A 56693-nucleotide genomic window follows, 5' to 3' on the forward strand; every position below is an offset into this window, starting at 1 on the left:
CTCCCCGGCCGCGCCTCCTGAGAGCGCCGGGATCACCCCGGACCGCTCCCCGGCCGCGCCTCCTGAGAGCGCCGGGATCACCCCGGACCGCTCCCCGGCCGGCCCCCGTCTCGCGGGGCCCTGCCGGAAGGCCCGGCGCCCGTGCCCACCGGGACCCGCCGAAGGTTCGGAACCGGGCGGCGCGGGTCACGGCACTCCGGGCACCGCCCGCGACGGCGCCGTCCGGCGGCGGCGCCGCGCAGGAGGCGCCGTCACAAGGTACGCCGTCACGCGCGGGGACGGCGGGCTCAGATACGGCAGGCGAAGATCTCGGTCACCAGGATGGCCTTGGCACCGAGCTCCCAGAGCTGGTCCATGACCTGCTGGTGGCCCTTGCGCGGGACCATGGCCCGCACCGCGACCCAGCCCTCCCGGTGCAGCGGGGAGACCGTGGGGCCCTCCATGCCGGGGGTGAGGGCGATGGCCTCCTCGATCCGCTCGACGCGGATGTCGTAGTCCATCATCACGTAGTCGCGGGCCATCAGCACGCCCTGCAGGCGGCGGACGAGCTGACGCAGCCCCGCGGTCTCCACGGCGCCGATCCGCTTGATCAGCACGGCCTCGGAGTGGGTGATGGGCTCGCCGAAGACCTCCAGGCCGATGTTGCGCAGCGTGGTGCCGGTCTCCACGACATCCGCCACGGCGTCGGCCACACCCAGCCGGATGGCGGTCTCCACCGCGCCGTCCAGCTTGATCACCCGGGCGTCGACGCCCTGCTCGGCCAGGTAGGACTCCAGCAGGCCGGCGTAGGAGGTGGCGACTCGCCTGCCCTTGAGGTCGGAGACGGAGGCGAACTCGCCGGGGTTGGCCGCGAAGCGGAAGGTGGACTTGCCGAAGCCGAGCGGGATGATCTCCTCGACCTCCGCGCCGGAGTCGTGGAGCATGTCACGGCCGGTGATCCCGGCGTCCAGGGTGCCCTCGCCGACGTAGACGGCGATGTCCTTGGGACGCAGGAAGAACAGCTCGCAGGAGTTCTCCGGGTCGACGACCACGAGCTCCTTGCTGTCCTTGCGGGCGCGGTAACCGGCTTCTTTCAGGATGGTCTGGGCGGCCTCGGTGAGAGCGCCCTTGTTGGGTACGGCGAGACGCAGCATGACTGGGTTTCCTTACGTGGGGACGGGATCCGTGAGACCGATCGCCGGGCGCACCGGCTCACAGATGCTTGTAGACCTCGTCCAGCCCGATCCCCTTGGCGATCATGAGGACCTGCACGTGGTAGAGGAGCTGGGAGATCTCCTCGGCCGCCCGCTCGTTCGACTCGTGCTCGGCGGCCATCCAGCTCTCGGCGGCCTCTTCCACGACCTTCTTGCCGATGGCATGGACCCCGGCGTCCAGCGCGGCCACGGTGCCCGAACCCGCGGGCCGGGTGCGCGCCTTTTCGGACAGCTCGGCGTACAGCTCTTCGAAGGTCTTCATGATCTCTCTCGGCGTCGTGGGATGTGCCCGTCAAGCCTAACCGGCCATCCGGCCTGCCCGTGTGCGGCCCCGACGTCGGGGCACGAATTTGTCATTCGTTCACGCAGCGGAGCACCGGGCGGGTCGTCAGGGCGGCCGGGTCGAGTTCCCGTCCGGTGGTGACGTGGAAGGTGACGCTCTCGCCGGGCAGCAGGGTCACCAGCATGTCGTCGACCACGGCGTCGGGGTCCAGGCGGTCGGGGAACAGCGCCAGGTCGCGCACGAGGGTGCGGGCGGTGACGGTGACGTCCAGGCCGTCCCCGGACGGGGTCACCCGCGCGTCGTAGGCGGCGACGGGGAAGGCCACCTGCGGGTCCTCGGCGAAGAACCTCAGCACGCGGTGGCCGTCCAGCCGCGCGGCCAGCAGTTCGGCGGCCGGATCACCCGGCACCGCGACGACCTCGGGCAGCGGCACGGTCGCGACCGAACGCGGGGCCGCCTCGACCCGGACGGTGTGCGTGCCCAGCACCCGCCCGGCCAGGTCCAGGCGCGCCAGTTCCAGGTGCCCGGCCCAGGGTTCGGCGGTGTCGTTGACGACCGCGACGGCGCCGTCCCGCACGGTGAGCAGCCGGTCGGCGTAGGCGCGGCGCAGCGCGTACCACAGCGGTTTGCGCCGGCCGTCGCCGTCGACGGCGGCCCAGGAGATGACCGGCCAGCAGTCGTTGAGCTGCCAGACGATCGTGCCCATGCAGTGCGGGGCGAGCGCGCGGAAGCGCTCGACGCCGAAGGTGACCGCGCGGGCCTGGTTGAGCTGGGTCAGGTAGTGCCAGTCGTCGAAGTCGCGCGGGGGCGGCAGGTGCGCGCCCAGGCCGCGCAGCAGCTTGGCGTTGCCGTCGATCGCTTTCTGGTGGTGCAGCACGCCCGGGGCGTCGGCGGCCAGCGCGCCGGAGACCGCGCGGCGCAAGGTGGCGTACGCCGGTGGGCCCTGGAAGCCGAACTCGGCCACGAACCGGGGGGTGTAGGCGGCGTAGCGGGTGTAGTCCTCGCGGTTCCACACATCCCAGATGTGGATCGTGCCGCGGGCCGGGTCGTTGGGCGGCAGGTCCGGCGCCCCGGAGTACGGGCTGCCCGGCCAGTAGGGGCGGGTGGGATCCAGCTCGGCCACGAGGCGCGGCAGCAGGTCGTGGTAGAACCCGCCGCCCCAGGAGCGCCCGCCCAGCTGCTCCTGCCAGCCCCAGTCCGCATACCCCTCGAGGTTTTCGTTGTTGCCGCACCACAGCACCAGCGAGGGCCGCCACACCAGCCGGGCCACCTGCTCGCGGGCCTCGGCCGCCACCTCGGTGGCGAAGGGCTCCTCCTCCGGATAGGCCGCGCAGGCGAACGGGAAATCCTGCCAGATGAGCAGGCCCAGCTCATCGGCCAGGTCGTAGAAGTCCTCGCTTTCGTACAGGCCGCCGCCCCACACCCGCAGCAGGTTGACATTCGCCCCCAGCGCCTGGCCGAACCGCCCGGCCAGCCGCTCGCGGGTGACCCGGGCCGGGAAACAGTCGTCGGGGATCCAGTTGACACCGCGCACGAACACCGGCACCCCGTTGACCACGACCGTGAACCCGTCGCCGGTCCGGTCCAGCCGCACATCGCGAAACCCGATCCACCGCCGCCAGACCACCCCGGCCCCGTCGGCCGGCCCGCCCTGCCCGGCCCCCGCCGCCGCGTCATTCCGCCCGGCCGCCCCGCCCCGCCCCGCCCCCGCCGCCGCACCGGCCCGCCCGGTCCCGTCGTCCAGGCGCACGGTCAGCTCGTAGCGGTGCTGCTCGCCGTACCCGCACGGCCACCACAGCCGCGGCTGCGGCACCCGCAGCGCCGGCACCGCCTCGCACTCCCCCGGCGCCAGCCGCACCCGCACGGCGGTCCCGGCCACCTCGGCGCTCACCACGAGCGGCGCGTCCGGGCCGGACAGGGCGCGCTCCACGACCACGTGCGCCTCGACCCGCCCGTCCCCGTGCACCAGCGGCCGCACCGACGCCAGCCGGGCCCCGCTCCAGGACTCCAGCCCGATCGGCCGCCAGATGCCGGCGGTGACCAGCGTCGGCCCCCAGTCCCAGCCGAAGTTGCAGGCCATCTTCCGGATGAACGGGTACGGCTCGGCATAGGCCCCCGGCCGCGCGCCGAGCGCCGCCCGCTGCGCCTCGGCGTAGGCGTACGGGGCGGTGAACCGCACCCGCAGCGTGTTCTCCCCCTCGCGCAGCAGCTCCCGCACCGCGAACCGGTAGGAGCGGTGCTGGTTGGCCGTGCGCCCCACCTCCACCCCGTTGAGCACGACCGTGGCCACCGTGTCCAGCCCTTGGCAGACCAGGTCGGTGCGCTCGTGCCCGTCACCGGCCCAGGTGAAGGTGGTCTCGTAGTCCCAGCCGGTCCGGCCGATCCAGGCCAGCCGGTTCTCGTTGTCGTCCAGGTACGGGTCCTCGATCAGCCCGGCGGCCAGCAGATCGGTGTGCACACACCCGGGGACGGCGGCGGGGACGCCCGCGATCCGGACGCCCTCCGACACGGCCGTGAGGGTCCAGCCGTCGTGCAGCGGACGGTGGGTGCTCGATGGGGTCCTGGGCGGGGTGCTCAACGCGTGCTCCTCAGCGATGCGGTCTCGTCCCGGCGGACGAGGTGACCTGGTTCGGCCTCCACCAGGGTGGTGGGCCCCTGCGTCCCGTCGTCGCCGGAGGCGGCCGGGGCTCCGGGGTCGCCGGGATCTCCGGGGGCTGAAACGTCGAAGGCGCCGGGGTCGCCGTCCCACCGGGCGGTCAGCCGGGGCACCGCCGAGAGCAGCCTGATCGTGTACGGGTGCAGGGGGTTGCCGAACACCAGCTCGGTGGGGCCCGCCTCGACCACCCGTCCCCGGTGGAGCACCACGGCCCGCTCGCTGATGTAGTTGCCCAGGGACAGGTCGTGGGTGACGAACAGCACGCCCAGGCCGCGGACCTTGAGATCGGCGAGCAGGTTGAGCACGTCGATCCGGGTGGAGGCGTCCAGCATGCTGGTGATCTCGTCGGCGACGAGGTACCGGAGGTCGAGCAGGAGCGCCCTGGCGATCAGCAGGCGCTGCAGCTGGCCGCCGCTGAGCTGGTGGGGGTACCTCCCCAGAACCTGCCCCGGGTCGAGCCTGACCGCCTCGAGCGACTCCTCGATCCGGCCGTCCCACTCGTCGGCGGCGACCTCGGGGAAGTACTGCTCCTTGAGCATCCGCAGCACGCGGTCGGCCTTGAAGACCGGGTTGTAGCAGCTGAACGGGTCCTGGAAGACGCCCTGGACGTGCCGGTAGTATCCCTTGCCCGGCCGGGCGGGGACGCCGTCGAGGGTGATCGAGCCGGACGACGGGGCGAGCAGCCCCAGGACCATCTTGCCGAGAGTCGTCTTGCCGCTGCCGCTCTCGCCGATGAGGGAGACCACCTCCCCGGGCGCCAGGTCGAAGCTCACGTCGTCGACGGCGGTCAGGGTGCGCCCGCCGAAGGCACCCACCCGGTAGGTCTTGGTGACCCCTTCGAGTCTCAGCATCATGCTTCCTTCCAGCAGGCGACGTGGTGGCCGGGGGCGACCTCGACGGCCGGGGGCTCCTCGGCGCACCGGTCGAAGGCCAGGGGGCATCGGTCGCGGAAGCGGCAGCCGGCGGGCGGGTCCAGCAGCGAGGGCGGCCGGCCGGGGATGCCGGAGAGCCTGCGCTCGGCGTACCGGACGCCGACCTCGGGCAGCGAGGAGATCAGCAACCGGGTGTAGGGGTGGCGCGGCTCGCTGACGATCACGCTCGCCGGCGCCTTCTCGGCCAGTCTCCCGGCGTACATGATCATGATCGTGTCGGCGATCTGGTAGGTCAGCGAGATGTCGTGGGTGATGAAGATCATGCTGCGGACGAAGCCGCGGTCGCGGAACTCCGCGAGTGTCCTGGCCACGGCCTTCTGGGTCGACACGTCGAGCGCGGAGGTGATCTCGTCGGCGATCAGCAGGGACGGGTCGAGGAGGGTGGAGATGACCATCACCATCCGCTGCTTCATGCCGCCGGACAGTTCGATCGGGTAGCGGGTCAGGACGTCCCGGGGCAGCTCCACCAGGTCGAGGCGGCGGTGCAGCTCACCGGTGTCCAGGCGCTCGCCCCGGGAGGCGAGCAGTTCGGCGACCATCTTCCCGATCTTCCGGGTGGGGTTCATCGCGCTCATGGAGTACTGCGGGACGAGGGAGACCTCCTTGAAACGGAAGGCGTTCATCCGGCGGTCGTCGCCGAGGGGCAGCTCCCGGCCGTCGAGCTCGGCGCTCCCCCCGGCCAGCCGCATCCGGCCGTCCATCCTGATCAGGCTCTTGCCGAGGGTCGTCTTGCCGCAGCCCGACTCACCCGCCAGGCCGAGGATCTCACCGTCGCCGACGTCGAAGGTGACGCCGCCGAGCGCCTTCACCTCGCCGCGCAGGGTCCGGTAGTGGACCCGCAGGTCGTTCACGCGCAGGGTCATGGGGTCTCCTCCACTACAGCTCCCGCAGCTTGGGGTTGAATACCTCGTCCAGGCCGACGTTCATCACGTACAGGGCGCCGACGATGGCGGTGATCCCGGCGCCGGGCGGCACGAACCACCACCACAGGCCCAGGTGGAGCGCGTTCCAGCGGGCGGCGTTGTTGAGCATCAGGCCGAGTGAGACGCCCTGGCTGGGACCGAGCCCGATGAAGTCGAGCGAGGCCGCGATGAGGATCGACCCGCCGAACAGCAGGATGAACGTCATGAACAGGTACGAGCTCATGTTGGGCGCGATCTCCCTGGTGATGATCCGCCAGGTGCGCACGCCGCTGAGCCTGGCCAGGTCCACGAAGTCGCGTGAGCGCAGCGAGAACGTCTGGGCCCTGATCGCCCTGGCCGCCCACGGCCAGGAGGTGAGACCGATGAACAGCGCCTGCACGCCGACGCTGCGCACGCCCAGGTAGGCGTTGACGATCAGCAGCACGGCCAGCGCGGGCAGGACCAGGACGATGTTGGTGAGCATGTTCAGCACCTCGTCCACCAGGCCGCCCCGGTACCCGGCGACGAAGCCGATCACCATGCCGACGAGCCCGGCCAGCCCTCCGCCGAGCACCCCCACCAGGAAGGTGACCCGCAGACCGTGGGCGAACTGGGCGAAGACGTCCTGGCCGAACATGGTGGTGCCGAACCAGTTCCCGGCGGAGGGCGGCGAGGCCGGGGCGGCGACGTAGGCGTTCGGGTCGTCGCCGGCGATCAGGGGCGCGACCGCCGCCAGGACGAGCAGCGGGACGAGCACGGCGAGCCCGGCCAGGAGCTTGCCGTTGCGCAGCGCGAAGTACAGGACCTCGCGGCGTCCGGTGGGAACGGCCGTCATGCCGCCTCGCCTCCCATCCCGTTCCTGGTACGCGGATCGACCAGGACGTAGACGATGTCGATGATGAAGTTGGCGACCAGCACTCCCACGACGATGAACAGGAAGGTGCCCTGCAGCAGGAAGAAGTCCTGGTTCTGGATGGCCTGGAGGATCAGGTGGCCGAGGCCCGGATAGGAGAAGACGATCTCGGTGACCAGGGCGCCCGCCACGAGCACGCCCAGTTGCAGGGCCAGGCCGGTGATCTGCGGCAGGACCGCGTTCCTGAACGCGTAGCGCCGGATGAGCCTGCCCGGCGCCCCGAGCGAGGCCAGGTAGGTGGAGTAGTCGGCCTCCAGCTCATAAATGATCATGTTGCGCATGCCGATCGCCCACCCGCCGAAGCCGACGAGGAAGAGCGAGGCGAACGGCAGGAACCAGTGGAGCGCGAGGTCGCCGGCGAACTCCCAGGACCAGCTCGGCTGCATGGCGAAGCTGTAGCCGCCGGCGACGGGGAAGATCCCCGCCACGATGCCCAGGCCCCAGGCCAGCAGGATGGCCAGCCACATGTAGGGGGTGGCGGTCAGCACGTAGCCGACCGGCAGCACCGCGTTGTCCAGCCACCGGCGCCGGGCCGCGAAGGCGCCGAACCGGTTGCCCGCCCACCAGCTCAGCAGGATGGACGGGACGAGCAGCGCCAGCGTGTACGGCACCGCCCGGACGATGACGTCGGTCACCGGGGTGGGGAACAGCCAGATGCTGGTGCCCAGGTCGCCCCGGAGCAGCGCGGCCCAGAAGTTGCCGTACTGCTGCCAGAGGGGCAGGTCGAGCCCGAACAGGTTCGTGTAGTGCGCCCGCATCGCCTCCACGGCGGCCGGCTGGGAGACGTTGGCCCTGGCGAGCATGCTCTGCACCGGGTCGCCCGGCATGAAGCGCGGGATCATCCAGTTGATCGTGACGGCCACGAGGAAGGTCAGCCCGTACACGAGCAGCTTCCGGCCGAAGTAATGTCGCACGCGATCCTCCCGAATCGGCGAGATGGACCCCACCGCGCGGGTTCCGGACGGTTCCGGACCGTTCACACGACCCGGGCGGACCGCATGGGCCGGCGGACCGTACGGCCCGCCCGGGTCACACGGTCCCGGCGAGTCACGGCCCGGGCGGGACACACGGCCCGCACGGGATCCGGCGCGGTGAGGGAGGGGTGTGAGGATCGCGCCGCTCAGCCGCCGGCGGGCTTCAGCTCGGTCAGGGTCAGCACCCCGCCCAGCTCCAGCCAGTTGCGCCACATGGTCGGCGGGGTCTTGGGCGTGCCGGGCGCCGAGGAGGGCCAGTTCGTCCAGACCGCGCTGCTGGTCTGCGCCCACAGGCCGTTGTACCAGAGGGGGATCACCGGCATCTCGTCCAGCTGGATCTTCTGGATCTCCGAGGCGACCTGCTTCATGCCCTCGACGTCGTCGACCTTCTTGCCGTCGAGCTCCCGGACGAGCTCCCAGGCCTTCTTGTTCTCGTAACGGCCGAAGTTGACGGTGTTCTGCAGCTTGTTGATCGGCAGCTGGAAGATGTAGTCGTAGTACATCCACGGCGTGTTCGACAGCTGCCGCTCGTTGTTGATGAGCATGTCGAACTTCCCGGACCCGCGCTGGTCGACGAGCGCGTTGAAGTCGGGGAACTCGGCGGTCAGGTCGATCCCGGCGGCCTTGGCGCCCTCGGCGATGACCCGGCTCGCCTCCATCCAGTCGGTCCAGCCGGCCGGCACGATGATCTTCAGGGACGCCTTGGAGCCGTCCTTGTTCTCCACGAACCCGTCACCGTCGGTGTCCTTGTAGCCCGCGTCGGCCAGGAGCTTCTTCGCCGTGGCGGTGTCGAAGGAGAAGCCTTTCTCGCTCACCACCGCCTGGTCGACGTACTTGTCCCACTGCGGCAGCAGGCCCGTGGGACCGGCCGCCTTGACCAGGTTGCCGTAGACGCCCTCGACGATCTTCTTGGTGTCGATGGAGTGGGCGAGCGCCTTGCGGAAGGCGGCGTCGTCCATCGGCTTCTTCGTGGTGTTGGGCACCAGGAAGGCCGTGTTGGCCGAGAGCATGTACGGCGGCTCGGGATAGTAGGTCTGGATGCCGAAGTTGCCCTTGACCAGGTTGGCCACGCCGGGCAGGAAGTTGTTGCTGAGGTCGAGGCCCTTCTGCAGCAGCAGGCCCATCGCCACCTCGTTGCTGGAGTTGACGATGTCGACGATGTACTTGGGCTTGACGTCCTTGCCCAGCGCCGCCGTGGCCCACCAGCCGTCGCGCTTGACCCAGACCATGCGGTCCTGGTCGTGGCTGTGGTACGCGTACGGCCCGGTGCCGACCGGCTTGGCGTTGACGTCGTTCATCACCTCGTCCTCCGAGCGGCCCTGCCAGATGTGCTTGGGGACGATCGCGTTGTTGTAGACCCAGTTGGCCCACTGCTGGTGGTTGGCCGTGGAGAAGGTGAACCGCACCGTGCTCTGGTCGACCGCCTCGGCCTTCTCCAGCCACGTCCACAGGTTGGCGTAGGGGACGGTCTTCATCTTGCCGAGCTCGACGGTGAAGACCACGTCGTCGGCGGTGAAGGGCTTGCCGTCGGACCAGGTGACGCCCTTCCTGAGCTTGAGCTCGTAGGTCTTCTCGCCCGTCCAGGCGCCGCTCTCGGCGAGCCAGGGGGTGAACTTGTCCGTCTGGGGGTCGTACAGGAACAGCGTCTCGTAGGCGAGACCCTTGGTGCCGGTGGCCGAGTCCCAGGTGCGCAGCGGATTCCAGTTCGCCGGCGGCCCCCACTGGGTGCCGCTGGTGTAGAGGGTCTCGTTGCGGGGGAACGCGCCGGTTCCCCCGCTCGCCCCGGCGGCCGGAGCCGAGCCGCCCGAGGGCTGCGCCGCACCGCTCGGGGCGGACGGCGTGGTCGCCCCTCCCGTGCATCCGGCCGCGACCATGCAGGCCGCCGCACCGAGGATCGCGAACCTTCGTCGAACCAGCATCGACATTCTCCTCTCCAGCATGGGAGCGCTCCCACCCGACATCACGCGACCGCATGCGCTTGCTGAACCGGATAAGTATCGTGACCGTAAAGTCCATGTGTCGCCAGTGTCAATAGCCAACTAGACCGGTTCAGTTAGAATCGCGGCGATACGCGAGGGGGATCATTGAGAAGACCCACGATCTCGGACGTCGCACGGCAGGCCGGGGTCTCCAAAGGAGCGGTCTCGTACGCCCTCAACGGCCGGCCCGGCGTGTCGGAGAGCACCCGGGCCCGGATCCTGGCGATCGCCGAGGAGCTCGGCTGGCGCCCCAGCAGCGCCGCCCGGGCCCTGAACGGCGCGCGGGCCCACACGGTCGGCCTGGCCCTGTGCCGCCCCGCGCGGACCCTGGGCATGGAGCCGTTCTTCATGGAGCTCATCAGCGGCATCGAAGGCGAGCTGGCGGCGCGCTCCTACGCGCTGACGCTGCAGGTGGTCGCCGACCACGGGCAGGAGATCGCGGTCTACCGCCGCTGGTGGGGCGAGGGCCGGATCGACGGTGCCATCCTGATCGACCTGCACGTGGGCGACCCGCGCGTGCCGGAGTTAGAGTCGCTGGGCCTGCCGGCCGTGGTGATCGGCCACCCGTCGGAGTCGGGAACGCTGCTGCCGGTGTGGTCCGACGACGGCGGAGCCGTGCGCGAGACGGTGGAGTATCTGATCGCGCTCGGGCACCGCCGGATCGCCAGGGTCGCCGGGCTGCCCCGGCTGGTCCACACCGCCCTGCGCGACCGGGCCTTCGCCGAGGCGTGCGACGGCGCGGCCGAGCACGTGACCGTGCACACCGACTACACCGGAGAGGCGGGCGCCCGCGCCACCCGGCGCCTGCTCAGCTCCCCTGCCCGGCCCACCGCGATCGTCTACGACAACGACATCATGGCGGTGGCCGGCCTGTCGGCCGCCCAGGACCTGCGACTGGACGTCCCCCGCGACCTGTCGATCGTCGCCTGGGACGACTCACCGCTCTCCCGGGTGGTCCGCCCGCCGCTCACCGCCCTGAGCCGTGACATCCCCGCCTACGGCGGCCACGCGGCCCGCCGCCTGCTCGCCCTGATCGCCGGCGACTCCCCCGGCCCCTTCGAGGACGAGGCCGCCCGCCTCACCCTGCGCGGCAGCACCGCGCCCCCGGCCCGGCGCGGGCCGGGGACACCCCGGCCCGCGGCCGCTACCGGAGGTCCGCGTCGCGGGCCAGGTAAGCCTCCCCCCGGGGGGACAGGCGGTAGCCGACGGTGAGGCTGTGGGTGAGCCCGAGTTCCTTGAGCTTGCGGACGTCGAGCTTGACGGCGGCGGTCTCCCGGCCGAGCACCGCGGCGAGGTCGGCCGCGCGTTCCCCGGGCCGGGCGGCGATGAGCCGCAGCATGCCGTGCGTCCAGGGCTCCGCCCGCCGCCGGTCCATCCTGGCGAGCCGCTCGCGGATCTCCGCGACCTGGGCGTCGTCGAGGTCCGCGTCCTCGCTCAAAGCGTCCCTCGGGTCGGGACCGGCCCACCGCACGCGGATCCTGAACAGGGTGTCGGCGGCGGTGCCGCCGAGCGAGGCGAACAGTTCGGCCGCCGAGGCGGCGCCCGCCGCGCGGGCGTCCTCGTCCGTCACGGACGCGGGCTCGACCGGCTCCACGGCGTCGATGGCCAGGACCCCCGCGCTGGTGCGCAGGGTGCCGCCCGCCCGGACGTTCGGCCTCGACCAGCGCCGGAACACGGTGGTGATCACCCCGTCCGCCACCCCGCGGGCAACGGCGTCGGTCAGCAGCATCGTTCGCCTCCTGTCGTGTCATCGGCCGGTGACGCCTCGAAGGTAACCGAGACCCGATACCGCCGGATCGAAAAGGCAACCGAGACCTGATACCGCCGGATCGAGGACGACACGACGGCCGCGTCGCCCGGATCACCGCGCCGCCCCCGGCCGCCCCCTCACACCCGCACCGCTCCCCGCCCGAAGCGGCCCCTTCCGGCGCCTTCCCGATCGCGGCTTTCTTCTTCCGGCGCCTTCCCGGGCCCACCCCCGCCATGGCCGGGCGGCCTGGCCGGGGAAGCGGTCCCATAACCGGGCGGGCGGCCGACCGGGCGGGGAGCCACGGCGGAAAATGTCGGCGGCCGTCTGCATACTGACCGGCATCGGCGTGTGACGCCACGCCACCGGCCCGGTGCCCGGCCGCGGCCCCGAGTGAGGCGTCCCGCGGTGGCGACTCCGGTCCAGACTTGAAATAGCGAACCCTGCTTGCTTATAGCAATTTTTCGATAACCTGTACGAGTAATGTGATGGGGGTCACAGATCATCCGGCGGCCGGGCCGCCGCGATCCACCGTCCCGGAGGGGCGTGCACTCCCACGGCGAATTCGGAAAGGAGATCGTCATGCGCGACGCACTGCTCGCGATCGGCACGCGTAAGGGCCTGTTCCTGGCCCGCTCCTCGGGGGGCGGCCCGTTCGAGGTGGAGCCGGTCCGCTTCTCCACCATCGGGGTGCACGCGGTCACGATCGACACCCGCGGCCCCGTGCCCCGCATCCTCGCCGGGATCGAGTACGGCCACTTCGGCCCGTCCGTGATGTGGTCCGACGACCTCGGCGAGACCTGGCAGGAGGCCCGCCAGGCGCCGATCGCCTTCCCCGAGGAGACCGGGGCGTCACTCACCCGGGTCTGGCAACTCCAGCCCTCCCCCACCGAGCCGGACGTGGTCTGGGCCGGGGTCGAGCCGGGCGCGTTGTTCCGCTCCGAAGACGGCGGCGTCACCTTCTCCCTGGTGGAGGGGTTGTGGAACCATCCGCACCGCTCCCAGTGGCAACCCGGGGGCGGCGGCCTGTGCCTGCACACCGTGCTGCCCCACCCGAACGACCCGAAGAGCATGGCGATCGCGGTCTCCACCGGCGGTTTCTACCGCAGCACCGACGGCGGCGTCTCCTGGGAGGCGGCCAACCGGGGAATTCGCGCCCCCTTCTTCCCCGAGGGGTCGCAGTACCCGGAGTTCGGGCAGTGCGTGCACAAGGTCGACAGGCATCCCTCCCGGCCCGAGCGGTTCTTCCTCCAGCACCACTTCGGTGTCTACCGCAGCGACGACGCCGGCGGCACCTGGACGTCCATCGGCGACGCCCTTCCCTCCGACTTCGGCTTCCCGCTGGCCGTGCACCCCGACCGCCCCGACACGCTGTACGTCTTCCCCCTCAGAGCCGACGAGGACCGCACGCCGGTCGACCACCGGAGCAGGGTCTACCGCAGCGACGACGCCGGCGGCACCTGGCAGGCCCTGACCGCGGGGCTGCCCGAGGAGCCGGTCCATGCCGCCGTGCTGCGCGACGCGATGCACGCCTCGGGAGCCGGGGTCTTCTTCGGCACCCGCGACGGCGAGGTGTACGGCTCCCGGAATGACGGCGACAGCTGGTTCCCCGTCGCCCGGCACCTGCCGGACGTGCTCGTAGTGCGCGGGGCGCTGCTCTGACCACCCGCGGCACCCCGTGCCGGGGCGCCCGGCACGTCCATGACGCGTGGTGTACACGGTTGTGCCCCCGGTGAGCCGACCGTCATCACGATGCGTGTCGCCGCCAGGGGTGAGAAGCACACCGGGGCGGTGGGCGGACGGAAAAGGGCCGGTACGGCGATGCCGTACCGGCCCCTTTCGAATGAGCCCCGGGTAAGCCCCGTCGGGCCGCGGGTGAGCGCTGCGCCGGTGGCGCCCCGCCTCCGCGAGGCACCACACACCAGACCACCGGAGCCCCGCCTCCGCGAGGCACCACACACCAGGTCCCGCGGCACCCCGCCCCGGCAAGACACCACACATCGGATCACCCGCCGGAGCCCCACCTCAGCGGAGCGGCGCACCGGACCACGAGCGACGCCGACGGTTTTGCCCCGGGCGGCGTACTTGACCTGTGGCCTCAGCAGAGCGTCGCACCGGACCGCGAGCGGCGCCCTGCCGCACCGGGCACACCGCGCCAGAGCGCGCGGCCCGGTGGAGACCCTCGCCTCGGCGGGGTCCCGCGTGGCGCTCAGCGGCCGTAGTGGTGACCGCCGGAGTGACCGCGGTGGCCGCCACGCTGGCCGCGGCCGTCGGGACGGCCCTCGGCGCGGAACTCACCGCCGCGGAAGCCGCCCTGGCGGTCTCCCCGGTAGCCGCCGGCCGGGCGGTCGGAGCGGTAGCCGCCCTCCCGCCGGTCGGAGCGGTAGCCGCCCTCCCGGCGGTCGAAGGGGAACGCGTCGCGGTCGCCGTCGCGCCGGTCGGCGCGGAAGGCGCCGTTGCCACGGTCACCGACGGGACGCTCGGCGCGGTGGCCGCCGGCGCGGTCGCCGCGGAACGGCTCGCGGCGCTCGCCGCGGTAGCCGCCGGCCGGGCGGTCGGAGCGGTAGCCGCCGTACGATTCGCCACGGGCGTCGTCGCCGAAGGCGCGGTCGCGGGGCTCGTGGTCCTCACCGTAGCCGGGGCGCTCACGGAACCGGCGCGGGCCGCGCCCGCCGCCGAAGCCCTCGCGGCCGTCACGGCGGCGGCGCTGCTTGGCCACGGGGGCGGCGGGCTCCCAGACCGGGATGGCCTCGCCGCTGGGCGTGCGGGCGCCGGCGGCCTCCTCCAGGCGCGGGTGACCCGGGGTGGCCTTCAGGCGGAAGGGCTTGATGCCCGCGCGGCGGGTCATCGCGTCGGTGGAGCGGCGCTCGTTGGGGAGCACCAGCGTCATGACGGTGCCCTTCTCCCCGGCGCGGGCGGTGCGGCCGCCGCGGTGCAGGTAGCTCTTGTGGTCCTGGGGCGGGTCGACGTGCAGCACGAGGCTGATGTTGTCGACGTGGATGCCGCGGGCCGCGACGTCCGTGCAGACCAGGACGTTGATCGTGCCTTCCTTGAACTCGGCCAGGATGCGGGTGCGCTGGTTCTGGCGCTTGCCGCCGTGCAGGCCGCCGGCGCGGACGCCGACCTGGGCAAGCTGCTTGCAGAGGCGGTCGACGCCGTGCTGGGTCCGCACGAAGAGGATGGTCCGGCCCTCGCGGTTGGCGATCTCGGCGGTCACCGGGAACTTGTCGTCGCGGTGCACCTCCAGGAGGTGGTGCTCCATGGTCTCCACCGAGGAGGCGGCCGGGGCCATGGAGTGGGTCACCGGGTCGGTGAGGAAGCGGCGGACGAGCTTGTCGACGTCGCCGTCGAGGGTGGCGGAGAACAGCAGGCGCTGGCTGTCGGCCGGGGTCTGCTGCAGGATCGCGCTGACGACCGGGAAGAAGCCGAGGTCGCACATGTGGTCGGCCTCGTCCAGGACGGTCACCCGGACCTCGTCCAGCGAGCACTCGCCCTGCTGGATGAGGTCGGTCAGCCGGCCCGGCGTGGCCACGACGACCTCGACGCCGCGGCGCAGCGCCTCGATCTGGCGGCCCATGGACATGCCGCCGACGACGGTCTTCATCCGCAGCGACAGACCCCGGCCGAGCGGCTCCAGGGCGTCGGTCACCTGCATGGCGAGTTCGCGGGTCGGCACCAGCACGACGGCCAGCGGGCGGCCCGGCCGGGCCTTGACGCCGGCGACGCGAGCCATCATCGGCAGGCCGAAGGCGAGCGTCTTGCCGGAGCCGGTCTGGCCGCGGCCGAGGACGTCGTGCCCGGCGAGGATGTCGGGGATCGTGGCCCGCTGGATGGGGAAGGGGCTGTCGATGCCCTGGCGGGCGAGCCCGGTCACCAGAGGCTTCGGCAGGCCGAGCAGGGCGAACTCCGACGGGCCGTCGGAGATCGGGGAGAGCCCGTCGCGGGTCTGGGAGATCTCGGTGATTTCGGGCAGGACAGCGTCAAGCATGGTCACGAAGGGTCGTGCCTTTCGATAGAAGAACGGGGCACGTCACTTCTGCGAAAGGACGAGCCTGGAACGCACGGCCGGGGAGCCGTGCTCGATCGACGCCCAGGTGGGGGCGGTGGTGCGGTGCAAGTCGAGGCGCACCGCACGGGGCGGGAAGATCTTACCCGCACGCAGTCAAACCACGATCAAGCATACCCGGCGTTCGCAGTGCCGGGTCGGTCGGGGCGGTCGGCCTGAGCCGGCCGCTTGTCCGTCGGTGGGAGTCAACACTCCCGGCCGGGCTTTTCTTCCCGGCCGTGGAAATCCTCTCACACAATCCGGTACGGCTCGCACCCCATCGGGGCGCGAGCCGTACCGGAGCGGAGGCGTCAGACGTTGAAACCGAGCATGCGGAGCTGCTCGCGCCCCTCGTCAGTGATCTTGTCCGGGCCCCACGGCGGCAGCCAGACCCAGTTGATCCTGACCTCGGAGACCATGCCCTCCAGGGCGGAGTTGGCCTGGTCCTCGATGACGTCGGTCAGCGGGCAGGCCGCGCTGGTCAGCGTCATGTCGATGGTGGCGATCGGCGCGACGCCCTCCCCGGCGGGGTCGAGGTTGAGCCCGTAGATCAGGCCCAGGTCCACGACGTTGATGCCGAGTTCGGGGTCGACGACGTCCTTGAGGGCCTCCATGACCTCGTCATGGGTCGTCTCACCGTCGTACGCCGACGTCGGCGTCTCAACAGCCTTGCTCATTTCGTACTCCTCACGACCGCGTCCTTGTAGGCCATCCAGGCGAGCAGCGCGCACTTCACGCGGGCGGGGAACTTGGCGACCCCGGCGAACGCGACGGCGTCCCCGAGCACGTCCTCGTCCGCCTCGACCTTCCCCCTGCCCTGCATGAGCCGGGTGAACTCGTCCACGACACCGAGCGTGTCCTCCACGGTCGAGCCGGTGGCGAGCTCGTGCAGCACGGAGGCGGCGGCCTGGCTGATCGAGCAGCCCTGCCCGTCGTAGGAGACGTCCTCGACCTTGCCGCCGTCGCCGAGTTTCACCCGCATGGTGATCTCGTCGCCGCACGTCGGGTTCACGTGGTGGACCTCGGTGTCGTACGGGTCGCGCAGCCCCCGTCCCTGGGGGTGCTTGTAGTGTTCCAGGATCAGCTCCTGGTACATGGACTCGGCGATCATATGGTCGTGCTCACCTTCTCGTTCGCTGCACCGTGCGCTCGCGCGTCGCCGGCCGCCGCGCCGGGGACGCGTCGTCCCGGCGCGGCGTTCCCTCGCCGGCCCGACTGTCCGGGCACGGCTAGGCGAACACCTTCCGCACGTGGTGGAGGCCGCGGACCAGGGTGTCGATCTCGGCCGGTGTGTTGTACAGGTAGAAGGACGCCCGCGTGGTCGCGGGAATCCCGAACCTCAGGTGGAGCGGACGGGCGCAGTGGTGTCCCACCCGCACGGCCACTCCGAAGTTGTCGTCCAAGATCTGCCCCACGTCGTGAGGGTGAATCCCCTCAAGGGTGAAGGAGACCGTACCGCCGCGGTCGGCCAGGTCCAGCGGGCCGATCACCTTCAGGCCGGGCACCTCCCGCAGGGCGTCGAGCGCGTAGGCGGTCAGCTCGCGCTCGTGGCGGACGATCGCGTCCATCCCGACGTCGGTCAGGTAGTCGACCGCGGCGCCGAGGCCGATGGCCTCGACGATCGGCGGGGTGCCCGCCTCGAACTTGTGCGGGGCGGGCGCGTAGGTCGAGTGGTCCATCCAGACCGCCTCGATCATCTCGCCGCCGCCCAGGAACGGGGGCATGGCCTCCAGCAGCTCACCGCGGGCCCACAGCACGCCGATCCCGGAGGGGCCGACGACCTTGTGGCCGGTGAAGGCCAGGAAGTCGACGCCGAGCGCCGCCACGTCGACCTGCTGGTGGGGCACCGACTGGGAGGCGTCGAGCATCATCAGCGCGCCGACCTCGCGGACCCTGGCGAGCACCGGGGCGACCGGGTTGACCGTGCCCAGCACGTTCGACTGGTGCACGATCGAAACGATCTTGGTGCGCTCGGTGACGAGCTCGTCGAGGTTCGACAGGTCCAGCCGGCCCTCGTCGGTGACGGAGAACCACCGCAGCGTGGCGCCCGTGCGCTGCGCGAGCATCTGCCACGGCACGATGTTGGAGTGGTGCTCCATCTCGGAGATGACGATCTCGTCGCCGGGGCCCATCCGGAAGCGGGGGTCGTCGCAGGCGCGGTTGCCGAAGGAGTACGCCACCAGGTTGAGCGCCTCGGAGGCGTTCTTGGTGAAGACCACCTCACTCGCGGCGGGCGCGCCGATGAAGGCCGCGACCTTCTCCCGGGCGGTCTCGTACGCCTCCGTCGACTCGGCGCCCAGCACGTGCATGGCCCGGCCGACGTTGCTGTAGTGCATGGCCAGGTGGTCGCGCATGACCTCGACCACCTGGGTGGGCTTCTGCGCGGAGTTCCCCGAGTCGAGGTAGATCAGGGACCTGCCGCCGGGCAGCTCGCGGGAGAGAACCGGGAAGTCCTTCCTGATCCTCTCCACGTCAAAGCCGGTGTCCATCAAACCGATGCCTTCGTGTAGGCCTCGTAACCCTCGGCTTCGAGCTTCTCGGCCAGCTCCGGACCACCCTCGGTGACGACCCGGCCGCCCGCGAAGACGTGGACGAAGTCGGGCTTCACGTAGCGCAGGATGCGGGTGTAGTGGGTGATGAGGAGCACGCCGGTCTCGCCGGAGGCGCGGAAGCGGTTGATGCCCTCGGAGACCACGCGCAGCGCGTCGACGTCGAGGCCGGAGTCGGTCTCGTCGAGGACGGCGATCTTCGGCTTGAGAAGCTCCAGCTGGAGGATCTCGTGGCGCTTCTTCTCGCCGCCGGAGAAGCCCTCGTTCACGTTGCGCTGGGCGAAGGCGGGGTCGATGGACAGGGCGTCCATGCCGTTCTTGAGGTCCTTGGCGAACTCGCGCAGCTTCGGGGCCTCGCCGCGCACGGCGGTGACCGCGGTGCGCAGGAAGTTGGAGACGCTGACGCCGGGCACCTCGACCGGGTACTGCATGGCGAGGAACAGGCCGGCGCGGGCGCGCTCGTCGACCGAGAGCTCCAGCAGGTCGACCCCGTCCAGCAGCACCTGGCCACCGGTGACGGTGTACTTGGGGTGACCGGCGATGGCGTACGCGAGGGTGGACTTGCCCGAGCCGTTGGGGCCCATGATGGCGTGGGTCTCACCGGAGCGGACGGTCAGGTTGACGCCACGCAGGATTTCCTTGTCCCCGACGGCGACGTGCAGGTCGCGGATCTCAAGGGTGGAGCCCGAGGGGACTCGGCTCGAATCAGACACTGTTATGACTCCTTCGAGAGCGAGACGAGGACGTCATCGCCGTCGATCTTGACTCGGTAGACGGGGACGGGCTTGGTGGCGGGCGGACCGGTGGGCTTGCCCGAACGCAGGTCGAAGCACGAACCGTGCAGCCAGCACTCCAGGGTGCCGTCGTAGACCTCACCCTCGCTGAGCCTCACCTCGGCGTGGGAGCACACGTCGTGCAGCGCGTAGACCTCGTCCCCCTGACGGACCAGGGCGACGGGGGTCTCACCCACCTCAAGGCCGATCACCCCCTCGTCGGGGATGTCGGTGACCTTGCAGACCTTCTCGAACGTCACTTCTCCAGCTCCGCCTCGACCTTGGCGAGCACGCGCTCGCGGAGCTCGGGAACCTCGATCTTCTCCAGCAACTGGGCGAAGAAGCCGCGGATGACCAGGCGGCGCGCGTCGTCGAAGGGGATTCCGCGGGCCTGGAGGTAGAAGATGTGCTCGTCGTCGAGGCGTCCGGAGGCGCTGGCGTGACCGGCCCCGGCGACCTCGCCGGTGAGGATCTCCAGGTTGGGCACCGAGTCGGCGCGGGCGCCGTCGGTGAGCAGGAGGTTGCGGTTGAGCTCGTACGTGTCGGTGCCCTCGGCCTCGACCCGGATGATCACGTCGCCGATCCAGACCGCGTGGGCGTCCTGCCCCTGCAGCGCGCCCTTGTAGACGACGTTGCTCTTGCAGTTGGGCTGCGAGTGGTCGACCAGGAGGCGGTGCTCCAGGTGCTGGCCGGCGTCGACGAAGTACAGGCCGGTCAGGTCGGCGTCGCCGCCGGGGCCGCTGTAGGAGACCGACGGCGACAGGCGCACCAGGTCGCCGCCGAGGGTGACGACGAAGCTGCGGAAGGTCGCGTCCTTGGCGAGCAACGCGTGGTGGTGGGAGACGTGCACGGCGTCGTCGGCCCAGTCCTGCAGGCTGATGACCCTGAGCGTGGCACCCTCGCCGACGACGAACTCGACGTTGTCGGCGTAGACCGCGCTGCCCTGGTGCTCCAGGACGACCACGGCCTCGGCCAGCGGCTCCACCCGCACGACCGTGTGGCCGTAGGCCGCGCCCTGGCCGGACCCGGTGACGGTGATCACGGTCGGCTTCGAGGCGACCGCCTCGCGCGGGACCGTGAGGACGGTGGCCTTCTCGAAGGAGGCGTACGCCTGGGCGCTGACCCGGTCGGCGGGCACATAGGCCTTGCCGATCCGCTGGTCGTCGCGGCCGACGGTCTCCACGGTGACCTCGGGGGCGGCGTCGACGTGGACGACGACGTTCGCCGCGGCCGCGGCGCCGCTGTGCAGGCCCTTCAGGCGCGACAGCGGCGTGAAGCGCCACTCCTCCTCGCGGCCGGTCGGGACCGGGAAGTCGTCCACGTTGTACGACGCCTTCTCGTGGAGGGTCGACAGGGGTTTGGTGTCGAGACCCATCAGCCGACGGCTCCTTCCATCTGCAGCTCGATCAGGCGGTTCAGCTCCAGGGCGTACTCCATCGGGAGTTCGCGCGCGATCGGCTCGACGAAGCCGCGCACGATCATCGCCATCGCCTCGTCCTCGCCGAGACCACGGCTCATCAGGTAGAAGAGCTGGTCCTCGGAGACCTTGGAGACCGTCGCCTCGTGCCCCATGGAGACGTCGTCCTCGCGGACGTCGACGTAGGGGTAGGTGTCGGAGCGGCTGATCTGGTCGACGAGCAGCGCGTCGCACTTGACGGTGCTGGCGCTGCCGTGCGCGCCCTCCTCGATCTGGACCAGGCCGCGGTAGGAGGTGCGGCCGCCGCCGCGGGCGACGGACTTGGAGATGACGGAGGAGCTGGTGTTGGGCGCCAGGTGCACCATCTTGGAGCCGGCGTCCTGGTGCTGGCCCTCACCGGCGAAGGCGACGCTGAGGGTCTCGCCCTTGGCGTGCTCGCCCATGAGGTAGACGGCCGGGTACTTCATGGTGACCTTGGAACCGATGTTGCCGTCGATCCATTCCATGGTCGCGCCCTCGTAGGCGACGGCGCGCTTGGTGACCAGGTTGTAGACGTTGTTCGACCAGTTCTGGATGGTCGTGTAGCGGCAGCGGGCGCCCTTCTTCACGACGATCTCCACGACCGCGCTGTGCAGCGAGTCGGAGGAGTAGATCGGCGCGGTGCAGCCCTCGACGTAGTGCACGTAGGAGTTCTCGTCGACGATGATCAGGGTCCGCTCGAACTGGCCCATGTTCTCGGTGTTGATCCGGAAGTAGGCCTGCAGCGGGATCTCCACGGAGACGTTCGGCGGCACGTAGATGAAGCTGCCGCCGCTCCACACGGCCGTGTTCAGGGCGGCGAACTTGTTGTCGCCGACCGGGATCACGGTCCCGAAGTACTCCTTGAAGATCTCCTCGTGCTCCTTGAGGGCGGTGTCGGTGTCGACGAAGATGACACCCTTCTCCTCAAGGTCCTCACGGATCTTGTGGTAGACCACCTCGGACTCGTACTGGGCGGCGACGCCGGCGACCAGACGCTGCTTCTCGGCCTCGGGGATGCCGAGCTTGTCGTAGGTGCTCTTGATGTCCTCGGGCAGTTCCTCCCAGGAGGCGGCCTGCTTCTCGGTCGAGCGCACGAAGTACTTGATGTTGTCGAAGTCGATGCCGCTGAGGTCGGAGCCCCAGGTGGGCAGCGGCTTCTTGCCGAACAGGCGCAGACCCTTCAGGCGCAGGTCCAGCATCCACTCCGGCTCGTTCTTCAGCGCGGAGATATTGCGGACGACCTCCTCGGACAGGCCGCGACGGGCCGTCGCGCCGGCGGCGTCCGGGTCGGCCCAGCCGAACTTGTAATTCCCGAGGCCTTCCAGCTCCGGGCGGTCGGTGACAGTCACCTTCCGGTCTCCTTGCTCGATGTATCGATCGTTTCGTGGCTTGCTGACGTTCGCGCCGCTCCGGGCGGTGGAGGGCTCGCCGGGCGCTCCCTCATGCCCGGTCCGGCCACCCGGTGGGGGCTCACATGAGTGGTGCACACGCCGTCGCCGTGGGCGATGGTCGCGAGTCTCTGCACGGGGGTGCCGAGGATGCGCGCGAACGCCTCCGTCTCGGCTTCACACAGCTGCGGGAACTCCGCGGCCACGTGCGCCACCGGGCAGTGGTGCTGGCACAGCTGCTCACCGCCGAGGCCGGCCTTGGTGGCCGAGGCGGCGTAGCCGTCGGCGGACAGGGCCTCGGCGAGGACGCGCACCCGCTGGTCTTCGGGGACCTCGCTCATCCGCGGCTGCAGCCGGGCGACGAGGCCGGCCACCTGGGACCGGGCGAACTCCGCCACGGCCTGCTCGCCCATGCGCTCGGCGAGGAAGCGCAGCGCGCTGCCCGCGAGGCCGTCGTAGGCGTGCTCGAAGGCGCTGCGCCCGGCGTCGGTGATCACGAACAGCTTCGCGGGCCGCCCGCGCCCCCGCTGGCCGCGCGGCCTGGCCGTGCGTGCCTCGGCCATCCCGTCGGCGAGCAGCGCGTCGAGATGCCGGCGGACGGCGGCCGGGGTGAGGCCGAGCCGCTCGCCGAGGGCCGCCGCGGTGACGGGCCCGCACTCCAGGATGAGCCGGGCGACACGCGCGCGCGTGCTGCGCTCGGCGGACACGCCGGCGGACCGCACGGTGGCGGTCTCCTCGACGTCTCGCATCCCGGTCATGTTTTTCACAACATCAGTGTGCCGTAATTGCTTCCCGGGCGACAAACCGATGTTCTTCCCCGGGGGGATGCAATGTGTCACGCAGGTAAGGCTTACCTAAACTGCGGAAACGCCCTTCGGCGGTCTCCGCAGGCCGACGAAGACGGCGAGCGAGACGAGGGTGAACCCGATCAGGACGACGGCCATCGGCAGCGCCGACTCCTCACCCCCGAGGCCGACCAGCGGGGCCGCGAGCGCGCCGAGCGCGAACTGCAGCACGCCGGTCAGCGCCGAGGCGCTCCCGGCGACCTGCGGGGGCTGACCGGCCAGGGCGAGCGCGCCGGTGCCCGGCAGGACGAACCCGGCCCCGCACATCATCACGAACAGCGCGGCGACCAGCACGGCCAGGGGCAGCCGCAGGACCGCGGTGGCGAGCAGCGCGACGGCCCCGGCCAGTCCGACGAACAGGCCGATGAGGATCAGCCGCGCGGGGTCGGCCCGGTGCCCGGCCAGGCGCCCGCCGATCTGCGCGGTGACGGTCAACCCGAAGGCGTTGAGGGCGAAGACCAGGGAGAACGTCTGCGGCGACGCCCCGTAGACCTCCTGGAGCACGAACGGCGAGCCGGAGATGTAGGCGAACATGGCCGCGAAGCCGAACCCGCCGGCCAGCGCGCTCGCCATGAAGGACCGGTCGCGCAGCAGGTGCCGGAAGGTGACGAGGGTGTGCCGGAGCCCGCCGCTCTCGCGCCGGTCGGCCGGGAGCGTCTCGCGCACTCCGAACAGCGCGGCGGCCAGCAGCAGCAGCCCGGCGACACTCAATGCGACGAAGACGCCCCGCCAGGAGGTGTGGTTGAGCAGCTGCGCGCCCGCGACCGGAGCCAGGATCGGCGCGAGGCCGGTGACGAGCATGAGGGTGGCGAAGATCCGGGCGATGGCCGCGCCCTCGTACAGGTCGCGGACGACCGCGCGGACGATCACCAGCGCGGCGCCGCCCGCGACGCCCTGGAGCAGGCGGAAGCCGACCAGCCCGTACACCGAGGGCGAGAAGGCGCACAGCAGCGAGGCGACGGCGTAGGCGGCGATGCCGAGCAGCAGCGGCCCCCGCCGGCCGCGCACGTCGCTGAGCGGACCGGCGACGACCTGCCCGACGGAGATCCCGATGAGGCAGGCGGTCAGGCTGAGCTGCACCTGCGCCGCCCCGGTCCCCATCTCCGCGGCGATGGCCGGGAGCGCGGGCAGGTACATGTCGATGGAGAGCGGGCCGATCGCCGACAGGGCGCCCAAGATGATCAGCAGCAGTCCTCTGCGCCGGACCGCCGGCGCCACCTCCGCTTCGACGACGGCCGCGGTCATCCCCTGTCCCCTTTTCCCTCGCACGCCACATCGGACCCGCAAGGGCCAGATGGTCCCAACTATCGTCGGGTCATCCCAATTCCTGGTTGTCGGAAATTTTCCACAAAAATTCTCGGCCGTCCGGCGGGGCGGACGGCCCGGCCGGGCGGCGGGGGGCGGAACCACCCGTCCGGGCGGCGGCGCCGGGCGGCGGCCCGGGGTCGCCGCTCTCCGGTCCGCGAGCGGGACCGGGGAGAGCAGTCCTTAGACTCGTGGCCATGGAATCCCCAGCCGTCGAGATCATCGATCTGGTCAAGAGATACGGCGGAACGACCGCGCTCGACGGCCTGACCCTCAGCGCCGCCCGCGGCGCGGTGACCGCGCTCCTCGGCCCCAACGGCGCGGGCAAGACCTCCACCGTGGAGATCTGCGAGGGGTTCCGCAGAGCCGACGCCGGCACGGTGAACGTGCTCGGGCTCGACCCGTCCAGGCAGGAGCTGCGCGCCAGGGTCGGGGTGATGCTCCAGGCGGGCGGCGTGCCCCCGGCCATGCCCTGTGGCCAGTGGCTGCGCCTGATGGCCCGCTTCCACGCCCACCCCCTCGACCCGGCGGCACTGCTGGAGCGGCTCGGGCTGACCGAGCACGCCCGCACGCCGTACCGGAGGCTCTCGGGCGGGCAGCAGCAGCGCGTGTCGCTGGCCGCGGCCGTCGTCGGCCGCCCCGAGCTGGTCTTCCTCGACGAGCCGACCGCGGGCCTCGACCCGCAGGCCAGGCACGCCTGCTGGGAGCTGGTGCGCGACCTGCGCGCGAGCGGCGTCTCGGTGGTGCTCACCACCCACCACATGGACGAGGCGGAGAAGCTCTCCGACCACATCGTCATCATCGACCACGGCCGGGTGGTGGCGGAGGGCACGCCCGCCTCGCTCACCGGAGCCGAGCGGCAGCTGCGCTTCCGCGCCCGCCCCGGGCTGTCCCTGGACGAGCTGCTGGCGGCGCTGCCGGCCGGCAGCGCCGCCAAGGAGTCACCGGCCGGGCACTACATCATCGAGGGGCAGGTCGGGCCGGAGCTGCTGGCCACGGTGACGGCCTGGTGCGCCGCCGAGGGCGTCACGGCCGACGACCTCAGCATCGAGCGGCGTACCCTGGAGGACGTCTTCCTTGAGCTGACCGGACGTGAGCTCCGATGACACCGGCGCCGGTCCGGCCCCGCCCGCGAGGCACGGCGCCGGCACCACCGGCACCCGCGCGGATCCCGCGCCCGCCCGCGGCATGCGCCCGGCCGCGCACCGGCCGTCCCCCCGACCCACCACGGCCCGCCGCCCGCCGGGCGCGGCCCGAGCCAGACCGCAGGAGAGCGAGTTGACCACCCTGGACCTCACCCCGGCCCCGGGAGCCGCGCCGCTGAGCCGGATGGTCGCGGCCCAGACGGGCGCGGAGATCAGGGCGATACTCCGCAACGGCGAGCAGCTCCTGCTCACGATGATCATCCCGGTGCTGCTGCTCGTCGGCTTCTCGGCGGCCCCGCTGGTCGACGTCGGCGGCTCCCGCGTCGACTTCACCACCCCCGGCGTGCTGGCGCTGGCGGTGATGTCCACGGCCTTCACCGGGCAGGCCATCGCGACCGGCTTCGAGCGCCGCTACGGCGTGCTGAAGCGCCTGGGCGCGAGCCCGTTGTCGCGGACCGGGCTGATGCTGGCCAAGACGCTCGCGGTGATCGCCGTGGAGGTCGTCCAGGTGGCGGTGATCTCCGTGGTGGCGGTCGCCCTGGGGTGGCGCCCGGCGGGCTCGCCCCTGACCGCGGGGCTGCTGATCGTGCTCGGCACCGCCGCATTCAGCGGACTCGGCCTGCTGATGGCGGGCACCCTGCGCGCCGAGGCCACGCTCGCCGCGGCCAACCTGGTCTATCTGGTCCTGCTCGGCTGCGGCGGGGTGATCTTCCCGCTGTCGAAGTTCCCCGAGTCGGTGCGGCCGGTGCTGGAACTGCTGCCGATCTCGGCGCTGACCGGCGGGCTGCGCTCGGTGCTGGCCGGCGGGGCCGGCCTGCCGCTGGCCGCCATGGCGGTCCTGGCGGCCTGGGCCGCGGTCTCGCTCTTCCTGACCTCGCGTACCTTCCGCTGGGAGTGAGCGCGTACGTGAGGATCGGATGATTTCTCGCTGAAACAATCATTAACAATGATCATCAGGGTCTAGCATCCCCTGGTGATCGTTACCGAAACACGGGCCCCCTCCCGTCCGGCAGCACGGCAACCGGCACGGATCTGGCCGAACGCGGCCGCGGGGATCGTCGCCATACTCGTCGCCCTCGCCGGCTCCTCCGCGGTCTCCCACTCGGGAGACGAGCTGGCCACCCTCAGCGCGGCCCGCCGCGGCCTGGGTGGCCTCTGGGAGCTGGCGCAGCATATCGACGGGCACTTCCTGCCCTACTACGGGTTCATGCATCTCTGGCTGGAACTCGGCCAGGCCGAGTGGTGGATGCGGTTGCCCTCGGCGCTCGCGACCGGCGCCGCCGCCGCGCTGATCGCCGACCTGGGGCGGCGACTGGGCTCGCCGCCCGCGGGGTTGTTCGCGGCCGTCGTCTACGTCCTGCTGCCGTCGGTCTCCTACCACGGGCAGAACGCCCGCCCCTACGCGTTCGCCGCCGCCGCCGCGGTGCTGGCCACCTGGGCGCTGCACCGGGCGATGGAGGAGCCGGAGCGGCGCGCGGGCTGGTGGAGGTACGCGGCGGCCGTCGGGCTGCTCGGCTGCACGCAGGTGTTCTCGCTGCTCGTGCTGGCCGCCCACCTGTCGGCGGTGGGCCTGTACGGCCGGGGCGTGCTGCCCAGGACGGTGGCGAGCATGGCTGTGGGATGCGTCCCCGGCGCGATGTGGACCGCGGTCGGCTTCGCCGAGCGGCACGCGATCAGCTGGATCAAGCTGCCCGAGCCGGACGTGTTCCTGGCGCTGCCCAAGATGATCGGGGGCACCGCCCTGGCGGGATGCGCCGTGCTGATCCTCGCGGTGGCCGCGCCGCTCGTGCGCCGGCGGCACGGCGCCGACCGGCTCTGGATCGCGCTGCTGGCCGGCTGGGCCGTGCTGCCGCCCCTGCTGCTGTTCGCCGTGTCCTATCTGGTCTCCCCGGTCTACGTCGACCGCTACCTGTTCGCGACGGTGCCCGCGTACGCGCTGCTGGCCGGTCTCACGCTCGCCGCGGTGCCCCGCGCGGTGGCCGGGCCCGCTCTGGCGGGCGTCCTGGTGGCGGGACTCCCCGGGCAGCTGGACGTCCGCCGGGAGGACGGGCACCACGAGAACTTCCCCCGGGCGGTGCGGATCATCACGGACGCGGCCGAGCCCGGCGACGCGATCGTCTACGGGCGCTCCTCGCTGCGTGAGGGCTTCCTCTACTACGGGGGCGGGAGCCTCCCCGACGACGTGCTGCGCACGGGTTCCGCCCCCCTGCCGGACTCCTTCGGGTACCCCGAGCGGGCCGACCTCGCCGCCGCCGTGGAGGGTCGCGAGCGGGTCTGGGTGATCTGGCGCGGCGGCTCCGCGGCGGCCTCGGGCGTCGACCGGGTCGGCGAGCTGACCGAGGAGGGGTTCACCCGCGTCAAGGCCTGGCAGGTGGGCCGGGTGCCCGGGATGACCGTGGCGCTCTACACCCGGTAGGCCCGTCCCGACGGGGCGTCTCATATGACGGACACCGCCGGAAAACGCCGGCCGGGGCAGGTAAGGTGCCAATCGATATATCACGCCTGACATGAGGAGCACTGTGACCGCCGAAGCCCTGCACGGCCCGGCCGAACCGTACCGGCCGGGGCCGACCGGGCCCGGGGCGCTGCTGCGGGCCGCGGCGGACGCCATCCCGCCGTCCGGGCTGGTCCTGCTGGCCATCCTGTCGGTGCAGGTCGGGGCCGGGTTCGCCAAGGACCTGTTCGCCCAGCTCCCGCCGAGCGCGGTGGTGTTCCTGCGGATCGCGATGGGCGCGCTGATCATGGGCGTGATCGCCCGTCCCCGGCTGAAGGGGCTGACCCGGGCGGACCTCGGGGTGGGTGTGGCGTTCGGCGTGACGCTGGGCGTGATGAACCTGTCGTTCTACGAGGCCCTGGCCCGGCTGCCCATGGGCATCGCGGTGGCGATCGAGTTCCTGGGCCCGCTGGGGGTCGCGGTGGCCGCCTCGCGGCGCCGGCTGGACCTGCTCTGGGTGGTGCTGGCCGGCTCGGGTGTGGTGCTGCTCGCCCCCTGGGGAACGGCCGCCTCCGGCATCAGCTGGGCCGGCATCGGCTTCGCGCTGGTCGCGGCGGCCTGCTGGGCCGGTTACATCCTGCTCTCGGCCGCCGTGGGCCGGCGCTTCCCCGGCACGACCGGCCTGGCCTTCGCCATGATCGTCTCGGTGGTGCTGATCGCCCCGGTGGGCATCGGGTCGGGCGGCGCCGACCTGCTCCAGCCGGAACTGCTGCTGATCGGGCTCGGCGTGGGCCTGCTCTCCTCGGTCATCCCCTACTCGATCGAGCTGGAGGCGCTGCGCAGGATGCCCAAGCGGGTCTTCGGCATCCTGATGAGCCTGGAGCCCGCGGTGGCCGCGATGGTCGGCCTGCTGGTGCTGGGCGAGGTGCTTCAGGTACGGGAGTGGGCCGCCATCGGGTGCGTGGTCGTCGCCAGCGTCGGGGCCACCCGCAGCGGCGGCTGAGCCCGGCCCCGGCCTCCCGGCGGGCCTGCCCCGGCCCGGAATGTCAATTCTCCGGATTGCTGGCCCAGATGCCCCGGACATGCCGGATGTGGTCGCGCATCAGCCGCTCGGCGCCGCCCGAGTCGCCCGCGGAGAGCAGGGAGAGCAGGGTCAGGTGCTCGCGGGCGGAGTCGGCGAGGCCGCCCCTGCGGTGCAGGGCCGACAGGCCGTACAGGCGGGCCCGGTTGCGCAGGTCGCGCACCACCTCCACGAGGTGGGCGTTGCCGCCCAGCGACAGCAGCTCCAGGTGGAAGCGGATGTCGGCGTCCACGTAGGCGAGCAGGTCGCCGCGCTCGGCCGCGTCGACGATCTGCTGGGCCAGCGGGCGGAGCCGCTCGAAGCTCGGGGCGCGGCCGGCGTCGGCGAGCTGCGCGACCGTGGGCACCTCGATGAGCCTGCGGATCTCGGTGAGCTCGTCCAGGTCGCGGTCGGACAGCTCGGTGACCCGGAAGCCCTTGTTGCGCACCGCCTCGACGAGGCCCTCCTTGGCCAGGTCGAGCATCGCCTCGCGCACGGGGGTGGCCGAGACGCCGAACTGGGCGGCGAGCACCGGGGCGGAGTACACCATGCCGGGCCGCATCTCGCCGGTGATCAGGGCCGCCCGCAGCGCGTGGGCCACCTGCTCCCGCAGGCTCTGCCTCTCGCCCACGGCCGGCAGGTCGAGCCGGTCGTCCGCCGTAGGAGCCATACCAGCGCCTCTCATGTTCATATCGCCCGTGTCCACGCCTCGTAGGCGGCTCCCGCCACCACCAGGTCCTCCCATGCCATGCCCACGCTCTTGAACACCCGGGGGCCGGACCGGAGGGACACGGCACCGGCGACCAGTTCCCGGAGGTTCCCCGCGAGATGACCAGTGGTGATCGTACCGTTCCCCAGGGGGACCAGGAGATCCCCCGCCTCGGCCAGGGCGGCGGTACGGGCCTCGACGACGACCGTGGCGCGGGCCACGAGGCCGTCGTCGAGCTCGCGGGCGTCCGGCTCGTGGGAGCCGACCGCGACCACGGTGACGCCGTCGCGGATCAGGGCGCCGTCGAACAGCGGGGTCCTGGCGCTGGTGCAGCAGGCGACCAGGTCGGCCCCGTCCGGGCCCTCGGCGGTCACGGCGCGGACGCCCCCGGCCGCGCACCGGGCGGCGAACGCCTCGGCCCGGCGCGGATCCCTGGCGATCACGTTCACCTGTTCCACCGGCCGGACCGCGCGGAAGGCCTCGACATGCCCCCGGGCCTGCGGGCCCGTGCCGTACACCGCCATGGTCGCCGCCCCCGGCTCGGCCAGGTGGCGCACGGCGAGCGCGGAGACGGCCGGGGTGCGCAGGGCGGTCAGCGCGACGCCGTCGATCGCGACCAGCGGGGCCAGGGTCTCGCCGTCCATCAGCAGGTACGTGCCCTGGATGCGGGGCAGGCCGCGGGCGGGGTTGGCCGGGGCGACCCCGGCGACCTTGATCCCAGCGTACCGGCCCCAGGCGGCGGGCATCAGCAGCAGCTGCCCGGCGGGGACCGGCACGACGGGCCGGAGCGGGCTGTCCTCCGGGTCGAGGCCGGCGCGCAGGGCGTCGTGCAGGCACCGCACGGCCGCGGCCATGGGAACCAGCTCGCGCAGCGCGCGCCCGTCCAGGTACGGCAGGCCGCTCATCGGAGGCTGAACCCCGCGCCGACCGGGTCCCGCGGGTCGAGCGTGAAGCGGTGCACCCCGGTGCAGTAGGCCATGCCCTCCACCTCGGGGATCACCCCCTCCGGGGTCACCTCGGCCACCCGGGCGCGGAAGGTCGTCCCGACGATGCTCTCGTGCACGAGGGTGCCGGTGAAACCGTCGTCGTGCAGCAGCGCCAGCCGGGCGGCGGTGCCGGAGCCGCAGGGCGAGCGGTCCACCTCGCCGTCGGCGAAGACCGTGACGTTGCGCTGGTGCCCGGGGCCGAGCTCCTCGTGGAAGATGACGCCGTAGACGCCGGAGAGCCGGTCGTCGTCCGGGTGCCCGGCCGCCGGGTGGCCGGCCAGGGCGGCCTTGACGGCCCGGCCGAGCGCGATCAGCTCGGTCAGGTGCTCGGGCGCGACGCTCAGCCCGAAGGCCGCGGCCGGGACCGAGGCGTAGATCGCCCCGCCGTAGGCGACGTCGACCGCGACCCCGGCCAGGCGGTCCGCGGCGCTCCCCCGCGCGGCCCGCGGCGGGTCGAGCCGGACGCCGCGGGCCAGCGCGTAGGAGGGGACGTTGCGGAAGGTGACGGCCTCGATGAGACCCGCCACGCAGCGGACCCTGGCCGTCACCCTGCCGGACGGGACGTCGACCACCACGTCGGTCTCCCCGTTGAGGTCGGCGACGACCAGCTCGCTCTGCACGGCGTACACGCCGAGCGCGATGGTGCCGTGCCCGCAGGCGGTGGAGTAGCCGTCCTTGTGCCAGAACAGCGCGCCGAGGTCGGCGCCGGGGCCGTCCGGGGGGACGAGGAAGCAGCCGTACATGTCGGCGTGCCCGCGCGGCTCGTGGCAGAGCAGCCGCCGCACGGCGTCGATCTCCGGCGCCCGGGCCGCCTCCCGGCGCTCCAGGACCGTGTGCCCGGGGATGTCCGGTGCCCCCGCGGTCACGATCCGGAACGGCTCTCCGGCGGTGTGGTAGTCGATGGTCTCGATCATCTCTCCCCGTTCCGTCAGACCCCGCCGAGGTAGGCCTCGACCACCCGGGCGTCCTGACGCAGCTCGGCGGCCGGGCCGTCCAGAACGCACGCGCCGTTCTCGATGACGTAGCCGCGATGTGCGATCTTGAGGGCGGCGGTCGCGTTCTGCTCGACGAGCAGCACCGAGGTGCCTTCGGCGTTGATACCCGCGATGAGCTCCATGATGGAGGCGACCACCAGCGGCGCCAGGCCCATGGAGGGCTCGTCGAGCAGCAGCAGCCGGGGCCCGGTGACCAGCGCCCGGCCGATGGCGAGCATCTGCTGCTCACCGCCGGAGAGCGTGCCGCCCTGCTGGGCGCGCCGCTCGGCCAGACGGGGCAGCAGCTCGTAGACGCGGTCGATCCGCCCGCGCGTCTCGGCCCGGTCGCGCAGCAGGTAGCCGCCCAGCTGGAGGTTCTCGTGCACGGTGAGCGTGCTGAAGATCCTGCGCCCCTCGGGGACGTGCACCAGGCCGCGCGCGGTGATCCGGTGGGGTTTCTCCCGGGTCACCTCCCGCCCGTCGAAGACGACCCTGCCGCCGCTGGGCCGCACCAGCCCGGAGACCGCCGCGAGCGTGGTGGTCTTGCCCGCGCCGTTGTTGCCGAGCAGGGCGACGATCTCCCCCTCGGCCACGGTGAGGGACAGGCCGCGCAGGGCGTGCACCCCGCCGTAGTGGACGTCGAGCCCGTCGATCTCAAGCACTGTCGTCACTCCCGAGGTAGGCCTCGATGACGGCCGGATCGCGCCGGACGTCCTCGGGGCGGCCGTCGGCGATCTCCCTGCCGAAGTTGAGCACGACCACCCGCTCGGAGACCTCCATGACCAGGCCCATGTCGTGCTCGATGAGCACGATGGCGACGCCCAGCTCCCGGATCCGCCGGATCAGGTCGAGCATCTCGGCCTTCTCGCCGTGGTTGAGCCCGGCGGCGGGCTCGTCCAGGAGCAGCAGGTCCGGGCGGCGGGCCAGGGCGCGGGCGATCTCGGTGCGGCGCTGCTCCCCGTAGGGCAGGTGGCGGGCCGCGCCGTACCGGTCGCCGCGCAGGCCCACGAAGTCCAGCCAGTGGTGGGCCTGCTCGGTGCACTCGCGCTCGGAGCGCCGGTAGCGCGGGGTGTGCAGCAGGGCGTCGAGGACGCTCTGGCGCAGCCACAGGTGCGCTCCGGCGCGCACGTTGTCCAGGACCGACAGCTCGCCGAAGAGCCGCAGATTCTGGAAGGTCCGCGCCACGCCCAGGGCCGCGACGGCCGAGGGCCGCAGGCCCGTCAGATCCGTGCCGCGCAGGGTGATCCGGCCGGAGGCCGGCCGGTAGAAGCCGGTGACGCAGTTGAAGGCCGACGTCTTGCCCGCCCCGTTGGGACCGATGACGGAGACGATCTCCGCCTCGCCCACCGAGAACGACAGCCCGTCGATGGCCACCAGCCCGCCGAAGGACAGACGTAGATCCGCGACGTCGAGCAGGTTCACGGGACCTCCCTGGAGCGGGCCGGCCAGAGCCCCTGCGGGCGCAGGAGCATGACGACGATGAGGAGGACGCCGAACAGGAGGAACCGGTGGTCGGCGAGGTCGCGCAGGATCTCCGGCAGGACGCTGATCACGACGGCGCCGACGACGACGCCGGAGACCGAGCCCATGCCGCCGAGGACCACGGCCATCAGCACCAGCGCGGACGACAGGAAGGTGAAGCTGCCCGGGGAGATGGCCGAGAGCTGGGCGGCGAACAGCACCCCGGCCAGGCCTCCCCAGACCGCCCCGGCGATGTAGGCGGCGAGTTTGACGCGGTAGGTGTGCACGCCCATGGCCTCGGCGGCGTCCTCGTCCTCGCGGACGAAGCGCCAGGCCCGGCCGAGCCGGGAGCGGCCCAGGCGGGCCGAGCCGAGCACGGCCAGCGACACGACGGCCACGGTGACGTAGTAGAAGGCCGCCGGATGCTCGACCAGGTGCGGGATGCCGTAGATGCCCGAGGGGCCGCCGGTGACGTCCAGGTTGTTGGCCGTGATGCGGATTATCTCGCCGAAGCCCAGGGTGACGATGGCGAGGTAGTCGCTGCGCAGCCGCAGGGTGGGGGCTCCGATGACGACCCCGGCGACGACCGTGACCACGATGACGGCGGGCACGGTGGCGAGCAGGGGCACCTCGAAGCGGGTGGCCAGCACGCCGCTGGTGTAGGCGCCGACCGCGAAGAAGGCGACGTAGCCCAGGTCCAGCAGGCCGCAGTAGCCGACCACGATGTTCAGCCCGGCGGCGAGCATCACGGCGATGGCCGCGCTGGTCATGACCGACAGCGCGTACGGCGTGGCGTCGACGAAGGGGGCGAGGAGCGCGACGAGCAGGCCGGCGAGCCCGGCCCACCGGTTTCCCATCAGCCGCGAGGCCAGGCTGGGCGGCCGGTCGGTGCCCAGGCGGCGGACCTTGGTCGTGGTCATACGCGCTCCGTCACGCGCTCGCCGAGCAGGCCCGTGGGCCGCACGGTCAGGAACAGGATCAGCACCCCGAAGGCGAACACGTCGCGCCACTCGCCGCCCAGCCAGAACGTGCCGAACGACTCCAGCAGCCCGAGCAGCAGCCCGCCGAGCATCGTGCCGGGGATGTTGCCGATGCCGCCGATGACCGCCGCGGTGAAGGCCTTGAGCCCGATCAGGAAGCCCATCAGGAAGTCGATCTTCCCGTAGTAGGCGCCGGCCATCACGCCCGCGGCCCCCGCGAGGGCCGAGCCGATGAAGAAGGTCCGCGAGATGACCGCGTCGACGTCGATGCCCATCAGCGCGCTGGTGCGGGGGTCCAGCGCGATGGCCCGCATCGCCCGTCCCTCGCGGGTGCGGGTGACCAGCAGGTTGAGCCCTGCCATGAGGAGCACGGCCACCCCGACCAGCACGAGCTGCTGCGGGGTGAGCCGGGCGCCCAGGACCTCCAGCGAGGAGCCGCCCAGGCGCACCGGATAGACCCGGGGGTCCGCGCCGGCCACGGCGCGCATGCCGTACTCCAGGGCGAACGAGGCGCCCACGGCGGTGATCAGCAGGGAGAGGCGGGGTGCGCGGCGCAGCGGCCGGTAGGCGATCCGCTCCAGCGCCACCCCGGCCAGGCCGGTGACGGCCATGGTCGCCAGGAGCACCGCCAGCAGCAGCGGCAGGGCCATGGTGGGGGACACGCCGCCCACCGCGCCGAGGATGGCGAAGCCGGTGAACGCGCCGAGCATGTACAGGTCGCCGTGGGCGAAGTTCAGCAGCTTGATGATCCCGTAGACCATGCTGTAGCCCAGGGCGACCAGGGCGTAGAACGAGCCGACGAACAGGCCGTTCCAGACGAGCTGGGTCATCCGGCCGCTCCCGTCCCGCGCGGGGCGGCCGGGGCGCCGCGGCGGGCGGCGCCCCTTCCCCCGGCGCGTGGGCCCGCGGTGCTCCCGGTCATCGCAGCGAGTCCTGCAGGGCGAACGTGTCGCCCTTGACGACGAGGATCTGGAAACCGCCGTTCGCCAGGGTGTGCTCCGGCGTGAACTTCAGCGGCCCCGAGAACATCGCGAAGCCGTCGATCGCCTCCAGCGCGGCGATGACCTTGGCGCCGTCGGTGCCGCCCGCCTTGGTGATCGCCTCGGCGGCCAGCCGGACGGCGTCGTAGGCCTGGTTGGAGTAGGGGCCGGGCTCGGCGCCGAACTTCTTCCGGTAGGCGTCGATCCACCCGGCCGCGCCTTCCAGGGTCTCGGGGGTCTGGGTCATCGTGGCGTAGACGCCCTCGGCGGCCTCGGCTCCGGCGATCTCGATCAGCTTGGGCGAGACGGAGCCGTCACCGACCATGATCGCGCCCTTGTAGCCGGCCTGGCGGAGCTGGCGGGCGATGAGGCCGCCCTCCTGGAAGTAACCGGTCCAGTAGACGAAGTCGGGCTTCTTGGCCAGCACGTTGGTGATGTTGGGGCTGTAGTCGCTCTCCTTGGGGGTGACCGCCTCGGTGATCACCGCCTCGGCGCCGCCCGGGGCGTCGAGCAGTTCCCGGGTGCGCAGCGCGATGTCCTTGGAGTAGCTGGTGTTGTCGTGCATGAGGGCGACGCTCTTGGCGGCCTGCTTGACGATCCACTTCTCGGCGGCGGCGGCCTGCTGGGAGCCGGTGCCGTTGATCAGGAAGACGTGCTTGAGCTTCTGGTCCACCAGCTCCTGGGAGTTGGCGGCCGGAATGATCATGGGGATGTCCGCCTTGCCGAAGATCGGCAGGGTGGGCAGCGTCGCGCCGGAGCAGTAGCCGCCCACCGAGATGTCGACGCCCTCGGTGACCAGCTTGTTGGCGGCGGCGGCCGCCGCCTGGGCGTCGCAGGCGTCGTCGGCGGTCTTCAGTTCCAGCTTGCGGCCGAGCACGCCGCCCTTGGCGTTGATCTCGTCGATCGCGAGCTGCGCCGCGTTGCTCATGTAGGGGCCGATGGCGGCCTCGCTGCCCGACTGGGGGATCAGCATGCCCAGGACGATCGGTTCGTTCTCGCCGGCCTCCCGGCCGCTTTCCCCGCCTCCGCCGAGCAACCCCTGGCCGCATCCGGTGACCAGGAGAACGAGGAGGGCGAGTGACGTGAAGGACTTCAGGGGGATGGCACGCATGTGCGGCTCCTCACATCAGGTGATGTGTGACATGCCACTAGCAATCCAAGAACGCGTCAAGCGCCGAAACAAGACCGTTAGCGTTAAGACACTGTTTCTCGGCCCGGGACGGATCCGGTCATGCCGGAACCCGCGCCGGGGCCCGCGGTGAGACGAGCGCCGCGCCGGCCGGTACCGGGCACGGCGCCGCCCGGCCCGGACCGCGCCGAACCGGACCGCCGGAGGCGCGTCGGACCTGGTCCGGCCCGCTTCGGCCGGGGCAGCGCCCGGGTCGTACGGGAGACGGCAGCCGGGTCGTGGAGGGCGGCGGGGCCCGGCCGCCACCGCCCTACCCGGACCCGTCGGCGTAGACGGCCGCGCGCGCGGCCCGGCAGTCGGGGTCCTCCTCGGCGGCCCGGTTGAGCCTGTCGGCCAGGAGGGCCGCGGCCTCGGCGAAGTGGGCCAGGCGCTCGGCGCCGAGGGTCTCCAGGACGAAGCGGCGGACGGACTCCTCCCGGACCCGCCGGGCGCGCGCGGCGGCTTCCCGGCCGGCGGCGGTGAGGATGATGTCCCAGCCGCGGGCGTCCTCGGTGCAGGCGTCGCGTTCGAGCAGGCCGCGTGTGCTCATCCGGGCGATCTGGTGGGAGAGGCGGCTCTTCTCCCACTGCAGCGCCCAGCGCAGTTCCAGCGCCCGCATGCGCGCGCCGGGGGCGTCCAGGAGCACGTCGAGGATCTGGTGGTCGGCCTCGGACAGGCCGGTGGCGCGGGTCAGCTCGCGCGCGAGGTGCGCGGCGAGCTGCGCGTGGACGGTGGTGTAGCTCCGCCACGCGTCCAGCTCCGCCGGTCTGGGGCTCGCCGATGGCTGCTGCACGGTCATACATGCACCTTATGTCGCTGAAGGTTGATACGTCACCTTAAAGGTTGATATATCATCTAAAATAGATATGGTTGATACGTCTACCATCTACGACGGAGGAGCACATGCCCGACTATGGCCACGACCTACGGTTCGGATCGTTCATCACGCCACAGAACCGCAGGCCGGAGGCGGCAGTCGACCTCGCCCTCCTGAGCGAGCGGGCAGGCCTGGATCTCGTCACGTTCCAGGACCACCCCTACCAGCCGGGATTCCTGGACACCTGGACGCTGCTGAGCTGGGTGGCCGCCCGGACCGAGCGCGTCCACCTGGCCGGCAACGTCCTCAACCTGCCGCTGCGCCCCCCGGCCGTGCTGGCCCGCTCGGTGGCCAGCCTGGACCTGCTCTCGGGCGGGCGGATCGAGCTCGGCCTGGGAGCGGGAGCCTTCTGGGACGCGATCGAGGCCATGGGCGGCCGGCGCCTCACCCCCGGGCAGGGCGTGGCCGCGCTGAGCGAGGCCATCGACGTGATCCGCGGCATCTGGGATGCCGACGAGCGCCGGGTGCTGCGGGTGGAGGGCGACCACTACTCGGTCAACGGGGCCAAACGGGGTCCCGCCCCGGCGCACGAGGTGCCGATCTGGCTCGGGGCCTACAAGCCGAAGATGCTGCGCCTGATCGGCGCGAAGGCCGACGGCTGGCTGCCCAGCCTCGGCTACCTCCGGCCGGGGGACATCCCCGCGAACAACAAGCTCATCGATGAGGCGGCCGTCGAGGCGGGCCGCGACCCTCGCGAGATCCGACGCCTGCTCAACATCACGGGCGACTTCCGCGCCTCCGGCGACGGCCCGCTGCGGGGCCCCGCCGGCCGGTGGGTGGAGCAACTGCTGCCCCTGGTCCTTCGGGACGGCGTCAGCACGTTCATCCTCGCCTCCGACGATCCGCAGGACATCCAGACCTTCGCCCGGGAGGTCGCCCCGGCCCTGCGCGAGGCCGTCGCGGCCGGGCGGGCCTCCGCCGGCACGCACGCCGCTCCGGTGCGTCCGGCCCGCGCGCTCGCGCTGCGGCACCCGGGGATCGACTACGACGCGCTGCCCGAATCGCTGGCCGCCGTCGCCGTCGAGCCCGGCGACCACGGCTACGAGGACGTGCGCTCCTCCTACGTGTGGCCCGGCTCGCCCGGGCTCGTCCTGCGCGCCACCACGCCGCGGCAGGTGGCCGACGCGCTGGCGTTCGCCCGCGGCCAGAACGTGCCGATGTCGGTGCGCAGCGGCGGGCACGGCATCAGCGGCCGGTCCACCAACGACGGCGGCATCGTCGTCGACGTCGGCGCGATGAACGGCGTCGAGGTGATCGACCGCGAGCGGCGGCTGGTGCGCGTCGGCGCCGGAGCCCGCTGGGGCGAGGTGGCCGAGGCGCTCGCCCCGTACGGGCTGGCCATCAGCTCCGGCGACTACGGCGACGTGGGCGTGGGCGGCCTGGCGACCGCCGGCGGGCAGGGTTTCCTGGGGCGCTCCTACGGGCTGACCATCGACCATGTGGTGGGCGCCGAGGTCGTCCTGGCCGACGGGCGGATCGTGCGCGCGGACGCCGACCACCACCCCGACCTGTTCTGGGCCCTGCGCGGCGCGGGCGGCAACATGGGCGTCGTCACCTCCTTCGACATCGAGGCCGCCGAGGTGGGCGACGTCGTCTTCGCCGCCATCGTGCACGACGCCTCCGATACCGCCGCGTTCCTGGAAAGCTGGGGGCGGCTGGTCGAGGAGAGCCCCCGGCGGCTGACGGCCTTCCTCTCGGCGTTCCCCGGACGCTCCGGCGGATCCGTCCTGGCGCAGACCCTCATCGTGTGGGCCGGTGACGACACCGACGCCGCCGTCCCGGCGATCCAGCCGTTCCTGGACCTCGCCCCCGTGCTGCAGCAGCAGGCCCAGCTCGCCCCGTACGCCGCCGTCGTCGCGCCGCACCACAACCGGCATCGGGGCCAGGCCGGCCTGCGCAGCCACTCCGCCCTGGTCGACCACCTCGACGGCGCCACCGCGGCCGTGGTGGCCGGCATGTTCGCCGACGGCGACGTCGCCATGTTCCAGGTGCGCTCGGTCGGGGGCGCGGTCAACGACGTCGCCCCGGACGCCACCGCCTACGCCCACCGCACGCAGAACTTCTCCCTGAGCGTGGTGGCCCCCGAGTCACGGCACGCGCACGCCGAGCGGGCGTGGGAACGGCTCGGCGTGGACGCGATCTACCTGAGCCTCGAGTCGCACGGCGACGACAGGCTGCTGGCCAGGGCGTTCCCGCCGCCCACCCTGCGACGGCTGCGGCAGGTCAAGGCCGTCTACGACCCGCGCAACGTCTTCCGGCACAACTTCCCCGTCACCCCGGAACCGGGCCGGTAGGACGATCAGAGCAGGAAACCTCCGGGGAACGGGTCACGGGGATCGAGGAAGTACTGCGCGGTACCGGTGACCCACGCCCGGCCGGTGATCGTCGGGACCACCGCGGGCAGCCCGGCCACCGCCGTCTCCTCGACGAGCCGGCCGACGAACCGCGTGCCGATGAACGACTCGTTGACGAAGTCGGCGCCGAGCCCGAGCTCGCCCCTGGCGTGCAGCTGGGCCATCCGCGCGCTGGTGCCGGTGCCGCACGGTGAGCGGTCGAACCAGCCGGGGTGGATCGCCATCGCGTGCCGGGAGTGCCGGGCGTCGGAGCCCGGCGCGGTGAACTGCACGTGGTGGCAGCCGCGGATGCCCGGATCCAGCGGGTGGACGGGCTCGTCCTGCTCGTTGATCGCCTGCATGATCGCCAGGCCGGCGTCGAGGATCCGCTGCTTGTGCGAGCGCTCGAAGGGCAGGCCGACCGAGGCGATCGGCAGGATGGCGTAGTAGTTGCCGCCGTAGGCCAGGTCGTAGGAGACCTCCCCGAGGCCGGGCACCTTGACCGCGCGGTCCAGGCCCGCGCTGAAGGAGGGGACGTTGGTGATGGTGACCGCGGTCGCGGCGCCGTCCTCGACCCGGACGTCGGCGACGACCAGCCCGGCGGGGGTGTCCAGCCGGATGGTGGTGACCGGCTCGGTGACCTCGACCATGCCGGTCTCGACGAGGACGGTGGCCACGCCGATGGTGCCGTGCCCGCACATGGGCAGGCAGCCGGAGACCTCGATGTAGAGCACGCCGTAGTCGGCGTCGGGCCGGGTGGGCGGCTGCAGGATGGCCCCGCTCATCGCCGAGTGGCCGCGCGGCTCGTACATCAGGAGGGTGCGGATGTGGTCCATCTCCGCGAGGAAGTGCTCGCGCCGCTCGGCCATGGTGGAGCCGGGGATGACCCCCACTCCCCCGGTGATCACCCGGGTGGGCATGCCCTCGGTGTGGGAGTCCACCGCATGGAAGACCCTCTTCGTCCTCATTGATTCTCCTCGCGGGGAAGGGTGGCGTGCCGGGGTCGGCAGGGGACGGTCGCCGGGGAGCCGGCGGGGAGTGCGGCCGGACGCGGGGTCACAGCCGGGCGCGGGACTCCGGCCCGGCACGGGGTCGCCGGGCCCGGCCGGGGACGGGGGCTAGCGCAGGCCCTCGGCAAGGGCCTTCTCCGTGGCGGCGCGCACGGCGGCCTCCTGCTCGGGGACGAGCGCGAGCCTGGGCGGGCGGCACCTGCCGCCCTTACGACCGGCCAGGTCCATGGAGAGCTTGATGGCCTGCACGAACACCGGCTTGGAGTCCCAGCGCAGCAGCGGGTGGAGCGCGCGGTAGAGCGGCAGCGCGGTGGCCGTGTCGCCGGCGACCGCCGCCCGGTACAGGGCCACGGTGGACTCCGGCAGCGCGTTGGGAAAGCCCGCCACCCAGCCGACCGCGCCGGCGACGGCCAGCTCCAGCAGCACGTCGTCGGCGCCGACCAGCACGTCCAGGCCGGGGGCGAGCTCGGCGATCTCGTAGATCCGGCGGACGTCGCCGGTGAACTCCTTGACCCCCACGATCAGGCCCTCGGCGTGGAGGGTGGCCAGCAGCCCCGGAGTGAGGTCCACCCTGGTGTCGAAGGGGTTGTTGTAGGCGACGATCGGCAGGCCTGCCCTGGCGACCTCGCGGTAGTGCTCCACCACGGTCCGGTCGTCGGCGCGGTAGGCGTTGGGCGGCAGGAGCATCACGGCCCGGCAGCCGGCCTCGCCGGCCTGCTCGGCCCAGCGGCGCGCCTCCAGGGCGCCGTAGGCGGCGACGCCCGGCATCACCCGGTCACCGCCGACGGCCGCGACCGCGGTCTCCACGACCGCGGCCCGCTCCCGGGAGGTCAGCGTCTGGTACTCGCCCAGCGACCCGTTCGGCACCACGCCGTCGCATCCGGAGTCCACCAGCCACCGGCAGTGCTCGGCGTAGCCGTCGAGGTCGACGGAGAGGTCGTCGCCGAGGGGCAGCGCGGTGGCCACCATCACGCCGTGCCAGGGCTTCACGCGGGATGCCATCGTTTCATCCTTCCGAAGGGGTTGCGGATCGGCCCGAAGGGGGCCGGGTCGGCGCGGCGAGGTCGCCGAGCCGGACGGGCTGGGCGATCGGGCGCCGGGGCGCCGCGGGATTCTCACCGACGAGACATGCGACCGCGTAGCCGCACATCCGGCCCTGGCACCACCCCATCCCGGGGCGGGCCAGCAGTTTGACGGAGCGCGCGTCGGTGGCGCCCATGGCCTGCGCCTCGCGCACGGCCGACAGGGGCACCTCCTCGCAGCGGCAGACGAGCGTGTCGTCGCGGAGCCAGCCCCGCCAGCCCGGCCGTACCGGGTAGGCGTCGTGCAGCACCCGTGCGAAGGCGGCGAGCCGGTCCCTGCGGCGGGACAGAACGGGGTCGGGCGGCACGGGACGGCCCAGGTCCGCGGCGGCGGCCCGGCCCGCGATGCGCCCCTCGACCTCGGCGAGGACCGCGCCGCCGACGCCGGTGGTCTCCCCGGCCGCGTAGACGCCGGGCACGCTGGTACGCATACCCGCGTCCACCGTGACGACCGGGCTGCCGTCGGCGTCGTGCCGGGTCGCGCAGCCCAGCTGGACGGGCAGGTCGAGCTGGGGGACGAAGCCGTAGCCGTAGGCGAGGGTGTCGCACTCGACGGTCCTGGTGGAGACCGGCCGCCAGTCCCTGTCGAGCCTGGCCACGGTGACGTGGGTGAGCGCGGTCCCGCCGTGGGCGGCGACGACCGCCTCGCGGCCCCGGTAGGGGACCCGGTGGCGGGCCAGGACCGCGGCGTACCCGAGGGCCTCGCCGGCCTTGCCCGCGGCGAGCAGCGGGTGGGCGGCCGGTCCGAACCTGCCGTTGGCCTCGTGCACCCCGGTCACCTCGGCGCCGGCCGCGGCCAGGCCCGCGGCGACCGGGAGCAGGAACGGGCCCGTACCGGCGACCACGACCCTGCGGCCCGCGAGGACCAGCTCACCCTTGAGCAGCGCCTGCGCGCCGCCCGCGGTGAGCACGCCGGGCAGGTCCCAGCCGGGGAAGGGCACCGGCCGGTCGTGCGCGCCGGTGGCGATCAGCAGTCCGCGCGCGGTGACCGTGCGGGGCCGTTCCTCGCGGTCCCCCTCCAGGCACCGTACGGTGAACGCCTCTCCCGCGCGCCCGACCGCCCAGACGCGGTGGCGCAGCAGCAGGTCGGCCCGCTCGCGGAGCGCCTCCCACTGCCGGGTGAACCTGTCCAGGCCGCGATGGAGCGCGCCGGCCCGCCCGGCGTGGAAACCGTCGGCGGGGCGCCGGAAGTACTGGCCGCCGGGCCTGGCCGCGCCGTCGACCAGCACGACGTCCAGCCCGGCGAGGGAGGCGGTCAGGGCGCCGGCGACGCCGGCGGGCCCGGCGCCGACGACGGCCAGGTCGTAGGTCCGCGTCATCGCCCGCCCACCGGCCCCCCGGCCGCGCCTCCGGTGTCGATCCGGTCGCCGGGGCGGGCCTCGGTCAGGCAGGCGCGCAGGGACGGGGTCCCGTTCACCGTGACCAGGCAGTCGAAGCAGACGCCGATGCCGCAGAACAGCCCGCGGGGGCGCCCGCCGAACCTGGTGGTCCGCCAGGAGCGGATGCCGGCGCCGTGCATGGCGGCGCCGACGGTCTGGCCGGGGACCGCCGGGACGGGTGAGCCGTCCACGCTGATCTCGAACTCCGGCTCGGGCCGCGCCCGCACCAGGCGGTACGGCTCCCTCATGAGGTCTCCTTCGCGAAGCGGTCCGGGCGGAAGGGGGCGAGGTCCAGGTCCGGGCGGACCCCGGACAGGGCCTGGACGATCAGGTGGCCGGTGGCCGGGGCGAGGCCGATGCCCGCGCCCTCGTGGCCGCAGGCGTGGTAGAGCCCGGGGGCCCGGGGGTCCTCGCCGATCACCGGGAGGTGGTCGGGGCAGTAGGGGCGGAAGCCGCAGTAGGCGCGGATCACCCGGTAGGCGGCCAGTTCGGGGAACAGCTCGACGGCCTGGCGGGCGAGACGTTCCAGCACCGGGACCGAGACCGTGCGGTCGAAGCCGACCCGCTCGCGGCTGGCGCCGATGAGCACGGGCCCCGCCGGGGTGCCCTCAACGACGGCGGACGTCTCCAGGCCCGCCGAGTCGCTGGCCACGTTGGTGACGTAGGCGGCGGTGTAGACCTTGTGCCGGATGAGCGGCCCGGCCGTCGGCTCGGTGACCAGGATGAAGCCGCGCCTGGGCAGGACGGGGACGTGCACCCCGGCCAGTGCGGCGACCTCGCCGCCCCAGGTGCCCGCGGCGTTGACGACGGCCCCGGCGAGGATGTCACCGTGGTCGGTCGTCACGCCGGTGACCCGGTCACCGGCGCGGACGAAGCCGGTCACCGTGACGCCGGTCCGCAGCATCAGGGCGCCGCGGCCGAAACGCTCCGCGCCCCGCCTGATGAGGGTGGCCGCCGCCAGCATGGGCTGGACCTGGGCGTCCTGCGGGTAGAACACGCCTCCGGCGAACCCGGTGGCCAGGTGGGGCTCGTAGTCACGGAGTTCCCCGGGGGCGACGGGCACGTGCTCGACGCCCTGTTTTCCGGCCAGACCGGTGAGCGCCCGGAGCACCTCGTCGGTCTCGGCGACGACCAGGCCGCCCTTGGCCTCGAACTCGAACCCGCCTCCTGGCCGGCCCGCGCGGTCCGGGCCGTCCTCGCCGTCGGCCGCCAGGTCGCGCCAGAGGCGGTTGGAGAGCACCGCGAGGTCCAGTTCGGGCCCCGGTTCCTTGTCGGAGACCAGGACGTTGCCCTCGCCCGCACCGGTCGTCCCACCGGCCACCGGCCCGCGGTCGACGATCACCACGTCCAGTCCGGCGCGGGCCGCGTAGTAGGCGCACGCGGCCCCGACGACTCCGGCGCCGACGACCACGACGTCCGGCATGGCTCACCTCGCTCCAGCACCTCGACAGTCAGTACTATGTCACATACTTTCAATGGGATCAATGCATCAGAACAGACATTCGTCTACGTTCCAGCAGTTCAGCGATGAATACCCCGGGGCCCGGACCGCACGCCCCGTCCCACGCCGTACCCCGGCGGCCCCGCCCGGCGGTCCCCGCCACGACCCGGGCCGCCGCGGGCCGCCGCCGCACGTCACCGACCGGGCCACACCGGCCGTACGCCGCGCCTGTGGCGGCCCTACGGCGGCGGCGGTTCCCTGATGACGGCACCGACGGGGTGGCCCCATAGCATGAATGCGTGAATCTCTCCACCGGCCGTGCCCGCGGCTCCGCCACCCCCGTCATCCGTTCGGTCTGGTCCCCCACACCGCGCTCGCTGCGCGGCTGGGCTCTGGCGGCGGTGGCCGTCAACGTCCTGATCACGGTGACGGGCGCCGCCGTGCGGGTCACCGGGTCGGGCCTGGGCTGCCCCACCTGGCCGCAGTGCACCCCGGACAGCTTCGTCCCGGCGGTCCACGACGAGATCTCACCGGTCAACATGGCCATCGAGTTCGGCAACCGGCTGCTGACGTTCCTGGTGCTGGTCGTCGGCGTGGCCTGCCTGCTCGCCGCGATGCGGCTGCTGCCCCGCCGCCGCGACCTGGTCCGCCTGGCCTGGCTGCAGCCGATCGGGGTGGCCGTGCAGGGGCTCTGGGGCGGCCTGGTGGTGCACAGCGCGCTCAACCCGGTCACGGTGAGCATGCACTTCCTGTTCTCCGTCGGCATGACCGCCGCCGCGTACGCCCTGTACGCCCGCTCCGGCGAGGGGGACGCGCCGGTGCGGCTCCTGGTCCACCGCCACATCCGCGCACTCGGCGCCGCGCTGATCGGGGCGGTGGCCGTCCTGCTCGTCGCGGGCGTGGTGGTGACCGGCACCGGGCCGCACTCCGGGGACGAGATGGCCTCGCGGTTCTCCTTCGACATCGAGACCGTGGCGAGGATCCACGCCGACGTCGCCTACGTGGTGGTCGGCCTCACGTTCGCACTCGTGTTCGCGCTGTACGTGACGGACGCCCCGGAGCGGGCCAGGCGCGCGGCGCTGGTCCTGCTGGGCGTGGAGCTGGCCCAGGGCGTCGTCGGATACGTCCAGTACTTCCTGGGCGTGCCCGCGGCCCTGGTGAACCTGCACGTCCTCGGCTCGACGCTGGTCTGGGTCTGCACCCTGCGGGCGGCGTTCGCGTTGCGCACGCGTGACCCGCGGGAGATCCCCGCCGAACCCACCGATCCCGCCGAGGCCCGCGACCCCGTCCGCGCCTGACCGGCGCGGGGCCCGGCCTCGCCCGCGCTCGGGCGCCGTCCCGGCCCGGACGGCGTCCGACCGCCCCGGGCTCCGATCGACGTCCGATCCTCCGGATCAGGATAATGATCGGATGCCGCTGTCACGTACGACTCTCAGACGCTGCTACCAGGGCGCCGTGCTGCTGAGCGTTCTTGCCATCAGCCCGCTGACCTGGGCGTGGCTGACCAGCTCCGGGCACCGGGCGGTCGCCGAATCCTCCCCCGGCTGGCTCGCCGAAGTCCCCGAGGCGCCGGTGGCGCTGGTGCTGGGGGCGGGCGCTCCCGGCGGCACCCCCTCCCCCATGCTGGCCAGCCGGCTCGACCTCTCCGCCCAGCTCTACCGGGCGGGCAAGGTCCGGGCGATCCTGCTGTCCGGCGACAACAGCCGGAAAGACTACGACGAGCCGACCGTGATGCGCGACTACCTGGTGGCGCGCGGCATACCGGCCAGGTCCCTCGTCCTCGACTACGCGGGCTTCGACACCTGGGACTCATGCGTGCGGGCCCGCACCGTGTTCGGCGCCACCAAGGTCACCGTGGTCACCCAGGTCTTCCACCTGCCCAGGGCGGTCGCCCTGTGCCGTACGGCGGGCCTCGAGGCCTTCGGCGTGGGCGACGACTCCGCCAAGCGGTGGGCGTCCACCTACCCCCTGGCCGCCCGCGAGTTCTTCGCCTCGGCCAAAGGGCTCCTCGACTCGCTGGTGTTCGACTCGGCACCCGTCTTCCCCGGGCCGCGCGAGACGACCCTGGACGCCGCGCTCCGGCCTGAGTGACCGCGGAGCGAACCCGGAAACGAACACCGCGGGCGACGCGCGGCCGTGGTCCTACGGGTGGGGGTGACGGCCCGGATCTCCCGGCGGCCACGGGTGGGGCGGGCCACCCGGCGGATGGCCGGGGCCGCCCGGCGGGTATCCCGGTGTCCCGCCCCCGGTCGCCGCCGGGGGCGGGGCGGGGAAGTGGGACCGGGCACCGGCCATGCACTCCAGCAGGGCCTGCTGCTCCTCGTTGAACGTGCGCTCGTCGATCACGCGGCCCCTGGCCCGCTCGTGGAGCAGGCCGAGCTCGGTGGCCGCGAGCTGGTAGTCGCTCATCGCCCGCAGCCCGGCGGCGCCACCGTACGTCTTGGCCCACTGCCGGGCCTGACGCCGGGCGGGCAGCGAGGAGAGCATCACGACGTCCTGCGGGCCCACCAGACCGGTCGGCTGGTAGGCGGGCAGGTAGTTCTGGATCAGGCCGACGATGCGCTTGCGGTCGCGGAAGACGATCCAGATCAGCACGAACAGCACGGTCATCAGCAGCAGGTACGCGATGGCCAGGCCGGCGAAGCCGACGTAGGAGGCGAAGCCGTTCCAGATCCCGTGGAGCAGCATCGCGCCGCCCCACCCGGCGGCGATCACGAAGGCGCGGCCCGGCCCCTGGCGCTGCGCCGCGTAGGCCACCGCGACACCGATCATCGAGGTGAACAGCGGATGCGCGAACGGCGACAGGACCCCCCGCAGTACGACGGTGACCGCCAGGCCCTGCGCGCCCAGGTCGTCGAGGGCGGCGACGTAGTAGCTGACGTTCTCGCTCATGGCGAAGCCGAGGCCGACCATGCTGGCGTAGATGATCCCGTCGGTCGGCCCGTCGAGCTCGGCCCGCTTGAACCTGAGCAGGCCGAGCAGGATCAGGCCCTTCATCGTCTCCTCGACCACGGGGGCGCCGAAGGTGGCGGCGACGTTGCGCGCGCTGGCGTAACCGAGCCCGGCGGCGTTCTCGATGTAGAGGAGGTTGAAGGAGTTGATCACTCCGGCCACCAGGACCGCCACACCCGCGCCCCAGGCGAACGCGAAGATCAGGTTGCTGCGCGGCTCGGGCTCCATGCGGTCGAGCGCCAGCACGGCCGCCATCAGCACCGGGACCGGCGCCAGGGCCAGGGCCAGGGCGATGAAGAAGTAGACCGGGTCGCCGTTCAGCACGTCGAAGGAGAACGACACCAGGGCGCACAGGCCCGTCACGACCAGCCCGGCGATCAGCGCGACCGACGGGCGGTCCTTGAACACCCATCGAGGATCACGGCTCGCCATGCGGCAACCGTAACCGATCAACCACGACCTGTCCTCCCCCACCCCGGGCCTGGACCGGAGCCGGCCATGGGACACACACCGACCACCCACGGGACGGTCGTTCCCCGATCCGTGGACGGGACCGGCCCGCGACGCGGTGGGGGGGGCGGGCCGAGCCCCCTCGACCGGGTCTCGGGGGCTCGGGCGCCGGCGGGCCTGCGCGCGGCCTGGGCGGGCGGAGCACACACGACGGGACGGAATCCGCGGAACGGCCCGCTCAGACGAGCATGGAGTCGATGGCGACGGCCAGGAACAGCAGCGCCAGATAGGCGTTGGACCAGTGGAAGAAGCGCATCGGGCGCAGGTCGACGCCGGTCTTGCCGGCGTTGACGCGGCCCAGGAGGCGGTGCACCTCCCACAGGCACGCGGCGCCGAGGACGGCGGCGACCACGGGGTAGAGCAGGGTGGTCCCGGCGATCGGCCACAGCAGCAGGGAGCAGAGCACCGTGGCCCAGGTGTAGACGATGCTCTCCAGCACCACCCGGCGCTCGGTGGCCACGACCGGGAGCATGGGGACCTTCGCCGCGGCGTAGTCCTCCCGGTAGCGCATGGCGAGGGTCCAGGTGTGCGGCGGCGTCCAGAAGAACACCACGCCGAAGAGCACCACCGGGGCCCAGTCGAGGCTGCCGGTGATGCCCGCCCAGCCGATGAGCACCGGCATGCAGCCCGCGATGCCGCCCCAGACCACGTTCTGCGGGGTGCGCCGCTTGAGGATCATCGAGTAGACGAGCACGTAGAACAGGTTCGCGGCCAGCGACAGGCCCGCCGCGAGCCAGTTGACCGTCAGGCCGAGGCCGAGGGTCGACAGCACCCCGAGGATGATCCCGAAGATCAGGGCGTTGGTCGGCGGGACCAGGTGCCTGGCCAGCGGACGGCGCCGGGTACGGCGCATGGCGGCGTCGATGTCGCGGTCGATGTAGCAGTTCAGCGCGTTCGCGCTGCCGGCGGACAGGGTGCCGAACACGAGGGTGCTGACCGCGACCCACAGCGGCGGCAGGCCCTTGGCCGCCAGGAACATCACCGGCAGCGTGGTGATCAGCAGCAGCTCGATGATCCGCGGCTTGGTGAGGGCGACGTAGGCCTTCACGACGTCGCCGAAGGAGCGCGGCGCGACGCCGGGCTCCGCGCCCGCCTCGATCGGGGCCGTCGATTGCTTCTCGGTGAGCACCATCTAAGGCGCTTCCAGCACGTGCGGGGTCAACGCGTAACCTCTGATTAGAGCGGATCCGTGAATGCGGGCACCAGCCAGCCTTGAGGACTCACTGTAGTTGCTGAGGGGGCCGGTCTCGGCATGGGGTGCGGAAGCCGCGCGGCCAGACCCCCAGCGGGACACGTCCGCGCTGCTCAGCGCTCCTGCGGGCCCGCCCCGGTCCGGTCTACGCCCCGGTAGCTAGACCGAACCGTTAGGGTCCGGTGTGGGCGGGAAATACCAAACCGGCGCCACCATCACACGATAAAGATCCGGAGATCGAGCACTTGAGCAGTGAACTCGTGCCAGCCCTCGAATGGAACGACCTCGACCGCCAGGCGGTCGACGTCGTACGGGCCCTGGCCATGGACGCGGTAGAGAAGGCGGGCTCGGGCCACCCCGGCACCGCGATGAGCCTGGCGCCGGCCGCGTATCTGCTGTTCCAGCAGGTGATGCGGCATGACCCGGCAGACCCCACCTGGGCGGGCCGCGACCGGTTCGTCCTGTCGGCCGGCCACTCCAGCCTGACCCTCTACATTCAGCTTTACCTGTCGGGCTACGGACTGGGCCTGGACGACCTGAAGGCCCTGCGCCAGTGGGACAGCCGCACCCCGGGCCACCCCGAGCACGGCCACACCGTCGGCGTGGAGACCACGACCGGCCCGCTGGGCCAGGGCATCGGCAACGCGGTCGGCATGGCCATCGCCGCCCGCCGCGAGCGCGGCCTGTTCGACCCGGACGCCGCCCCGGGGACCAGCCCGTTCGACCACACGATCTGGTGCATCGCCTCCGAGGGTGACATCGAGGAGGGCGTCAGCCACGAGGTCAGCGCCATCGCCGGCCACCAGAAGCTGGGCAACCTGGTCGTCGTCTTCGACAGCAACCACATCTCGATCGAGGACGACACCCAGATCGCGCTGAGCGAGGACATCGTCAAGCGCTACGAGGCGTACGGCTGGCACACCCAGACCGTCGACTGGACGCAGACCGGCGACTACGTCGAGGACGTCGAGGCGCTGCACCAGGCCCTGGAGGCGGCCCGCGCCGAGACCGGCAGGCCGTCGTTCATCCGGCTGCGCACCATCATCGGCTGGCCGGCTCCCAACAAGCAGAACACCGGTAAGATCCACGGCTCGGCGCTGGGCGCCGAGGAGGTCGCCGCGACCAAGAGGATCCTCGGCATGGACCCGGAGAAGAGCTTCGACGTCCCGGCCAAGGTCCTGGAGCACGCCCGCGAGGTCGTCGAGCGCGGCCGCGCCGCCCGCGCCGAGTGGGACAAGCTCTTCCAGAGCTGGCGCGAGGCCAACCCCGAGCGCGCCGCGGAGTTCGACCGCATCTCCGCGCGGCGCCTGCCCGCGGGCTGGGCCGAGGCGCTGCCGACCTTCAAGCCCGGCTCCTCCGTGGCCACCCGCAAGGCCTCCGGCGAGGTGCTCAACAGCCTCGCGCCGGTCCTGCCCGAGCTGTGGGGCGGCTCGGCCGACCTGGCCGAGTCCAACAACACCACGATGAAGGGCGAGCCGTCCTTCATCCCCGAGGAGTACCAGACCAAGGAGTTCCCGGGCGGTCCCTACGGCCGCACGCTGCACTTCGGCATCCGCGAGCACGGCATGGGCGCGATCCTCAACGGCATCGCGCTGCACGGCGGCACCCGCCCCTACGGTGGCACGTTCCTGGTCTTCAGCGACTACATGCGCCCGTCGGTGCGGCTCGCCGCGCTGATGAAGCTGCCGGTCATCTACGTGTGGACGCACGACTCGATCGGCCTGGGCGAGGACGGCCCGACGCACCAGCCCGTCGAGCACCTGTGGGCGCTGCGCGCCATCCCGGGCCTCGACATCGTGCGCCCGGCCGACGCCAACGAGACCGCCGCCGCCTGGCAGGTCGTGCTGGAGCACAACGACCGTCCGGCCGGGCTCGCCCTGACCCGGCAGAACCTGCCCGTCTACGAGGGCACCGGCGACGCCGGGAAGGTCGCCAGGGGCGGCTACATCCTGCAGGAGGCCTCCACCGGCCAGCCGGCGGTGGTCCTGATCGGCACCGGCTCCGAGGTCGAGCTCGCCGTCGGGGCCCGGGAGATCCTGGAGGCCGAGGGCATCCCGGCGCGGGTCGTGTCGATGCCGTGCGTCGAGTGGTTCCAGGCCCAGGACTCCGCGTACAAGCAGACGGTGCTGCCCCCCGCGGTCCGCGCGCGCGTGGCGGTGGAAGCGGGAATCGCCCTGGGCTGGCGGCAGTTCGTGGGAGATGAAGGGGAAGTGGTGAGCCTGGAGCACTTCGGCGCCTCGGCTCCCTACAGGACCCTCTACGAGCAGTTCGGGCTGACCGCCGAGCGCGTGGCCGCCGCCGCCAAGGCGAGCCTCGCCCGGACCGGGGCCGACAAGGGCGAGACGACGGGAAACTGATCATGAGTGAGATTCTGAAGAAGCTCTCCGACCAGGGCGTCTCCATCTGGCTGGACGACATCAGCCGCGAGCGCCTGCGCACCGGCAACCTGGAGTCACTGATCCGCGACAAGCACGTGGTCGGCGTCACCTCCAACCCGACGATCTTCGCCTCCGCGCTCAGCAAGGGCGACGCCTACCAGTCGCAGCTCCACGACCTGAAGATCCGCGGGGTCGACGTCGAGGAGGCGGTGCGCGCCATCACCACCTACGACATCCGCTGGGCGGCCGACGTCCTGAAGCCGGTCTACGACGCCACGGGCGGCGTGGACGGCCGGGTGTCGATCGAGGTCGACCCGCGCCTGGCCAGGGAGACCGAGAAGACCGTCGCCGAGGCGCGTGCGCTGTGGTGGCTGGTCGACCGGCCGAACCTGTTCATCAAGATCCCGGCCACGGTCGAGGGCCTGCCGGCGATCACCCAGGCGATCTCCGAGGGCATCAGCGTCAACGTCACGCTGATCTTCTCCCTCGAGCGCTACCGGGCCGTCATGGACGCCTGGCTGACCGGCCTGGAGCAGGCCAGGGCCAAGGGCCTGGACCTGTCCGGCATCGAGTCGGTGGCCTCGTTCTTCGTCAGCCGCGTCGACACCGAGATCGACAAGCGCCTGGACAAGATCGGCACCCCCGAGGCGCTGGCCCTCAAGGGCAAGGCGGCGGTCGCCAACGCCCGTCTGGCCTTCGCCGCCTTCGAGGACGTCGTGAACTCCCCGCGCTGGCAGGCGCTCGCCGAGGCCGGGGCCCGCCCGCAGCGCCCGCTGTGGGCCTCCACCGGGACGAAGAACCCCGACTACCCCGACACCCTCTACGTCGACGAGCTGGTCACCTCGGGCACGGTCAACACGATGCCCGAGAAGACCCTCGGCGCGGCGGCCGACCATGGCAAGATCGGCGGCGACACGATCCGTCCCTTCTACGAGCAGGCGTGGAACACCATGGCCGCGCTCAAGGAGATCGGCATCGACTACGACGACGTCGTGACGTTCCTGGAGGAAGACGGCGTGGAGAAGTTCGAGGCCTCCTGGTCCGAGCTGCTGTCCACCGTCGCCGCCGAGCTGAAGAAGGCGTGAGGAGCACATGTCAGTGTCCGTAACGTTCGGCGACGAGAACCTCGCCGGGCAAGCGGCGGAGACGGCCGAGCGGCTCGCCGCGGAGGGGGTCCCGCAGGCCCTGGCGAACGGCGACCCCACGCTGTGGGGTCCGGACGCCGAGGCCGAGGCCGCCATCCGCCTGGGCTGGCTGACGCTGCCCACCACCAGCAGGGAACTGCTCCCCGAGATCGGCAAGCTGGTCGAGCGGGCCCGCGCCGAGGGCCTGGACCACGTGGTCCTGGCCGGCATGGGCGGCTCCTCCCTGGCGCCCGAGGTCATCACGGCCACCGCCGACGTGCCGCTGACCGTCCTCGACACCACCGACCCGGCCCAGGTGCGCCGCGCGCTGGACGACCGGCTGGAGAGCACGATCGTGGTGGTCGCCAGCAAGAGCGGTGGCACGGTCGAGACCGACAGCCACCGGCGGGTCTACGAGAAGGCCTTCCGCGACGCCGGGATCGACCCGGTGAGCCGGATCGTCGTCGTCACCGACCCGGGCTCCCCGCTGGAGCAGGCCGCCCGGGAGGCGGGCTACCAGGTGTTCCTGGCCGACCCCGACGTGGGCGGCCGGTACAGCGCCCTGTCGGCCTTCGGCCTGGTGCCCAGCGCGCTGGCCGGCGCCGACGTGGCGCGGCTGCTCGACGACGCGGCCGAGGTGCTGCCCCTGCTTTCGCAGGCGGAGAGCAACCCCGGCCTCGACCTCGGTGCCGCCCTGGGCGCCGCCGCGGTCGCCGGGCGCGACAAGCTGGTGCTCGAGGACGGCCTGTCGGAGATCAACGGCCTGCCCGACTGGATCGAGCAGCTGGTCGCCGAGTCCACCGGCAAGTCCGGCAAGGGCATCCTGCCCGTCGTCGGCGCCGACCCGAACGACACCGACGACGAGCTGATCGCCGGGATCGACACCGACGGCGCGGTGGCGGTCAGCGGCCCGCTGGGCGCGCAGTTCCTCGTCTGGGAGTACGCCACGGCCGTCGCCGGCCGCGTGCTCGGCATCGACCCGTTCAACCAGCCGAACGTGGCCGAGTCCAAGGAGAACACCGGTGCGCTGCTCGACCGGCCGGAGCTGCCGGCCGGCACGCCGCTCCTGGTCGACGGCCCGGTCGAGGTCTACGGCGAGCTGCCCGGCGGGCAGGCCCCCAAGGACCTGTCCGACGTGCTGACCCGGCTGCTGGAGGCGATCCCCGAGCGCGGCTATCTCGCGATCATGGCCTACCTCGACCGGGAGGCGGCGTTCGACGCCCCCACCGCCGAGGGCGCCTCGTTCGAGGAGATGACCGACGCGTGGAGCGCGGCCGACCCGGCCACGCTGCGCGGGCTGCTCGCGGTCCGCACCGACCGGCCGGTGACCTTCGGCTGGGGCCCGCGTTTCCTGCACTCCACCGGCCAGTACCACAAGGGCGGCCCGCAGAACGGGGTGTTCCTGCAGATCACCGGGGCCGTCGAGGAGGACGTCGAGGTCCCCGGCAAGCCGTACACCCTGGGCCGGCTCCAGCTCGCGCAGGCCCTGGGCGACCAGGGTGCGCTGGCCAAGCGCGGGCGCCCCACGGTACGGCTTCACCTGACCGACCGCGCGGCCGGCATCGCGCGTCTCCTCGAGGCTGCGCGGGAGGTCTGAATGGGCCGCGGGAGGTCTGAAGAATGAGCAAGGGGAGCTCGAGGGCGCGGGCCGCGGAGGCGACGGCCGAGACCGTCACCGCCGACGTCGAAGAGGCCACCAGAACCACCGCCGCGACCGAGGAGGTCACGAGCACGACGACCGCCGCCACCTCGGCGGCGGTGGCCGGCATCACCGAGGAGGTGGTGGCGGCCAACCCGCTGCGCGACCCGCGCGACAAGCGCCTGCCGCGCGTGGCGGGACCGTGTGTGCTGGTGCTGTTCGGCGTGACCGGCGACCTGGCGCGCAAGAAACTGCTGCCGGCGATCTACGACCTGGCGAACCGGGGGCTGCTGCCCCCGGGCTTCTCCCTGGTCGGCTTCGCCCGCCGCGACTGGAAGGACCAGGACTTCGCGCAACTCACCCACGACGCCGTCAAGGAGCACGCGCGGACGCCGTTCCGCGAGGAGGTCTGGAAGCAGCTGTCGGAGGGCATCTTCTTCTGCCCGGGTGAGTTCACCGACGACGGCGCGTTCGACGCGCTGGCCATGATGCTCAAGGAGATCGACGAGACCCGGGGCACCGGGGGCAACTACGGGTTCTACCTGTCGGTGCCGCCGAAGTTCTTCCCGGTCGTGGTGGAGCAGCTCAAGCGGACCGACCTCGCGCACGGCCCCAAGGAGTCCTGGCGCCGGGTGGTGATCGAGAAGCCGTTCGGGCACAACCTGCAGAGCGCCCGTGAGCTGAACGAGATCACCAGCGCGGTCTTCCCCGAGAGCTCGGTGTTCCGCATCGACCACTACCTGGGCAAGGAGACCGTCCAGAACATCCTGGCGCTGCGCTTCGCCAACAACCTGTTCGAGCCGATCTGGAACCGGGGTTACGTCGACCACGTCCAGATCACCATGGCCGAGGACATCGGCATCGGCGGCCGGGCGGGTTACTACGACGGCATCGGCGCGGCCCGCGACGTGATCCAGAACCACCTGCTGCAGCTGCTGGCCCTGGTCGGCATGGAGGACCCGACGTCGTTCGACGCCTCCTCGCTGCGCAGGGAGAAGGAGAAGGTCCTCAAGGCGGTGCGGCTGCCGTCGGACCTGTCGCTGTCCACCGCCCGCGGCCGGTACGGGGCGGGCTGGCAGGGCGGCCAGCCGGTGATCGGCTACACCCAGGAGGAGGGCATCTCGCCCGACTCCATCACCGAGACCTACGCCGCCATCAAGCTGGAGATCGCCAACCGCCGCTGGGCCGGGGTGCCGTTCTACCTGCGCACCGGCAAGCGGCTCGGCCGCCGGGTGACCGAGGTCGCGGTGATGTTCCAGCGCGCGCCGCACCTGCCGTTCAGCAAGGACGACACCGAGATCCTGGGGCAGAACGCCCTGGTCATCCGGGTCCAGCCGGACGAGGGCATCACGGTGCGGTTCGGCTCCAAGGTGCCCGGCACCGCCATGGAGGTCCGGGACGTCTCGATGGACTTCGCCTACGGCGAGTCGTTCATGGAGTCCTCCCCCGAGGCCCACGAGCGGCTGCTGCTGGACGTGCTGATCGGCGACCCGCCGCTCTTCCCGCACCAGCGTGAGGTCGAGCTGTCATGGAAGATCCTCGACCCGATCGAGGAGTTCTGGGCCTCCCAGGGCGCGCCGGAGGAGTACCCGGCGGGCACGTGGGGCCCCAAGTCGGCCGACGAGCTGATGGCCCGTGACGGCCGCGCCTGGAGGAGGTTGTAGATGGCGAGCTTCATGCTGAGCGGTACGACGGCGTCGAAGATCTCCTCCCAGCTCACCCAGCTGCGTCACCAGATGGGCACCCCGGCGGTCGGCATGGTGCTGACCCTCGTGGTGATCTGTACCGAGAGCAACCAGTACGACGCGGTCCGGGCCGCGACCGAGGCGGCCCGGGAGCATCCCTCCCGGATCCTGGTCGTCATCATCCGCGACCCGGGGGAGCCCAACCGGCTCGACGCCGAGCTGCGGCTCGGCGAGTCCACCCCGGGCGAGGTGATCCTGCTCCGCCTGTACGGGGAGCTGACCGAGCACGCCGACTCGGTGGTCAGCCCGCTCCTGCTTCCCGACACCCCCGTGGTGGTCTGGTGGCCGGGCGACTGCCCCGACGTCCCGGCCAAGGACCCGATCGGCGTGCTCGCCCAGCGGCGCATCGTCGACGCGCGTGCCGAGGCCGACTCGGTCGCGGCGATCGTCGGCCGGGCCCGCGGGTACGTCCCCGGCGACACCGACCTGGCCTGGACCCGGCTGACGACGTGGCGGAGCCTGCTGGCCGCCGCGTTCGACCAGCGGGTGGGCACGGTCGAGAGCGGCACGGTCGAGGCCGCCCCCGGCCACGCCAGCGCGCTGCTGCTGGCGGCGTGGCTCGGTGAGCGCCTCGGCGCTCCGATCAAGGTGACCGAGTCCCGCGGGCCGGGCCTGACCGCGGTCAAGCTGGCCACCTCCGAGGGCGACATCACCGTCACCCGGGGCGACGGCCGCCTGGCCACGCTGTCCCGCCCCGGACAGCCGGACCGCCACGTCGCGCTGGTCCGGCGCCCGACGTCGGAGCTGCTCGCCGAGGAGCTGCGGCGGCTGGACCCGGACGAGATCTACGCGTCCGCGATCCGGCGGCTCGCCCGGACCCACAAGTCATGATCTGTGAGCGCCCCGCGGCACGCCGCGGGGCGCTCATCCTCGGGAAAGAGAAGTTCCGTGAGCGTTCCCACTGTGATCATCCATCGTGACGCCGACGTGCTCGCCAAGGCCGTCGCCGCCCGGGTGATCGTCCGCATCGTCGACGCCCAGTCGGCCAAGGGCTCGGCCCACCTGGTCCTGACCGGGGGCACCGTCGGCATCGCCACCCTCGCCGAGATCGCCGCGTCCCCGGCACGGGACGCCGTCGACTGGCGCAACCTGGACATCTGGTGGGGCGATGAGCGCTTCCTGCCGAGCGGTGACCCCGAGCGCAACGAGACCGGCGCCCGCAAGGCACTCCTGGACCACGTCGACGTCAATCCCGCCCGGGTCCACGTGATG

General features: G+C 72.3%; 50 protein-coding genes (1 of these 50 cut by a window edge). 15 read left to right on the plus strand and 35 right to left on the minus strand.

The features are described from left to right. Nucleotides 1-287: 287 nt before the first annotated feature. The 8 genes from hisG to ABD841_RS10480 form a co-directional block, all read right to left on the minus strand. Nucleotides 288-1133, minus strand: coding sequence for an ATP phosphoribosyltransferase (hisG, locus tag ABD841_RS10445; protein WP_344970139.1), 846 nt, complete (start codon nt 1131-1133; stop codon nt 288-290). Between the two features lie 58 nt (nt 1134-1191). Then, nucleotides 1192-1455 carry a phosphoribosyl-ATP diphosphatase gene (locus ABD841_RS10450; protein ID WP_184548284.1) on the minus strand — a complete coding sequence of 88 codons (264 nt, stop codon included), beginning with the start codon at nt 1453-1455 and terminating at the stop codon, nt 1192-1194. A gap of 91 nt (nt 1456-1546) precedes the next feature. Continuing rightward, the gene (locus ABD841_RS10455) at nt 1547-4054 is read right to left on the minus strand and encodes a glycoside hydrolase family 2 protein (protein WP_344970142.1); all 2508 of its coding nucleotides are present in this window, start codon (nt 4052-4054) and stop codon (nt 1547-1549) included. Next, entirely contained in the window at nt 4051-4983 is a 933-nt protein-coding gene (locus ABD841_RS10460; RefSeq protein WP_344970144.1) for an ABC transporter ATP-binding protein, read from the minus strand. Before ABD841_RS10460 ends, ABD841_RS10455 begins: the two co-directional genes overlap by 4 nt. Further along, nucleotides 4983-5927 carry an ABC transporter ATP-binding protein gene (locus ABD841_RS10465; RefSeq protein WP_344970145.1) on the minus strand — a complete coding sequence of 315 codons (945 nt, stop codon included), beginning with the start codon at nt 5925-5927 and terminating at the stop codon, nt 4983-4985. Before ABD841_RS10465 ends, ABD841_RS10460 begins: the two co-directional genes overlap by 1 nt. A 13-nt stretch (nt 5928-5940) precedes the next feature. Further along, nucleotides 5941-6801, minus strand: coding sequence for an ABC transporter permease (locus tag ABD841_RS10470; RefSeq protein WP_344970147.1), 861 nt, complete (start codon nt 6799-6801; stop codon nt 5941-5943). Beyond that, nucleotides 6798-7793, minus strand: coding sequence for an ABC transporter permease (locus tag ABD841_RS10475; protein ID WP_344970149.1), 996 nt, complete (start codon nt 7791-7793; stop codon nt 6798-6800). The genes ABD841_RS10470 and ABD841_RS10475 overlap by 4 nt, the downstream gene beginning before the upstream one ends. 206 nt (nt 7794-7999) lie before the next feature. Further along, on the minus strand, nt 8000-9772 hold the full coding sequence (locus ABD841_RS10480; protein ID WP_344970150.1) for an ABC transporter substrate-binding protein: 1773 nt from the start codon (nt 9770-9772) through the stop codon (nt 8000-8002). Between the two features lie 165 nt (nt 9773-9937). Here ABD841_RS10480 and ABD841_RS10485 point away from each other — a divergent pair, with 165 nt between their 5' ends. After that, nucleotides 9938-11044 (plus strand): LacI family DNA-binding transcriptional regulator, encoded by a 1107-nt coding sequence (locus ABD841_RS10485; protein WP_344970152.1) that lies wholly within the window; start codon nt 9938-9940, stop codon nt 11042-11044. Here ABD841_RS10485 and ABD841_RS10490 read toward each other — a convergent pair. Then, nucleotides 10977-11561 carry a hypothetical protein gene (locus ABD841_RS10490; protein WP_344970153.1) on the minus strand — a complete coding sequence of 195 codons (585 nt, stop codon included), beginning with the start codon at nt 11559-11561 and terminating at the stop codon, nt 10977-10979. The two genes, ABD841_RS10485 and ABD841_RS10490, sit on opposite strands and share 68 nt — an antisense overlap. 600 nt (nt 11562-12161) lie before the next feature. Between ABD841_RS10490 and ABD841_RS10495 the strand changes: the two genes are divergently transcribed. Next, the gene (locus ABD841_RS10495; protein WP_344970155.1) at nt 12162-13241 is read left to right on the plus strand and encodes a WD40/YVTN/BNR-like repeat-containing protein; all 1080 of its coding nucleotides are present in this window, start codon (nt 12162-12164) and stop codon (nt 13239-13241) included. Between the two features lie 547 nt (nt 13242-13788). Here ABD841_RS10495 and ABD841_RS10500 read toward each other — a convergent pair. The 10 genes from ABD841_RS10500 to ABD841_RS10545 form a co-directional block, all read right to left on the minus strand. Next, on the minus strand, nt 13789-15567 hold the full coding sequence (locus tag ABD841_RS10500) for a DEAD/DEAH box helicase (protein WP_344970156.1): 1779 nt from the start codon (nt 15565-15567) through the stop codon (nt 13789-13791). A gap of 368 nt (nt 15568-15935) precedes the next feature. Next, nucleotides 15936-16301 (minus strand): metal-sulfur cluster assembly factor, encoded by a 366-nt coding sequence (locus ABD841_RS10505; protein ID WP_344970158.1) that lies wholly within the window; start codon nt 16299-16301, stop codon nt 15936-15938. Then, nucleotides 16298-16735 carry a Fe-S cluster assembly sulfur transfer protein SufU gene (gene sufU / locus ABD841_RS10510; RefSeq protein ID WP_344970159.1) on the minus strand — a complete coding sequence of 146 codons (438 nt, stop codon included), beginning with the start codon at nt 16733-16735 and terminating at the stop codon, nt 16298-16300. The genes ABD841_RS10505 and sufU overlap by 4 nt, the downstream gene beginning before the upstream one ends. Nucleotides 16736-16853: 118 nt before the next feature. Continuing rightward, a complete protein-coding gene (locus ABD841_RS10515; RefSeq protein ID WP_344970161.1) occupies nt 16854-18113 on the minus strand; it encodes a cysteine desulfurase in 1260 nt (419 codons plus the stop codon). Further along, nucleotides 18113-18886, minus strand: a complete 774-nt coding sequence (sufC, locus tag ABD841_RS10520; RefSeq protein WP_344970163.1) for a Fe-S cluster assembly ATPase SufC — start codon at nt 18884-18886, stop codon at nt 18113-18115. Before sufC ends, ABD841_RS10515 begins: the two co-directional genes overlap by 1 nt. 2 nt (nt 18887-18888) lie before the next feature. Then, nucleotides 18889-19206, minus strand: a complete 318-nt coding sequence (locus ABD841_RS10525; RefSeq protein ID WP_344970165.1) for a non-heme iron oxygenase ferredoxin subunit — start codon at nt 19204-19206, stop codon at nt 18889-18891. Next, on the minus strand, nt 19203-20321 hold the full coding sequence (sufD, locus tag ABD841_RS10530; RefSeq protein WP_344970166.1) for a Fe-S cluster assembly protein SufD: 1119 nt from the start codon (nt 20319-20321) through the stop codon (nt 19203-19205). Before sufD ends, ABD841_RS10525 begins: the two co-directional genes overlap by 4 nt. Beyond that, nucleotides 20321-21733: a Fe-S cluster assembly protein SufB gene (gene sufB, locus ABD841_RS10535; RefSeq protein ID WP_344970168.1), complete on the minus strand. Its 1413-nt coding sequence runs from the start codon at nt 21731-21733 to the stop codon at nt 20321-20323. The genes sufD and sufB overlap by 1 nt, the downstream gene beginning before the upstream one ends. Continuing rightward, complete coding sequence (locus ABD841_RS10540) at nt 21730-22521, minus strand: helix-turn-helix transcriptional regulator (RefSeq protein ID WP_344970279.1); 792 nt, start codon at nt 22519-22521, stop codon at nt 21730-21732. Before ABD841_RS10540 ends, sufB begins: the two co-directional genes overlap by 4 nt. 105 nt (nt 22522-22626) lie before the next feature. Then, on the minus strand, nt 22627-23862 hold the full coding sequence (locus ABD841_RS10545) for a multidrug effflux MFS transporter (RefSeq protein ID WP_344970169.1): 1236 nt from the start codon (nt 23860-23862) through the stop codon (nt 22627-22629). 257 nt (nt 23863-24119) lie between these two features. Here ABD841_RS10545 and ABD841_RS10550 point away from each other — a divergent pair, with 257 nt between their 5' ends. The 4 genes from ABD841_RS10550 to ABD841_RS10565 all read left to right on the plus strand — a co-directional run bounded on the left by ABD841_RS10550 (nt 24120) and on the right by ABD841_RS10565 (nt 28504). Continuing rightward, the gene (locus ABD841_RS10550; protein WP_344970171.1) at nt 24120-25028 is read left to right on the plus strand and encodes an ABC transporter ATP-binding protein; all 909 of its coding nucleotides are present in this window, start codon (nt 24120-24122) and stop codon (nt 25026-25028) included. A 223-nt stretch (nt 25029-25251) separates the two neighbouring features. Further along, the gene (locus ABD841_RS10555; protein WP_344970280.1) at nt 25252-25965 is read left to right on the plus strand and encodes an ABC transporter permease; all 714 of its coding nucleotides are present in this window, start codon (nt 25252-25254) and stop codon (nt 25963-25965) included. Between the two features lie 75 nt (nt 25966-26040). Continuing rightward, nucleotides 26041-27483, plus strand: a complete 1443-nt coding sequence (locus ABD841_RS10560; RefSeq protein WP_344970172.1) for a glycosyltransferase family 39 protein — start codon at nt 26041-26043, stop codon at nt 27481-27483. A 91-nt stretch (nt 27484-27574) separates the two neighbouring features. Then, the gene (locus tag ABD841_RS10565; protein ID WP_425581970.1) at nt 27575-28504 is read left to right on the plus strand and encodes an EamA family transporter; all 930 of its coding nucleotides are present in this window, start codon (nt 27575-27577) and stop codon (nt 28502-28504) included. A gap of 43 nt (nt 28505-28547) precedes the next feature. Here the strand turns inward: ABD841_RS10565 and ABD841_RS10570 are convergent, their stop codons facing one another. The 9 genes from ABD841_RS10570 to ABD841_RS10610 all read right to left on the minus strand — a co-directional run bounded on the left by ABD841_RS10570 (nt 28548) and on the right by ABD841_RS10610 (nt 36618). Further along, nucleotides 28548-29231 (minus strand): GntR family transcriptional regulator, encoded by a 684-nt coding sequence (locus ABD841_RS10570; protein WP_344970174.1) that lies wholly within the window; start codon nt 29229-29231, stop codon nt 28548-28550. Nucleotides 29232-29248: 17 nt separating this feature from the next. Next, nucleotides 29249-30175, minus strand: coding sequence for an ornithine cyclodeaminase family protein (locus ABD841_RS10575; protein ID WP_344970175.1), 927 nt, complete (start codon nt 30173-30175; stop codon nt 29249-29251). After that, nucleotides 30172-31170 carry a proline racemase family protein gene (locus ABD841_RS10580; RefSeq protein ID WP_344970177.1) on the minus strand — a complete coding sequence of 333 codons (999 nt, stop codon included), beginning with the start codon at nt 31168-31170 and terminating at the stop codon, nt 30172-30174. The genes ABD841_RS10575 and ABD841_RS10580 overlap by 4 nt, the downstream gene beginning before the upstream one ends. A gap of 14 nt (nt 31171-31184) precedes the next feature. After that, entirely contained in the window at nt 31185-31892 is a 708-nt protein-coding gene (locus ABD841_RS10585) for an ABC transporter ATP-binding protein (protein ID WP_425581971.1), read from the minus strand. Beyond that, nucleotides 31885-32652: an ABC transporter ATP-binding protein gene (locus ABD841_RS10590; protein ID WP_344970180.1), complete on the minus strand. Its 768-nt coding sequence runs from the start codon at nt 32650-32652 to the stop codon at nt 31885-31887. The genes ABD841_RS10585 and ABD841_RS10590 overlap by 8 nt, the downstream gene beginning before the upstream one ends. Then, nucleotides 32649-33611: a branched-chain amino acid ABC transporter permease gene (locus ABD841_RS10595; RefSeq protein ID WP_344970182.1), complete on the minus strand. Its 963-nt coding sequence runs from the start codon at nt 33609-33611 to the stop codon at nt 32649-32651. Before ABD841_RS10595 ends, ABD841_RS10590 begins: the two co-directional genes overlap by 4 nt. After that, nucleotides 33608-34501 (minus strand): branched-chain amino acid ABC transporter permease, encoded by an 894-nt coding sequence (locus tag ABD841_RS10600; RefSeq protein ID WP_344970183.1) that lies wholly within the window; start codon nt 34499-34501, stop codon nt 33608-33610. Before ABD841_RS10600 ends, ABD841_RS10595 begins: the two co-directional genes overlap by 4 nt. An 88-nt stretch (nt 34502-34589) precedes the next feature. Next, nucleotides 34590-35762 (minus strand): branched-chain amino acid ABC transporter substrate-binding protein, encoded by a 1173-nt coding sequence (locus tag ABD841_RS10605; RefSeq protein ID WP_344970185.1) that lies wholly within the window; start codon nt 35760-35762, stop codon nt 34590-34592. A 328-nt stretch (nt 35763-36090) separates the two neighbouring features. Further along, the gene (locus tag ABD841_RS10610; RefSeq protein WP_344970187.1) at nt 36091-36618 is read right to left on the minus strand and encodes a MarR family winged helix-turn-helix transcriptional regulator; all 528 of its coding nucleotides are present in this window, start codon (nt 36616-36618) and stop codon (nt 36091-36093) included. Nucleotides 36619-36722: 104 nt separating this feature from the next. Here ABD841_RS10610 and ABD841_RS10615 point away from each other — a divergent pair, with 104 nt between their 5' ends. Further along, nucleotides 36723-38990, plus strand: coding sequence for an LLM class flavin-dependent oxidoreductase (locus ABD841_RS10615; protein WP_344970189.1), 2268 nt, complete (start codon nt 36723-36725; stop codon nt 38988-38990). Between the two features lie 5 nt (nt 38991-38995). On the opposite strand, the gene ABD841_RS10620 is transcribed toward ABD841_RS10615, so the two are convergent. The 5 genes from ABD841_RS10620 to ABD841_RS10640 all read right to left on the minus strand — a co-directional run bounded on the left by ABD841_RS10620 (nt 38996) and on the right by ABD841_RS10640 (nt 43923). Next, entirely contained in the window at nt 38996-39997 is a 1002-nt protein-coding gene (locus tag ABD841_RS10620) for a proline racemase family protein (protein ID WP_344970191.1), read from the minus strand. A 150-nt stretch (nt 39998-40147) separates the two neighbouring features. Continuing rightward, nucleotides 40148-41041 carry a dihydrodipicolinate synthase family protein gene (locus tag ABD841_RS10625; RefSeq protein ID WP_344970193.1) on the minus strand — a complete coding sequence of 298 codons (894 nt, stop codon included), beginning with the start codon at nt 41039-41041 and terminating at the stop codon, nt 40148-40150. Nucleotides 41042-41045: 4 nt separating this feature from the next. Further along, complete coding sequence (locus ABD841_RS10630) at nt 41046-42440, minus strand: FAD/NAD(P)-dependent oxidoreductase (protein ID WP_344970195.1); 1395 nt, start codon at nt 42438-42440, stop codon at nt 41046-41048. Continuing rightward, nucleotides 42437-42748, minus strand: coding sequence for a (2Fe-2S)-binding protein (locus ABD841_RS10635; protein WP_344970196.1), 312 nt, complete (start codon nt 42746-42748; stop codon nt 42437-42439). The genes ABD841_RS10630 and ABD841_RS10635 overlap by 4 nt, the downstream gene beginning before the upstream one ends. Then, nucleotides 42745-43923 carry an NAD(P)/FAD-dependent oxidoreductase gene (locus tag ABD841_RS10640; protein WP_344970198.1) on the minus strand — a complete coding sequence of 393 codons (1179 nt, stop codon included), beginning with the start codon at nt 43921-43923 and terminating at the stop codon, nt 42745-42747. Before ABD841_RS10640 ends, ABD841_RS10635 begins: the two co-directional genes overlap by 4 nt. A gap of 317 nt (nt 43924-44240) precedes the next feature. Here ABD841_RS10640 and ABD841_RS10645 point away from each other — a divergent pair, with 317 nt between their 5' ends. Beyond that, entirely contained in the window at nt 44241-45239 is a 999-nt protein-coding gene (locus tag ABD841_RS10645) for a COX15/CtaA family protein (RefSeq protein ID WP_344970199.1), read from the plus strand. Between the two features lie 112 nt (nt 45240-45351). Then, nucleotides 45352-46032: a SanA/YdcF family protein gene (locus ABD841_RS10650; RefSeq protein ID WP_344970201.1), complete on the plus strand. Its 681-nt coding sequence runs from the start codon at nt 45352-45354 to the stop codon at nt 46030-46032. Nucleotides 46033-46083: 51 nt separating this feature from the next. On the opposite strand, the gene ABD841_RS10655 is transcribed toward ABD841_RS10650, so the two are convergent. Both ABD841_RS10655 and ABD841_RS10660 read right to left on the minus strand, forming a co-directional pair. Then, nucleotides 46084-47325, minus strand: coding sequence for a PrsW family intramembrane metalloprotease (locus tag ABD841_RS10655; protein WP_344970203.1), 1242 nt, complete (start codon nt 47323-47325; stop codon nt 46084-46086). Between the two features lie 256 nt (nt 47326-47581). After that, a complete protein-coding gene (locus ABD841_RS10660) occupies nt 47582-48535 on the minus strand; it encodes a heme o synthase (RefSeq protein ID WP_344970205.1) in 954 nt (317 codons plus the stop codon). 383 nt (nt 48536-48918) lie between these two features. Between ABD841_RS10660 and tkt the strand changes: the two genes are divergently transcribed. The 6 genes in view from tkt to pgl are tightly spaced (at most 57 nt apart) and all read left to right on the plus strand, a layout consistent with a single transcriptional unit that may run on beyond the window. Then, complete coding sequence (tkt, locus tag ABD841_RS10665) at nt 48919-50952, plus strand: transketolase (protein ID WP_344970283.1); 2034 nt, start codon at nt 48919-48921, stop codon at nt 50950-50952. Nucleotides 50953-50954: 2 nt separating this feature from the next. Further along, the gene (gene tal, locus ABD841_RS10670; RefSeq protein WP_344970206.1) at nt 50955-52058 is read left to right on the plus strand and encodes a transaldolase; all 1104 of its coding nucleotides are present in this window, start codon (nt 50955-50957) and stop codon (nt 52056-52058) included. Nucleotides 52059-52065: 7 nt separating this feature from the next. Next, the gene (locus ABD841_RS10675; protein ID WP_344970208.1) at nt 52066-53694 is read left to right on the plus strand and encodes a glucose-6-phosphate isomerase; all 1629 of its coding nucleotides are present in this window, start codon (nt 52066-52068) and stop codon (nt 53692-53694) included. A gap of 23 nt (nt 53695-53717) precedes the next feature. Beyond that, on the plus strand, nt 53718-55400 hold the full coding sequence (gene zwf, locus ABD841_RS10680; protein WP_344970210.1) for a glucose-6-phosphate dehydrogenase: 1683 nt from the start codon (nt 53718-53720) through the stop codon (nt 55398-55400). Beyond that, a complete protein-coding gene (locus ABD841_RS10685) occupies nt 55401-56312 on the plus strand; it encodes a glucose-6-phosphate dehydrogenase assembly protein OpcA (protein ID WP_344970211.1) in 912 nt (303 codons plus the stop codon). 57 nt (nt 56313-56369) lie between these two features. Beyond that, on the plus strand, nt 56370-56693 hold the 5' portion of the coding sequence (gene pgl / locus ABD841_RS10690; protein ID WP_344970214.1) for a 6-phosphogluconolactonase. 447 nt of this gene lie beyond the right edge of the window; only the first 324 of its 771 coding nucleotides appear in the window; the start codon lies at nt 56370-56372; its stop codon lies beyond the right edge, outside the window.

Origin of the sequence: Streptosporangium fragile, assembly GCF_039534445.1 — a bacterium.
Classification (GTDB): Bacteria; Actinomycetota; Actinomycetes; order Streptosporangiales; family Streptosporangiaceae; genus Streptosporangium; species Streptosporangium fragile.

What these genes read in the sequence shown, in the direction of transcription:
- ABD841_RS10580 (WP_344970177.1), bottom strand. Translation starts at nt 31,170, where the DNA reads ATGATCGAGACCATCGACTACCACACCGCCGGAGAGCCGTTCCGGATC.
- ABD841_RS10630 (WP_344970195.1), bottom strand. Translation starts at nt 42,440, where the DNA reads ATGACGCGGACCTACGACCTGGCCGTCGTCGGCGCCGGGCCCGCCGGC.
- ABD841_RS10470 (WP_344970147.1), bottom strand. Translation starts at nt 6,801, where the DNA reads ATGACGGCCGTTCCCACCGGACGCCGCGAGGTCCTGTACTTCGCGCTG.
- tal (WP_344970206.1), top strand. Translation starts at nt 50,955, where the DNA reads ATGAGTGAGATTCTGAAGAAGCTCTCCGACCAGGGCGTCTCCATCTGG.
- ABD841_RS10575 (WP_344970175.1), bottom strand. Translation starts at nt 30,175, where the DNA reads ATGAGCGGCCTGCCGTACCTGGACGGGCGCGCGCTGCGCGAGCTGGTT.
- ABD841_RS10570 (WP_344970174.1), bottom strand. Translation starts at nt 29,231, where the DNA reads ATGGCTCCTACGGCGGACGACCGGCTCGACCTGCCGGCCGTGGGCGAG.
- ABD841_RS10555 (WP_344970280.1), top strand. Translation starts at nt 25,252, where the DNA reads ATGGTCGCGGCCCAGACGGGCGCGGAGATCAGGGCGATACTCCGCAAC.
- ABD841_RS10540 (WP_344970279.1), bottom strand. Translation starts at nt 22,521, where the DNA reads ATGCGAGACGTCGAGGAGACCGCCACCGTGCGGTCCGCCGGCGTGTCC.
- ABD841_RS10635 (WP_344970196.1), bottom strand. Translation starts at nt 42,748, where the DNA reads ATGAGGGAGCCGTACCGCCTGGTGCGGGCGCGGCCCGAGCCGGAGTTC.
- ABD841_RS10505 (WP_344970158.1), bottom strand. Translation starts at nt 16,301, where the DNA reads ATGAGCAAGGCTGTTGAGACGCCGACGTCGGCGTACGACGGTGAGACG.
- ABD841_RS10675 (WP_344970208.1), top strand. Translation starts at nt 52,066, where the DNA reads ATGTCAGTGTCCGTAACGTTCGGCGACGAGAACCTCGCCGGGCAAGCG.
- ABD841_RS10490 (WP_344970153.1), bottom strand. Translation starts at nt 11,561, where the DNA reads ATGCTGCTGACCGACGCCGTTGCCCGCGGGGTGGCGGACGGGGTGATC.
- ABD841_RS10660 (WP_344970205.1), bottom strand. Translation starts at nt 48,535, where the DNA reads ATGGTGCTCACCGAGAAGCAATCGACGGCCCCGATCGAGGCGGGCGCG.
- tkt (WP_344970283.1), top strand. Translation starts at nt 48,919, where the DNA reads ATGGACGCGGTAGAGAAGGCGGGCTCGGGCCACCCCGGCACCGCGATG.
- sufU (WP_344970159.1), bottom strand. Translation starts at nt 16,735, where the DNA reads ATGATCGCCGAGTCCATGTACCAGGAGCTGATCCTGGAACACTACAAG.
- ABD841_RS10480 (WP_344970150.1), bottom strand. Translation starts at nt 9,772, where the DNA reads ATGCTGGTTCGACGAAGGTTCGCGATCCTCGGTGCGGCGGCCTGCATG.
- hisG (WP_344970139.1), bottom strand. Translation starts at nt 1,133, where the DNA reads ATGCTGCGTCTCGCCGTACCCAACAAGGGCGCTCTCACCGAGGCCGCC.
- ABD841_RS10620 (WP_344970191.1), bottom strand. Translation starts at nt 39,997, where the DNA reads ATGAGGACGAAGAGGGTCTTCCATGCGGTGGACTCCCACACCGAGGGC.
- ABD841_RS10460 (WP_344970144.1), bottom strand. Translation starts at nt 4,983, where the DNA reads ATGCTGAGACTCGAAGGGGTCACCAAGACCTACCGGGTGGGTGCCTTC.
- ABD841_RS10650 (WP_344970201.1), top strand. Translation starts at nt 45,352, where the DNA reads ATGCCGCTGTCACGTACGACTCTCAGACGCTGCTACCAGGGCGCCGTG.
- ABD841_RS10605 (WP_344970185.1), bottom strand. Translation starts at nt 35,762, where the DNA reads ATGCGTGCCATCCCCCTGAAGTCCTTCACGTCACTCGCCCTCCTCGTT.
- ABD841_RS10625 (WP_344970193.1), bottom strand. Translation starts at nt 41,041, where the DNA reads ATGGCATCCCGCGTGAAGCCCTGGCACGGCGTGATGGTGGCCACCGCG.
- ABD841_RS10655 (WP_344970203.1), bottom strand. Translation starts at nt 47,325, where the DNA reads ATGGCGAGCCGTGATCCTCGATGGGTGTTCAAGGACCGCCCGTCGGTC.
- sufD (WP_344970166.1), bottom strand. Translation starts at nt 20,321, where the DNA reads ATGGGTCTCGACACCAAACCCCTGTCGACCCTCCACGAGAAGGCGTCG.
- ABD841_RS10465 (WP_344970145.1), bottom strand. Translation starts at nt 5,927, where the DNA reads ATGACCCTGCGCGTGAACGACCTGCGGGTCCACTACCGGACCCTGCGC.
- ABD841_RS10685 (WP_344970211.1), top strand. Translation starts at nt 55,401, where the DNA reads ATGGCGAGCTTCATGCTGAGCGGTACGACGGCGTCGAAGATCTCCTCC.
- ABD841_RS10515 (WP_344970161.1), bottom strand. Translation starts at nt 18,113, where the DNA reads ATGGACACCGGCTTTGACGTGGAGAGGATCAGGAAGGACTTCCCGGTT.
- ABD841_RS10550 (WP_344970171.1), top strand. Translation starts at nt 24,120, where the DNA reads ATGGAATCCCCAGCCGTCGAGATCATCGATCTGGTCAAGAGATACGGC.
- zwf (WP_344970210.1), top strand. Translation starts at nt 53,718, where the DNA reads ATGAGCAAGGGGAGCTCGAGGGCGCGGGCCGCGGAGGCGACGGCCGAG.
- ABD841_RS10600 (WP_344970183.1), bottom strand. Translation starts at nt 34,501, where the DNA reads ATGACCCAGCTCGTCTGGAACGGCCTGTTCGTCGGCTCGTTCTACGCC.
- ABD841_RS10495 (WP_344970155.1), top strand. Translation starts at nt 12,162, where the DNA reads ATGCGCGACGCACTGCTCGCGATCGGCACGCGTAAGGGCCTGTTCCTG.
- ABD841_RS10610 (WP_344970187.1), bottom strand. Translation starts at nt 36,618, where the DNA reads ATGACCGTGCAGCAGCCATCGGCGAGCCCCAGACCGGCGGAGCTGGAC.
- ABD841_RS10640 (WP_344970198.1), bottom strand. Translation starts at nt 43,923, where the DNA reads ATGCCGGACGTCGTGGTCGTCGGCGCCGGAGTCGTCGGGGCCGCGTGC.
- ABD841_RS10500 (WP_344970156.1), bottom strand. Translation starts at nt 15,567, where the DNA reads ATGCTTGACGCTGTCCTGCCCGAAATCACCGAGATCTCCCAGACCCGC.
- ABD841_RS10545 (WP_344970169.1), bottom strand. Translation starts at nt 23,862, where the DNA reads ATGACCGCGGCCGTCGTCGAAGCGGAGGTGGCGCCGGCGGTCCGGCGC.
- ABD841_RS10450 (WP_184548284.1), bottom strand. Translation starts at nt 1,455, where the DNA reads ATGAAGACCTTCGAAGAGCTGTACGCCGAGCTGTCCGAAAAGGCGCGC.
- ABD841_RS10565 (WP_425581970.1), top strand. Translation starts at nt 27,575, where the DNA reads ATGAGGAGCACTGTGACCGCCGAAGCCCTGCACGGCCCGGCCGAACCG.
- ABD841_RS10595 (WP_344970182.1), bottom strand. Translation starts at nt 33,611, where the DNA reads ATGACCACGACCAAGGTCCGCCGCCTGGGCACCGACCGGCCGCCCAGC.
- ABD841_RS10615 (WP_344970189.1), top strand. Translation starts at nt 36,723, where the DNA reads ATGCCCGACTATGGCCACGACCTACGGTTCGGATCGTTCATCACGCCA.